The sequence below is a fragment of the Domibacillus indicus genome (assembly GCF_000970685.1).
Taxonomy (GTDB): Bacteria; Bacillota; Bacilli; order Bacillales; family Domibacillaceae; genus Domibacillus; species Domibacillus indicus.
This window is the reverse complement of record NZ_LAJB01000003.1, coordinates 403,701-461,371: the sequence shown is the minus strand read 5'-3', so window position 1 is coordinate 461,371 and position 57,671 is coordinate 403,701. Positions and strand designations below refer to the sequence as shown.

Below are 57,671 nucleotides of genomic sequence, written 5' to 3'. Positions count from 1 at the left end.
GCCGTGTGCGGTGAAAGCCGCCTGCATGGTGAAGGTCCATTCGAAAGCCGCAGGGTATAAGATGGAAACAGCCTTAATTTAAACAATGTAAATATTGATGTATCAGCAAATTTGCTGACCGGCACTACTTCTCATATGCAGTACAGTGTCGACTCAACGAATGGCCGGGATGGTTCCTGGATTGATTGCACAGGAGACAGCACTGCCGTTAACTTTGCAGAAGGAAAAGTATATGTAAGGGAAAAAGAAAATACCGTAAACCAGAGGATAGTTGCATCGATAACGGCTCCTGAAGAACCGCCAAATGCTTCAATCGGGCAGGGAACTTTAAGCGGAACAGTAAAATTATCGGACGTATCATCGGGAATGGAGTACAAAATCAATGAGGCGGCTGCCTGGACCAAAATTACTGGTCAATCAGTAGACAGCCTCCCGGTTAACATCGGTGATAGGATAGCCGTTAGAAAAAGCGCTACAACGGACCGGTTAGCTTCAGACATTCAACTTATTGAAGCAGCTTATGCTCATATCAAGCCCGCAGCCGCCCCGGCAGCGCTACAGGCAAAAGGAACCGGGAATGGAACAAAACTGACGAACTTAACCGATGGAGAAAGTTATGAATATATAATCGATCAAAATCCAGACATTTTGAGCACGGACAGTGCCTGGGAACAGGCGGCTGCTGTATCGCTTACAGGCAGTACAGCCATCGATAATATACCAACGGGTTCAGGAGGCAAATTTATTCATATTCGAAAAAAAGCCTCTTCTGCCCAGCCTGCTTCTGAAATTAAACATGTGGCAGCGAGCGGACAGGTTTTACAATTATCATTTGAAGGCAACACAGCAGACAGCTCGATTTACAACAATAATGGTACTGTCGAGAACCCGGCAAGAGTAGCATATGTCCCGGGAAAAGTGGGCCAGGGAATTCAATTCAAGGGCGTTGACAACCGAACCTGGATAAGTGTAGGAAATAATATATCACTGCAATTTGGCCAGGAAATGACAGTGGCTTACTGGGTTAGAATAGATAGTTATAAAGGCCAGGATGGAAATGGTAGAACCGTGGATAAGGGGATACATGCTATTTTCGCGAAAAGGCATGATAAAGACGGAGATTTATTCAGCTATTTAACTACTAGCAGCGGGAATATCAACCTGAATGTAGGCGAGCAAGGACAATCTGTCAGCAAACCAGCTGAATTTACTGAAAGAAACTGGGTTCATGTAGCCCAGGTGATTTCAGGAAACAATATGAAGATGTTTATAAATGGAGAAAGAGTTTCAAATGAGAACTTTGCACAGTCATTTAATTTTACATCAGCGAATTCAGAGGACTTGACAATTGGAAGGTTCGGTACGGACTGGTATCCGATTTATGGCACACTGGATGACTTTCAAATGCATAACATCGCTCTAACAGAAGCTGAAATTCAATCACTGTACAACCCGGCTCAAAACTAAAACAGCTGGTCATAAGGCTGTCGAGTTTCTATTCGGCAGCCTTTTTCCTGTGTCTCCATCTTTTCCTGTCAGCTTTACCAGCCCAGAAACTGTTTTTTCTTTCTTTGTTCAATCCGTTTTGGCCGGTGATCTACTAAATCAAGGTTATATCATTCTGTTATTTTATAAATAGCATCTGGAAAATACGGGACTTCCAGCACAGTGTAAACTATTATTTTTCCTGCTGATTTGTTAACTTTTTGTGATTTTTTAATAATAATTCCCAATTAGACTGCTATTTGTCGTATGATGGTAAAAAAGTAGATGGAGGAAATAAGTTGAAGAAAGTATGTTTAAAGAAGTTCGTGGAGGCGCAGGCAGCAAAGTGAAGAAAAGCAGTAGATTAAAAGCAGTCCTCTGTGCAGTGATAGTGTTTGTTTTAGGTATGTCTCTTGTACCCCCTCAGTCTGAAGCAGCGGCCAGCACGCTTCCAAAGCGGGAAATGCGCGCCGCGTGGATTGCGACGGTGCAAAACAGCGATATGAAGGCGGGCATGAGTAAAGCGCAGTACACCGCCTGGGCGCGCCAGACGCTTGATGGGTTGAAAGCGAGCAAGTTTAATACGGTCATTTATCAGGTAAAGCCGACAAATGATGCCCTGTATCCATCAAAGCTCGCTCCGTGGTCTGCGTATATCACAGGAAAAAGTCAGGGAACTAATCCGGGATACGACCCGCTGCAGATTATGGTCGATGAAGCGCATAAGCGGGGGATGGAGCTGCACGCATGGATGAATCCTTACCGTGTGACGATGCCGGGGCAGTCACTGACAAGCCTTGCGTCTACCAATGCGGCAAGGAAAAACCCGAGCTGGGTTGTAAAGTACGGTCAGCAGTATTACTTGAATCCCGGCCTTCCCGAGGTGCAAAACTACTTAATTGCTTCCGTAAAAGAGCTGGTATCCAATTATGATATTGATGCGGTTCATATGGATGATTACTTTTATCCGTATAAACTCCAAAATCAAGTTTTCCCTGACCAGGCGGCTTATAAAAAATACGGCGCGTCTTTTAAGAATATAGACGACTGGCGCCGAAATAATGTTAATCAGCTTGTTAAGAATCTATATTCGGCGATTAAGGCGACAAAGCCGCATGTTCAATTCGGCATTTCGCCGTTTGGTGTATGGCGCAATAAATCACTGGACCCGACGGGCAGCGACACGCGGGCCGGCGTGAATAATTACGATGATTTGTACGCTGATACAAGAACATGGATTAAAAACGGGACGATTGATTACATTACGCCGCAGATTTACTGGTCGAGAAACCTGGCTGTGGCGAGGTATGGTACGCTTCTGAACTGGTGGAGCCATGAAGTCAGCACGTATGCGCAGGTTCACCCGGTTCATCTTTATATCGGCATGGCCGATTACAAGGTAGGCAATGACTCTGATTCAACGTGGAATAATAAAATGGAGCTGCCGAATCAAATATCCGCAAACCGGACGGGCAAAGCAGAAGGACAAATGCACTTTTCACTGAAAAGCATTCAGCGGAATGCACTGGGCTATGCCACAATTGTGAAGCAGCAGCTGTACAATTATACGGCTGTTACGCCGGCAGTGCCGTGGAAGGGTTCAGCTATTCCTTCGAAGCCAGCTTCTGTTCAGGTGAAAAAGGAAGCGGCAGGAAGAACGATCACCATTAAAGAACAAGCCGGCCAGCAGCCGCGCAAATATGTGATTTACCGTTTTGCAGGAAATAAAGAAGGTTCCTATGAAGACCCGCGGAACATTATTGATGTTGTGTATAACACGAACGGGAATACAGTGTTTCTCGATAAAACAGCTCAGTCCAGCGGTATGTATACGTATGGTGTAACATCCCTGTCCGCGTCCGGTGTTGAAAGCAAAGACGCCTTTGTGGTGCGGGAAGGAGGCCAGCCGGCGGGCGATGGCACTTTTTACGATATGCCTTCTGCCCACCGTGCGTACAAGGAAGTGACGTTCCTCGCACAGGGTGACATTGTCAAAGGCGATGAGTATGGCTATTTTTCTCCAGACCAGACGGTTACGCGTGCTGAAGCAGCGGCAATGATCGGCCGGGCGCTGAATCTCGACGGGACAAAACGGACCAGCACGTTCCGCGATGTAAATGCAAGTATGTTTGCCTCGGGCTACATTCAATCAGCAGTGGAAAAAGAGATTCTTACGGGCTATGAAGACGGATCTTTTAAGCCGTATGAGAAGGTCACACGCGGCCAGATGGCTCTGATGATCAGCAGAGCGTTTGGCTATGAATACGGCAGTGCCGTTTCCGGGGCGGAGCAGGCACTGCTCACAAGAGGCATTGCCCAGGGAATGGGTGACGGACAGTTTGGCAGGCATCTCAGCATCATCCGGGCCGACTTTGCGATCTTCCTGGCGCGGGCGGTTGATTACAATTTGCGGATCAACAGCCCGGCGGTTTCGTTCAACGGAGAAATGCAGGTAAATATGGAATCTCTGCCTGTACGAAAAGGGCCTTCTGAAAAGTATGCACAGACAGGAGTGCTTCAAAACCAGGAAAAGGTTCAAATCGCTTATCAGGTGGGAAGCTGGGTGCTTGTAAAATCCGCTTCCAATGTCATTGGTTTTGTTCCCCAGTCTTCTTTAACAAATTAAGAAGATCTCATGGACAGATAGAAAGAAATAAAAGAACTGCCGGGCTTTTCGCCCGGCAGTTCTTTTTGTGCTGAAACGGTTATTTTTTCGCCAGCTTCACAAGCTCAGAAACGGTTTTCCCTCTGTATACCTGTTTGACCAGTCCGATCTTCGGAGCGTAGTAGTTGATGTACCCCTCGCTTGACTGAACCGTGGTGATGCTTTTAAAGGTGCCGGCCTGTGTTTTGACTGTGCCGTTTGTGCCGGTGATTTTGTAGGTGATGCGCGTGTCAAAGTCGTGTCTCCATGTTTTTCCGCTTTTCAGCGGGTAGGAGATTTCTGTGTAGTATTCGGATTCCGGCCAGCCGAGATACAAGCCCTTACTGTTTTCTGAGATCACAAATGTGCCGCGGGTAGAGGAATCGCGCCATTCATCCCAGCCGTTGTTTTTTCCTTCATACGTATGTGTATAGGACACGCCGTTTGTTTTATACGTATATACTTTTGTTTTATCCATTAAAAAGCTGTACATGCGCAAGTATTTTGAAGCGACATAAGCACGTTTTTTCTTGTACGTAATTTGCGACCAGCCGTTTTTCGTCTGCCCGGAAACGGTAACAGCCGCGTTATTGGAAAGCGAGCCGATTACTTTATAGCTTGATCCCGGGCCGCTTCTTACATTCAGCTTGCCGCTGCTGATGCTCACGTAGCCGGTTTTTGCGGCTGCTTCTGTGGGAGCGGGCTGCGTCTGAAATACTGAAGCCAAAACAAAAATAAACGCCAGCGCAAAATAAACCAATTTCCTTCCCTTCATGTAGAACCCTCCTGCCCTCTTTTTGCTCTTATCATAACACGCCCGCTCTGGAAGAAGAAGGATTGTTTTCAAAATATTGAAGAAGGATTTTTGCGTTGCTTAACAGGGGCTGTCAGTATATATATGCGCAAAAACAACAGTTAATCGTAAGGAGGCAGCGGTAATGTAAACCCATAATAAAACAGCCGCTTACAGAAGCCCTTTCTTTATCCTTCTGTGCTATAATCCAATAAGAAAGCTTTTTAGGGTCAAATAAAGCAGGTGAACAGGTGATCAAAACAAGCATGAACACATACCGGTGCCCACTGGCACTTACCAATAAAGCAAAAACAAAGATGCGGGAGCTCGGGCTGGAGGAGCGCTCGTTTTTTTCGTTGGAAGAATCATTTACGGTTTATATTGAAAAGTATCCCCAGCAGGCGGACCGGCTGCTTTCCGCGGCTCTATTTTTGGAGAACAGGCGGCTGGCTGAGAAAAGCGGCGGCCTGGTTATCGTGCTGCACTGCGTGGTGGAAAGAGACCGTTTGATTGTCACAAATATCACAACAAGATCAGGCCGCACTGCTGTGCAGACGAACTGGCGCCGTCCGGCCTTTATCACGTTTGATCCAAACGCAATATCCGTACCGTCCGGCCTTCTTGGGTTGATTCATGACATGCCGGTCGCGCAGGAAAGTTCAGCGTATGTCAAAAAACGAATTGCGAGCTGGGAAGGGTATTTGACGATCCAGGAGCGGGATGCCGATATTCCGGATATAACCGCGCGTTATTCGGGTCTCACCTTTAATGGCGACTTCAGCCGGGCCGTGCTGTCCGGCTGCCAGCTGAAGGAAGCGGAATGGAAATCGCTAAAGGATTTAAGTGTGAAGATAAAAGGAATCGATCAGGACATTGGCAAGGTGCTCAAAGCCAGCCGGAAAGCCGGCACGGTGGAAGTAGAGCTGAGCGGGCCGATGGCGGAGCGGGCGCGCCGGCAGCAGCTGAATCCGGTCCAGAAAGAAGTTATCTTCAGCAACTTTGCGGCACTGAGCCAGGTGAAACGGCTGCGGCAGGGGTTTAAGCATCTCGAGAACGGCCTTGCGGCAAATCCGGATCTGGAACGGATTTTATTTGAGAAAAAGCCGCCGGTTCGGCCGCCCAAAAAGCAGGCTGAACCGGTTTTTCACAACCGGTTAAACGAGTTTCAGAAAAAAGCCGTCGCGGGTGCGATGGCGGCAGAAGATTTATACGTGATTCAGGGACCGCCCGGAACCGGAAAAACAACGGTGATTTCGGAAATATGTCTGCAAAACGCCAGAGCGGGTCTGCGCACGCTGGTAGCGTCACAGTCTAATCTCGCAGTCGATAATGCGCTTGGCCGGCTTTTAGCCAATAAGGATATCCGTATTCTGCGGGTCGGGCGTACAGAAAGTATTGAAGAAGAAGGCAAGAAGTTTATTGAAGAAAACGTTGGACAGTATTGGAAGGACCATACGCTGAAAGAAGTTTCTGCTCAATTCGAAGCACGAAAGGTCCGAGAGACGGAAATCGAAGCCGAATGGTCTGCCAATGAAAGAGAGCTGGAAGAACTCCAGCCCGTTCTTGAGCAAATAAAAGCGGCGGTTGAAGCAAAAAAGAATGCCCAAAAAGCATACAAAGAGAGCCAGGAGTTTATTGCCGGGCTTCAGAAGCAGATGGAGGAAATAGAACAAACGCAGGAGATCCTCCAAAAGCAGGTGCTGGAAATGGAGCAGGCCATCTGGCAGCTGCGTGAGTCGCTTGAAGAAGATGAAGCGTTTCTTCAGAATGAACCGGACATTGAGGAGCTTCAAAAACAATGGGAGATGGTTCAGCAGGCCATCCAAAAGCTGCGAGAAGCGGCTGCCTGTGAGGAACTGGAACAGGAAATTCACCGAAAGCAGGAGGCCATTGCAAAAGCAGAAGCCGAAGCTGAAAAGCAGGCGGAGCTTCTGCGGCAGGCAGAGGCGGTAAACGCCAGAGTTTTCTCAGTGCAGCGGATCGACGGCTTAAAATGGCTTATGCTAGAACAAAATATGAAGCGGTCACCGCGTATTATGGAACTGCAAAGCCGGCTGGATGATATCCGTGAAGAAATGAACCAGCTGTCTAAATTAAAAGCGTATAACGACCAGCTGAACCGGGCTGTTTCTTATGTCGAGAAGCTGCTGGCGCCTTACCGCGTTTCTTTTGATCAGCTGCAGCAGCGGGCTGTGCAGGTGCCTTCTGCTTATACGGCTGTTCAAATTGACCGGTACCTCGATGAACTGAGAAGCCGGTTAAAAGGAAATCCCCGAGTCGAACCGAAGCTGCTGGCCGCTTATTTAGAAGGCCTGTACAGCCGGAGGGAGTTTGTCTGGAGAAGGGCCAGACGGTTAAAGCCATATGACTCTTATAAAGATATAGCCCGGGAAATATTTCAGCTGTTAAAGCAGGAAGTGGCCGGGCAGCTTTCCGAAAAACAGCGTTCCGCTCAAAACTATCATCAGGAGCTGCTTCAGGATGTAAAGAAACGGCAGACAGAGCTGGCGGTTCTTCAAAGCAAATATGAGCAGCTGGCTGCGTCAGCCGAACGGATTCCCGATGCAGCAGAAGTGCTCGGCCAGAATGAAACAAAAGCGCTGCTGTTAGAAAAGAAAATGAAGCAGTACGAACAAGTTGAGCAGCGGGTGGCAGCGGAGCGGCAGGAGCTGGTCCAGAAAGAGACTGTGCACACGGACACCAAGCAGCAGCTTGCCCAAAAAGAAGAAGAGCAGAAGAAGCTGACAGACGCGGTCCAGGAAAAGAAACAGGAGCTTGAGCCTCTACATGAGATTTTGCTCACTGAGCCGGAGCAGGAACAGGAAAAGCTGTTAAAGCAGCTGGCGAGCCTTTCGTTTACGCGCGAGTCACTAAAGCAGGAAAAGCAGAAGCTTCCGCTTTTTCAGGCCATTCAGGGCGAGTGGCTGTCGCTGCTTCATGAAGCGAGCGAACACGATTTGGATGAGATCCGCAAGCTGTATGTGAAGCACGCGAATGTGATCGGCACAACATGTGTGGCGTCTGCACGAAAAGACTTTATGGATAACTATCCTGTTTTTGATGTGGTCATTATTGATGAAGTATCAAAAGCGACACCGCCCGAGCTTTTGCTGCCGATGCTAAAGGGGAGAAAAATCATTTTAGTCGGCGACCACCATCAGCTGCCGCCGCTTCTGGGAAATGATACGCTGGAAGAAACACTGCAGGAAATGGCGGAGGAAAACAGAGAGTTTGCAGGGAAAGCGGAGCTGAAGGAGCTGCTGCAGGAATCGCTGTTTGAACGGCTGTTTAAAAACTTGCCGGAGAGCAATAAGACGATGCTTGCTATCCAGTACCGTATGCATGAAAGCATTATGGAGACCATTACGCCGTTTTATGAGCAGGAAAACGACCGGCTGCAGTGCGGTCTGGCGGATTCGGATGCCGCCCGTGACCATCTGCTGGAGTCGCCGCTTGTGAAGCGCGATAATCACCTGCTCTGGCTCGATATGCCGAATGAGCCCGCTTTTTTTGAAGAGCGGATGAAAGGCGGAAAAAGTCTGTTTAACCCGGCTGAACTCGTGGAAATCGGGTCAGTGCTGAAGGAACTGAATGAAGCGGCCGCCGGGGCGAAGCAGGCGGGAAGAATGAAGCTGGATGACCAAAAAAGCATTGGTGTGATCAGCTTTTACGGAGAGCAGGTAAAAAGGCTCGACCGCCTGATTCAGCAGGAGCCTCAGCTGCCTCATCTCACTATTCGGACAGGAACCGTCGACCGGTTTCAGGGCATGGAAATGGATGTGATTCTTCTGAGCATGGTGCGGAATCACAGCAGCAGGCAGGACGACATCGGCTTTGCGAAAGACTACCGGCGCCTCAACGTGGCGTTATCACGGGCAAGAGAGCTGCTTGTTTTAATCGGCAGCACAAAAATGTTTACTGAGCGGACGAAGCAGGCATCGGCACGCAACATGTACCGGCATGTATTGGACACAGTGAAAAAACAAAACGGCCTGCGGGTCCTGCAGGAAAGCAGGAGGTAAAGCGGAATGGAAAAACTTGAAAAACAGCTTCGGGCCATTCTTTTGGAAAACCCGGCTGTTGAAATAAAAGATTCGGCTGCCTGGCAGCTGCCGGTTACCCGGTACAGCGTGACATGTAAGCGGGTCCGGCGGTCCAAGATGGACATTCTGATGAAAATGCTCCTGCTTGCCTTTGAGAAAGCGGATATCCGGCGGGCCGCCAATCTGGCGGAGATGCTGTTAGTGGAAGAGCTGTTTATTGCCGATTTAATCAATAAAATGCAGCGAACGGGTTTGATTCACATGGAAAGTACCGGCTACAAGCTGACCGCAAAAGGCCGGGAGCATCTGGAAAAAGGCATTATGGAAGAAGAGCTGGAGGAAGAAGAAACAGAGCTGTTTTACAGTCCGGCTCACGGCGCTGTCTGGCCGGAATGCCGGATAACGGAGGCAGGGGAAGACCTGCCTTTGTATCGTTACGCAGGCGGCCGGGCCGTACAGCCGGAGGACCTGCTGCAGGCACTGGCTGGCAGAGAGGAAGAACCCGGGGAAGACGGCCTGCAGACCATTGTGTCGCAGGTTGCCGGCTTTGAGGAAAGTGCAGCAGAACAGGTTCCCTGCCTGGAATTCCGCTTGTATCATAAGGAGCAGGATTTGTTTTTTGCACGTGTCTGGAATACGGCGATGCAGCGCTGGGATGAAGCGCTGGAAAAGCAGATAGAAGAGCGGGAGCGGGTGGAATGGCGGGAAACGTATTTGCGATCCGAGGAAAAAAGCGATTCTTGAAAATGAAAGAGCAGGCGGGCTATTCTCCCGCCTGCTTCTTTTTTATGAAAATGGCCCCTTGTTCTCCTTGACACGGTTTACAAACTGTTTGGCTTCCAGCAGGCCGGCTCCGGTTTTTCGGCGGACCAGTTTGACAGCTGCGATTTTGTCCTGACTCTGCTCAAGCATGGCATGGACTTCCTTCTCCAGCCCGGCATCCATCAGCAGCCGCTGACGGGCATTTTTGTTTCGGCTGAGCAGTACGCCGATAATGGCGGATAGAGCAGTGATGGTAATAAAGGATAAAACAGCGCTCGACATATCATTTCCTCCTTTTTTCAATTCAAGGTCAGTGTAACAGATAAAAAATGGAAAAAGAGACATGTAATCCAATTTTGATCAATTGTTATAATATCGTTATGAGCTGTAATAGAATGAGACAGTCAAACAAAAAACAAAAACACCCTTCTCACACTGGCAAAGCATGTGAAAAAAGGGCGCTCCTTTGCTTCTTATTTTTTTAATCCATACAAAATTATGCTGACGACTTCTTTTGCCAGTTCATCTGCGGTGTTTGCACCGGTCCAGAGTCTGGCAGCGGTTAAATATTCAATAGCGCCGACGAGACTGGCAGCTACAATACCCATATCGGCATTTTCATGAAAATAGCCTGATTTTGCTTCTTTGAACAGGTTTTGTTCGATTTGATCGGCCATTTGCGCTTTAATATCAGCCGCAAGAGGGGAAATGTAAAAGCCGATCCGCCCGAGACTGCGGTTCTCGGCAAAGAAGTGAAAAATCGCTGAAAGCCCGTCTGCTATTCGCTCAGGCAGTGAGGCCTCATCTAAGCCTTCCTCTAAAAGGCTGTTCATGGTCAGTGATGACAGCCTGGCGCGAAAGAGATCCTCAAGCTCCTCGAAAATCGCTTCCTTGCTTTTAAAATATAAATAAAAAGTTGGCTGTGTCACCTCTGCTTTTTTTACAATATCGCTGATTTTTGTTTCATAGTAGCCATTCTCGGCAAATTCGTCTGCTGCGATGCGCAGCAGCAGCGCGCGGCTCTCTTCTCCGTTAGAGCCTTTTTTTCTTCCGCGTTGGGCCATATCCTCTGTCTCTCCTAACTACAATACTCACGATAATTTCTTTGGTATGTATTCTTTTATTTTATATGAGCAGCTCCGTTATTACAATTTGTAAAAAAAAAACAATTACATCGGGCAGAAATAACCGCAAAAAAAATAATTAACTAAGATGTAGTTTCAAGTAGTACTTTTTTCACTGTTTTATGTTATTATGTAGTAGTAGAAAATAATGGAACTCGCTGTATATATTCTAAAAGAAAGGCATGTAGAGAATGTGAATGTGATGTTTGATGAAAAAAAAGCGATTGAGAAGCGGTTGAGCCAGATTGACAGTATAGAATCAAAGATTATGGAAGAATTGCAGGCAGAGCGGGAGGAATTGCGTGTACGGCTGCAGGACTTAGAAAGCGGCACGGGGAAAAGCCCGGAAAAAGGAAGAAGCCGCCGCCCGAAAAGAAGCGTAGAAGGTTTACGGGAGCTCGCGGTTGCGTATTTAAAAGAACAGAAAGTGCCGGTCCGCGCCGTAGAAATCCAGCGCTTTGTGGAGCAGGAGTCAGGCAGGAAAATTACCAATATGAGCGCATTTATGAGAGCACTGGAGCCAGAGTATAAACGGATCCGAAAGCTGGGGCGAGGCTTATATATTTATGAGTATGGAATTGATTGATGTGCTGAAACGCGGAGCCAGGTAACAAAGCCTCCGCTCCGCCTGCCGGCAAATGCTTTCTAACTTTGTCTGCACGCTCACACCGCCTATAACGCGGTGTTTTTTTATTAAGAAGGAGAGGAGAACATATGGAGCTGACACGAATTCATCATGTAGCGATTATTTGTTCAAATTATGAACAGTCGAAGCGTTTTTATACGGAGGTGCTGGGTTTAGAAGTGCTGGGAGAAACGTACCGGGCTGATCGTGACTCTTACAAGCTGGATTTACAGGTAGGAGGAATTTATCAAATTGAACTGTTTTCGTTCAGGGATGCGCCGGAACGGCCCAGTTATCCGGAAGCAAGGGGGCTTCGGCATATCGCTTTTGAGGTTGAGAGTATAGCGGAAGCCGTCAGGGAGCTTGAGAGAAAGGAAATAGAGGTAGAACCTGTCCGCATTGACCCTGTAACGGGAAAAGCTTTTGCTTTTTTTGCGGACCCGGACGGGCTGCCAATAGAGCTGTATGAAAAATAAGAGCTGCCAGTGAGCTTCTCCGCGCAGTACCTGACCTGAACGGATAAATCAGGCACAGCCCGATTGTTTTCTGCCGGGTTGTTCTTTCATGTATAAGAAATGGGACAAATGGATATAATATAGAAAACGCTTTCATAGAAAGGGAGCTGAACCCTCATGAAGCATATTCGGGAAGAAGGCGGTTTATTTTTAGGGCTGCAGTGGGGAGTTGGCTTGAGTATTCCTTTATGGATTTCTTTTTTTGGATGGGTAAAGCTGCTATCGTAAAATAGAAAAGAGTTTATGGGTTAATTGAAGCAGAAAAAGCTGTGAGTAAATACTCGAAGAACCGGCCTGGAACTTGTCCAGGGCGGTTTTTTTACATTTTAAATTTCCCAGTTAACACCTGCAGCTCTTCGGCCATAGAGGAAAGAGAAGCGGAGGATGAGGAAATTTCCTGCATGGCTGCGAGCTGGTCTTCTGTTGAGGAGGAGACCAGATGGGTGCTGGCAGCTGTTTCATAGGAACTCCTTTTCACCGCTTCAATCACTTCATTAACCCGGTGCGTTCCAAGCGCGAGCTGCTTTGCTGCCGAGGAAACAGCTTGAATGTGGCTGGATACTTCTGTGGCGGCTTTCTCAATTTCTTCAAATGACAGGCCGGAGTGGTAAACGGTGTCAATCCCCTGTGATACTTCCCCGGTCACTTGCTTCATCGATTCAACCGAACGGGCAATTTCCGTTTGAGTAAGTGTAATCAGCTGATTAATTTGGTCAGCGGACTCGGAAGACTGCTCGGCCAATTTCCGGACTTCCTCGGCTACGACCGCAAAGCCATTGCCGTGCTGTCCGGCCCGCGCTGCTTCAATCGCCGCATTTAGCGCCAGCAAATTCGTTTGGGATGCTATCTGGGTAATCACTCCGGCAAAACCACCAATCTGGCTGGACCGCTCGCTTAGCCCTTCTATTAATGCCGCTGTTTGATGCACTGTATCCTGTATAGAATTCATTTGATTTACAGCGGTTTGAATGGATTTATTTCCTTCCGCAGACTTGCGGAGTGACTGCTCGGCACTGACTGACATATGATCCGAGCGGTCGGCTATATGCTGAATTCCGCTGGACATTTCCTCGATTGTCCGGGTCATTTCATCTACGCTTTGTACCTGATGGCCGGTAGCAGAGGCGACATTTTGAACAGTGGAGGCAATTTGCTCGGATGCACTGCTCATTTCTTCTGCATTTGCTGTCAGCTGCTCTGATGAAGCGGCTACCTGTTCCGTGTGCAGAGATACCTGCGTAAGGAGCTGTCTTAAATTCTCTGTCATCTTTGTAAAGGAAGCCGCTGCCTGGCCGATTTCATCCTTGCTTTTGATTGACAGCTCCTTCACTCTTAAGTCACCCGAAGCTATTTTCTCTGCCTGCGCGGCAATCACCTTTAACGGCTTTAAGCTTTTTCTTATGATCAAAACGAAGAGGACTGCACATATGGCAGCAATCACGGCAGAAATGATAATCGATTGAATAATGCCGGAAGTAAGGGTTTGCTCAGCGTCCGTTAATGCCTGTTCGGCAATCGAAGCGTTTAAAAAGTATGGTGCTGTATCAATCTGCACAGATAATACATACACGGACTCTTCGTTTTTTACAATTGGATAATAAAGCTCGGCTTTATTACCGCTCATTATGAATTGCGGCTTACCGTCCGCAAATACCGATTGAATCTCTTTGCTTTCAACTGTTTCTCCTTTTTTCCAGTCAGATGATTCATTTTCTCTCGAGGTTTCGGTCAAGACGAGGCCGTCCCGGTTGACCAAATAAATGGCTTCAATGCCGTTTCCATCCTGAATGTATTTTTTCAATGAAGTCTCAAGTAGATCTGCGTTCAGAGCCGTTTCAATAACCCCTTCCCCATTCAGCCGCGGGATGAGTATAAACTTAAAGATCTCCAGCGTTTCCTGCTTCAGCTTCAGCGGCTCGGTAATTATGGTGCTTTCGCCGGTAACAAGAGAGCGGTATTTCTCATCGAATGAAAACAGATTCAGGCCTGCCGAAGCACTTTCCGTCGTCTGCGTGAAAGCGCCAGTCCGGTCGGTTATATAAAGATCCGTCATGCCGGTTTGTTTTGCGATTGATTCCAGATCCGCTGCTGTTATGTTTTTTGAAGCATCAATTTGCTGGAGCGTATAGGCGGCGTTCAGCATGGTGTCATCTACCTGGTCTTCCAATGAGAGCAAATGATTGGAAATGTTTAATGCCAGCTTGACCAGTTCTTCTTCCACGCTTTTTTGGGAGTTTTCGTTCATATCAACAGCAGCAGCGTCCATTTCTTTTTTTAATATGCGGGCTTCCATCCACTGCAGAGCACTGGAGCTGGCTGTTAACAGCACACTGAATAAAACAAGGAGGAGAATGATTTTCCGTTGAATGGTCATAGGTGAATTCCTTCTTTCGTCGTAAAAAAGTATTGAGTATAACATACTATGTATCGTTTCATTTCGTGAATTTCGTGTCATAAAATATTACATAAATCTTTTGCTAACGAATGTTTTTATCAATGTTTTTGCCATTTTAGTAATGGAATGGCAGGAGTGCGAGAGCGTCTATTGGGTATGATAGACTATTCAAAGTGCTGAATCAATACGGCGTGAAATTATCAATCAATTTTCTCTCTTTTGAAAATTTAATTAAAGACGAACAGAATGTCCGCCTTACTAATAGAATTGTAGAATTGTGGAAGTGAATCTAGTAAGAAACATCACTTGGCCCGCCAGTTTTCTGATACAATGAAGGGTGGACAAAATAAGAGAATAGGGAGTTAACATGTGCTCGAAGGTGCTCATCATTGTGCCTGCTTATAACGAGGAGCAGGCTATTTTGCAAACGGTGGATCAGTTAAAAAAATTCAATTATGATTTTATAGTAGTAAATGACGGGTCATTGGATAAAACGGGACAGCTGCTGCAGGAGTATAACGTGCCGCATATTTCACTGCCGGTGAATCTGGGGATTGGCGGAGCGGTGCAGGCGGGCTACCGGTATGCAGAACGCCATGGGTATCGTTATGCGATTCAGCTTGATGCGGACGGACAGCATAATCCGAAAGATTTGGAGCATTTAATAGAAGAAATGGAACGGCTTCAGCCGGATATGCTGATTGGCTCCCGCTTTTTGGAAAAAACAAATTATAAAGGGGATTTATCGCGCAGAATCGGCATTTTGTATTTTGATTACCTGCTGCGCCTTATCGCCGGCATCCGGGTAACCGATCCGACATCGGGCTACCGGATTGTGAACCGGCGTGTTATTGAATGGTTTGCGCATGACTATCCGGTTGATTACCCGGAGGTGGAAGTGCTTGTAAAGCTTGCCCGCAAAAAGTATACAATCCGGGAAACAAAAGTGGAAATGAATGCGCGCCAGGGCGGCGTTTCATCGATCAATGCACGGAAGTCTGTTTATTACATGGCGAAAGTGACCTTTTTGTCGCTTATTCGCTCTTATTTATAAAAATAAGAAAGGATATCAACCTTATGGATATCATCCAGATCATTGTGACCGGCTCGGCGCTGCTGCTGTTTTTACTGACAGTGTTTATGGCGGCGAAAAACAAGCTGACGGACCAGTATGCGTTTATGTGGCTCGCTTTTTCACTGATCGGCGTGCTGCTGAGCTTTATGCTGCCATGGCTGAACCGTTTCGCGGCTTCGATTGGTGTTTCGTATATGCCGTCGCTTATTTATTTGGCCGCGTTTTTGATTGTGCTGGCCCTGCTGATTTATCATACCCATCTGCTGTCAAAGCAGGAAGCGCGGACACGGGTGCTTGTGCAGGAAGTGGCTTTTTTAAAAAAAGAAATGGAAGAAATGCGGAAAGAGGAAGCAGGCTCATGAATATGGTTCATTTATTGCTGGTTTTGCTCAATACGCTTATTTTAGTAAGCGGCCAGTTTTTATGGAAGTACGGAATGGAAAAGCAGACAGAGGCGTTTTCATCGGTTTTTTCGATTATCCGCCTGTTTTTCACCCCTTATATTTTTACAGGGCTGGTTATGTACGGGCTCGCAACGGTCCTGTGGCTGTTTATTTTAACAAAGGTGCCGCTCAGCACAGCGTATCCGCTTCAATCGCTGGCTTATATTATTGCTGTATTTGGTTCTTTTTTTATTTTTGGCGAAGCGGTAACCTTCTGGAAAATAGCGGGCGTGCTTTTTATTATGATCGGCGTATCGCTTATTGGCGCATCGGAGCTCCGGTGAAAAGAAAGAAGGGTTTAATGAGATGAACCGGTTACTGTATGTAGGATTATTTATATTGACTGAAGCGGTGTTAATCGGCTGGCTGGCCTGGACGAATACGCCGTTCATGACGATTTCGCCTGACGGACAGCTTTATTACAGCCTGGCTGAAAATGTTGTTTCGGGCAATGGCCTTGTTAATACAGTGAGGCAGGAAAACATTATTGTTCCGCCGCTGTTTGCGCTCATCATCGCGCCATTTGTATTTTTGTTTGATCAGCCGGAGGCATATATGGTGTTTCAGTATATTGTCTACGGATTGAATGGCGTGTTTCTTGCGTTTATCGGGAAAAAGCTGTTTCAAAGCCAGGCTGCAGGATTATGGAGCGGCTTGCTTTATGCCATCCATCCCGTCCTGCTGCTGAACGGGCCGCAGTTCTTGCTGACGGAAACCTTGTTTGTCACCTTTTTGTTAACGGTTGTGTATGTAGTGATCCGGCTGTTCGAAGAAGAAAAAAAAGCCGGCTGGCTTGCCGTACTTTTATTCGTGCTTTCCCTCAGCCTTTTATACCGGCCGCATTTGATGTACGTATTCATCCTGGCGTTTGGCTTATGGCTGCTGTTTGCGGCGGCGAAGAAAGTAAAACGGTGGACAATTGTTCTTTTTGCGATTCCGGCAGTGCTGCTCGGACTGAACGGATTTTATAATCAGTCGCTGCACGGAACGTTTGTGACGCTGGAAAACTACAGCGGCCAGAATTTGTATATCGCCAATAACCCCGAGACAAAGGTGGACTTTTATGCGTCAACACGGCTGGACCAATTTGTAGAGCCGGAATATTTTCAGTATGAAGGCCTCACGCTTTCAGAACGAAGCAGTGTACTGAAGGAAAAAGCATTCAGCTACATTCTGGCGGAGCCTCTGGCAATGGTTGAACGCATGGTGCTGAAAATGGGGCTGTTTTTTAAAGGGATTTTTGCAATCGATACGATTACACTCATCCTTGCACTCGCCGGCGTCCTCCTTGCTTTCTGGAGAAGCGGCATCGATAAATGGCTGCTCGCCTTTCTTGTACTGTATATTGCCGGCTTTGCGGCCATGACCTCACTCGGCCTGCTTGTCGGCGGCCAGCGGTACCGGGCGCCCATTATTCCCGTGTATCTGCTTTTTGCCGGGTATTTCGTAAAGTCGATACCGTTAAAAAGAAGAAAACAAAACGAAATCCGCTGACTCAGGCAGCGGATTTTGTTTTCGGTTTATTTATTTTTCCGACGATAAAAGCACCAAGTGGAAGGCGGTTGAGTATGCCGGTCAGTGCAATTGAAATGAGAGTGCCGCCAGTCCATAGCAAAACAGTGAGTGCCGCCGGGTGGCCGCTCCAGTCAAAGGGCTTTACCAGCCACTGAATGACTTTCTGCGCAAACGGGTGAAGCAGATAAATACCGAATGAATACTGGCTGATAAAAATAATCCAGCCCGGCACCCGTTTTACATAAAAGGCGGCTAAAAACAGCAGAAGAATGGTGCTGATGGTCAGCACCATTACATCAATCCGCTTTGAGCTGATTTCAGTAATAAGGCCACTCTGATGAACGAATAAAACGATGGAGGCTGTCACGGGCCAGGACAATAAAATCCAGCTCTTAAAACGTTTTACTTTCTGCTGGAATTCTTCAAAATAAAGTCCCGCATAATAGCCAATCACAAAATAAACAAGCCAGCCGGGAAACGGGATCCAGTACAAAAAGCGCCAGAGATCCGCCGGCAGAGCCGGAACCGTAAAATGGAAAAAGCTTAAATAGCTCGCATTGATGAAAAGAGAAACAGTGATGACCGGGACAGGAGAAAGGCGTGCCAGAAAACGGGCGAAAAGGGCATGCAGCAAATAAAACTGAAAAATAATCAAAATAAAATAACCGTGATAGCGGGCAAGAAACAGGTTTTCTCCTATCCGCTCCCATACAGCAGCCATGCCGTCAGGAGAAGCGGAAAGCCAGGCGTAAAAGACGGCCATGACTACAAACGGAATGAAAATAAAGCGAAGCCGCTTTCCGAAAAATCCTCTTGGGACCGCTGTTTTATAATTGTAGGCAAGAATAAATTCTGAAATAAAAACAAAAATCGGTGTTGCGAACATAAGCAGCAGCTGGCCGGACATCATGATAGACCGGATCTGCTCCGAGGCAGGCGGGAAATTCCAGACCACTACCGTCAGCGCATGAATAAGCACAACACACAAGCAGGCGATAGCCCGAATCAAAAAAATTTCTTCAACCGTTGATTTCATTATGTGTTTCCTTCCCTCTCAAACTCTTGTTTTAGTGTATCGGAAGAAGGATAGAAAAGCAAAATGCATCTAAAAACCATCAAGCAGCCCATGAAGTGAAACGCTTTACCCCCCCCCATCCGTATAATAAAACGGATGGGAGGCGGAGAAATATGGTATCTTTATGGAGTGATGGATTTGGATTTGCTCCTTTGTTCATAACGACAATCTTCCTCATTGTAATAGGGACTATTCTTGTTGCCGGGCTGAAGGGCTTAATGGAATGGAACAGGAACAATGAAGCACCGGAGGAAATCATACAGGCGGTGGTTACGGGAAAGCGGACGGAGATAAGCGGAGGCTCGGGCGATTCGGCAGCGCGGACACGCTATTTTGTCACTTATGAGGATGAAGAAACAGGCGGACGGATTGAATTGAAGGTCAGTGGAAAAACCTATGGAATGACCGCGGAAGGTGACCGCGGGGAGCTAGTTTATCAGGGAACGAGATATAAAGAATTTAAACGGCTTAGTGAATGAAAAGGAGAAGAAAAACGTATGGGAAGAAGAGATAGACGCAAGAAAAAAGGCAAACTGAGAAAATTTCTTTTAGCCAGCCTGCTGATTCTGCTGCTGGCGGGCGCCGGCATTGCTTTTTATATTTACCAGTCTGTTCAGCAGGCGCTGGGCGGCGAGGATTTAACGAGTGAGAAGCGGACCGAGGAAGTAGAGCTTGATAAAGAAGAAGGATTTACCGTGCTTCTGCTTGGAGTGGATGAACGCGAGGATGACGGAGGCCGCTCGGATACAATGATTTTAATGTCTGTGCAAAACGACTCGGTAAAAATGCTCAGCATCCCGCGTGATACCCGCGTTGAAATTGCGGGGAAGGGAACAGAGGATAAAATCAACCACGCCTTCGCATTTGGCGGGATAGATATGGCTGCCAAGACGGTTGAAAACTTTTTGGACGTGCCGGTCGATTATTACGTCGAAATGAATATGGAAGGTCTGCAGGAAATGGTCGATGCGGTCGGCGGGGTAGATGTAGAAAATGAGTTTGCTTTTTCATATGGCGGCGACAGCTTTGCTGAAGGATCTCTTCATTTGAATGGGTCGGAAGCGCTGAATTATGCCCGGATGCGCTACGAGGATCCAAACGGCGATTTTGGCCGCCAGGCACGCCAGCGCCAGGTTATTCAGGGGGTCATTGACAAAGGGTCAGACCCTGCTATGCTGCTGAAATACGGAGATATACTAAGTACAATTGGCGATAACGTCCAGACAAACCTGTCACTTGGTGAAATTGCCTCTATTCAGAAAAACTATGGCAGTGCCCGGAATAATATTCAATCGGAATCGATCGAGGGAGAAGGACAAAAGATAGATGGGGTCTATTACTATATTGTTTCTGAAGAAGAACGGGAGCGGCTGTCAGCCCTGCTGAAAGAACATCTTGCTCTTCAGCAATAAGCAGCTTTAAAAAAGATAATCGCCTGAAAGCCGAAATATCGGCTTTCAGGCGATTTTTTATTATTTCCAAAAAATTCTTGATCAGAACGATAGTCATGATAAAATAGACCTAATCATGTTTTGAAGGAGATAAAGGAATGAAAAAAGCATGGATGCTGTTATTTAGTTTTGTCGTACTGCTTGCCGGCTTCCTGCCGAACCAGGCGGAGGCAGCGGGCTTTAAAGATGTGCCGCGTGACCACTGGGCTCATGATGAAATCCGCTTTTTAACGAGCAAGCAGGTCATTAAAGGCTATTCGAACGGGACGTTTCAGCCGCTTCAAATATTAACACGTAAAGACGCTGCCATTATGGTCGTACGCGCGTTGAAATGGCAAAAGCCGGCGAGTCCGTCTGTGAAGCCGTCTGATGTAAAGCCGACGATGGGCGGCTACAATGAAATGATGGCGGCGGCCAATAAAGGGCTGTTTACTCTGTCCGGAAACAAATTCAATCCCGGGGGAGCTCTCAGCCGAAAAGAAATGGCCCGTGTTATTGCGGTCGCTTATGGCTATAAAGGAAAAGGCGCTTCTTCATTTAAAGATGTGGCCAGAAGCAATGCTTATTATAAATATATTGATGCCATTGCTGAAAATGATATTACATCTGGATACAAGGACGGTACCTTTAAGCCTGATGTGAGCGTAAACCGGGCCCAGTTCTCAACGTTTTTAGCGCGCATTTACAGCGAGCCGCTTGAATATGCGGTAAAGCAAAACGGCAAAACGATTGCCGCCTACAAAAATGAAACAGATGCCATCCAAAAAGCAGTCCAGACCGCGGGCGCAACCGTGCATCCGGTCAGCAATTCGCTTATGTCTTATGCCCAGCAGCCGCAGGCTATGACAAAATCCGGCATTAAAAATGGTGTGATTATCTACAATGGCGCGGAAAACAGTACTGCCTTCAGTTCCGGTTTTTTCAAGCCGTATTTAGCGTATAAGCAGGGCACCGGCTACCAGGGAACAATGTTTGATTCGTTTTTAATTGCTGGGCGCAAATACAGCAGCACCGGTGAATTTGCAGAATCGCCCGGGAATGAAGCAAACTACAAGGAATTTTTATGGTATGCGGACCGTACCTTTGCAAAAGGCGGCGCGCTTGATCAATTGAACCGGGATGCAAAAGCGCTTGGCAAAAAACCAAATGTGTATCTGTCGATTCCGTATCCGAAGCGCGGAGAAGCGATTGTACTTCCGGCGGGAACAAGCGTCAAGAACACGCTCGCAGAACGCCAGAAGCTGGTGAGCTGGTACCGCCAGCAGGTTGAAGCCAAATGGAAAGCAGCGGGCTATACCAATTTGACGTTCAAAGGCTATTACTGGCTGAATGAAACAGTCGTCGCCCTTGAGGATGAACAGCTGGTCGAACAAACTGCTGCAGCTGTTCACAAAGCGGGCAAAACGTTTATTTACTCACCGCACGCCACATCCACGAACTTTGAAAACTGGCAGGTATACGGTTTCGATGGAGCTTATTTGCAGCCGAATGCATTTCGCCTCGACCTGAAGGATACAGAAGCACGCCTTCATCAGGCGTTCCTGCGGGCGCAGATTAACGGCAGCGGCATTAATATTGAAATTGACTCGTACTCACCGCATCAAATTGCAGGCGGGGCAGCGAATTTCAGAGATTACCTGGAGATGGCCAGCCGTTACCGCCTGCCGGGCCAGAGCCTGATTATGTATCAGGGAACGGATATGGTCAGCCGGATGGCAATGTACAATAATAAAACCTACAATGATTTATACAATGAGCTTTATCAAATGATGTATTAATGAAAGAGTAGGAAAAACCCGCAGAAACGTTATGTATACGTACATTTCTGCGGGTTTTTAAATCAAGGATAATATTGTAATAAAAGAAAAAATGTACTTATTAATATAAATTTAGTCAAAAGTACCTATATATTTTTTACTAGGTTCATAGAATAATAGCAAATAAGGGTACAGCTATAGAAATATAGCGTCACAAAGCTACAGGGGCTAAGGAAGGGTTTTATTTTCTATGCCAGCCAGCTGCCATTGCCCAAAATAAAGGAGGAAAAGGGAATGTACAAAAAAATAACACCGGCCGCCGCTGCGGTGCTGGCTGCGGGAATGCTGTTTTCAACTGCAGCAGATGCTGCGCCAAAAGCAGGTCCGAATGCGGGGCAGAGCGAGAAAGTGCAGGATAAACAAAGCGAAAACAAAGGCCAGCTTCAGCAGCTGAAGTCTGTTGACAAGCAGCTGGATAAAATTGAAGAAAAGATTTTAGCTTATAAAGCAAAAATGGCTGATCTCGAAAAAGATAAAGATGATATTGAACCAGATGATCAAAGCGAAGATGCAAATGATGATAATAGCGCAGAAGAGCCGGTGACTGACGAAGCAGGAAATGAAGAGGCCGCGCAGGAAGAACCGGCCAGCACATTGGCTGACACAGAAGAAGTATCTGATGGTGAGAATCCGGCAGACGAGGAAGCTGTGGAAGAAGATGAATTAACAGATGAAGAAATTGAACAGGAAGTAGAAGAAATTGAAGAGGGTATGAAGGAGAACCCTGGCTACGCCGGCAAGTTTAAAGCCCTTCAAAACCGGTTGTCTGCTGTATCCAAACGTCTTGACAGTCTTCAATCAAAGGGAGTAGACGTGGCTGAGCGCCGTGACCGGACTTCTGCTCTGCAGGAAGACATTCACACAGTTTTAGCTTCTCTTACAGCCATTCAGGAAAATGTAAAGCAAAAAGTTGAAGCAGATGATAAAGCAGAGGAAAAAAAGGCGGCTAAAACGAAAGACACCGGAAAAGAGTGGAAAGTGAAATTCAGTAAAAGCCTGGATGAGGCCAGTCTGTCTGATTTAGATATTATTGTTCTTGATTCTGCGCAGAATTTAGTCGAAACAACAGTATCCTACAATAAAGCTGCCCGGATGGTCACAATTACACCAGGCCAGCCCTATACAAAAGGCGAGACATATACACTTTACATTGGTAAGGACATAAATGAAACAAACGGTACGGAATTAAAAAAATCAGTGAAAATGAACTTCACTGTTTCCGCAAACTAAATGTAACGTGACAGACAAACCAGGAGGAATATTCGTGAAGAAAAGAAAAGGAATAAAAGCGATGGCTGCAGCTGCTGTGGCCGGCGCATTATTTGCGGCATCATTTTCTAGTGGGCAAGCAGCATCCTTTTCGGATGTGTCCTCCCAGTATAAAGACGCGGTCACGTATGTGACGGATCAAAATATTGCTTCGGGCCTGGGAGATGGAACATTCGGCGTAACACAAAAAATTAAACGTGTGGACGCGGCGGTTATGCTGGCAAAAGCACTAAATCTCGATCTGGAGGCGGCTTCATCTTCCACCTTTAAAGACGTGCCGGCCCGTGCCCAAAAAGCAGTCAGTGCTTTAGCAAAAGCAGGTATTGTATCAGGTAAATCATCTGCGCTGTTTGGAGCGGATCAAACATTAACACGCGGAGAAATGGCTCTTATTTTGGTAAGAGCTTATAAACTGCAGGGAACAGCTGATCATCAATTTAAAGATGTATCCTCTGTGTATGATGCGGCCGTGCAGGCACTTACAGCCAATAAAGTAACGCTCGGGAAATCACCTTCTTCATTTGGAACAACATTGCCCATTACACGCGGTGAATTTGCTGTTTTCCTTTATCGGGTGGATGGAAATGAAGATACTGTGCCGGGAGACTTTGAAGTAATTGATATTTATTAATGAAGTATATAGGTTAAATCAAAAGGGAGCCGCTCTGTTTGGGGGTTCCCTTTTTCACCGTATTGATTCCATATGGCTGCGAAGAATTTCTGTCCAGAAATCCTATGAATTCTTGCATGACAACAACAGTGAAGGCAAAAAGCACCGTTCCGCTCCATTTCTATTTATTTACCTCCATCTATTTTATAAAAAGAGACACGCTGGTTATTGTCGGCATATAAGAAAAAATCGTAATTATAAAGAAAAAAGAATAGGATAATAATAGATTTAGTACCTTTTCCGTCAAATTCCGTCAAAAATTTGGAAAAAATATAAATTTTTTATTTTTAAGGAGAAACCTTGTGATAAACTGAAGGTACAGACTTGTTATTCATAGGAGGAAAGAATGAAATTTAAGAAAATATTGTTTAGTTTGGCTTCCTTTGGTTTAATTGGCGCTTCTGTCCAGCCTTTGTCCGCAGATGCAGCAGGGTATTCGGATGTTTCATATAAATACTGGGCGTACCAGGATATTCAATTTCTATCGTCCCATAAAGTGATCAGCGGATTTGGAGACGGCACGTTTAAACCGGGATATACGATTAAAAGAAAAGACGCGGCGGTTATGCTGCAGCGTGTGCTCGCACCGGTTGAACCGGTGATTGATGATATTGTGAAAACAGAAGCGGCCCAGGTGCAGAGTGAAGCCCCGGCTGACTCTGAGACACCGGTTCCGCCGGAAGATCCTGAGGCACCGCCTTCTTCTGAAGAACCCGAGGTACCGGTTGATCCGGATGGCATTTTGGATATGAACGAAAAGTCACCGGGCTTCGAAGCCGTTAAAGCCGCGGTGGATGGAGGCCTTCTTTCATTAAAAGACGGTGCTTTTATGCCGGATGCGTCATTAACGCGCGATGAAATGGCAAAAGCGCTTGCGGCCGCTTTTTCATTAAAAGGAACGAAAACTTCTTCGTTTGTAGACGTGCCGCTTGATGATCCTTATTACGAGGCGATTGATGCCATTGCTTACCGGAACATTACAGTGGGCTATGATAACGGAAAAACCTACCGCCCGCTTGAAAATGTAACACGGGCACAGTTCAGCGCTTTTTTATCCCGTGTGTTCCAGCAGCCGCTGAGCTATGAAGTGCGGGCGAATGGCCAGAAGATGGAAGCCGTCTCGACTATTGAAGAAGCATTTGTCCGGGCGGAGCAGTATACAAATGGCACTATTCATCCGACCAGTAATAAATATAAGTCGTTTTCCCAGGAAATAGCGTCGGAAGATAAAACCGGCATTAAAAGCGGTGTGCTTATGTATAATGGCATGGAGCGAAAAGCGGATTTTACGCCGGAATTTTTTAATCATTATTTAAGCTATTCTACGCCGGAAGGCAAGGAAATGAGTATGTTTGACACATTTATCGCACTTGGCCGCACCTACGACGGCGGTGAATTTGTGGAATCGGCTAAAAATGATGCCAATTACGCGGACTTCCAGGCTTATATTGACCGCACCTTCTCGGAAAAAGGGCTGCTGCAAAATTTAAATAAAGCTGCGCAGGCTAAAGGCCAAAAGGTAAATGTGTATATTTCCATTCCGTATCCAAAAAACAACGGGGCCTTTATTGACTTAAATGGCCGTGAGCTCGCCAACAATGTTTATTCGCGTTATGACATTGTAAACTGGTATATGAAGCAGGTAGAGAAAAAATGGAGCGAATACAACTTTTCTAATATTGCTTTTAAAGGGTATTATTGGATGAACGAAACCGTGCGTGTGGAAGATGATGGACTGCTTCTTTCATCGATTTCACAAAAAATTCACCAGCAAAATAAATTTTTAATTTATGCGCCGCATGCAACGTCAACCAACTTTCAAAACTGGAAGTCGTACGGCTTCGATGCAGCTTTTTTACAGCCGAACGCATTCCGTACAAGTGTCTCTAACAAGGTCGAACGCCTCCATAAAGCATTCGTAAATGCCCAAATTTACGGAACGGGCATTACCATGGAAATTGATTCGTACGGCCTTGCCCAGGCGCCGGAGGGCGTTGAAACCTTTACTATGTATACAGACTTTGCCAAGCGTTATGGACTGGATCAAAAGGGCATGATCTTCTATCAGGGCATCAATATGGTCGAACGGATGGTTACCTACGACAGTCCGATTTTTCAAACCTGGCATCGGCAATTAACTTCGACCTTTTTCAGCAAGTGACGAAGAAAAAACTGCGGTGGCGCAGTTTTTTCTTTTTTTTGGCCGATGCACGTTAATTATTTTTCTGATACAATATTGTGAGCGTATTTAAAGATGAATGGGAAAGGAAAGCTTACTAGAATGAATAATCGAATTTCATACAGCATTGCGGGTGCGGCCGCCGCTTTGTTTTTTCTTGCGGCTGCAATTCCGTCGACCGCAGCAGCGCTCGCTATTTCGGCTCTTGTAGCAGCCATTGCTTTTTTGCGTCCAAAAGAAGGACTTTTAGCAATTCTTATTTATTTCCCCATGCGTTCCTTTTTAACGGAAATGTCCCCTGGTTTGAAGCTGGCGGGAGACCTGATTATTATCGCTATGACACTGCGCGTTTTGTGGAATACAAGGCATGACATCCGATCATGGTTTCGCTTTCATGCGTTTGAATACGGGTTTTTTGCTTTCCTGCTGATTGGCTCCGTTTCCGCTTTTTTCACGGGTGTTGAACTGGGCGCGATTATTTTTCAGCTGCGTGCTTTTATTATTACGTATCTTGTGTATTACTCGGCCAGGCGACTTGATCTTACAAAAGATGATATCATCAGCTTCCTATGGGTGACTGTTGCTGTCGCCATGCTCATGGTCGTGCAAGGCTTTGTTGAAAAGCTTTCAGCCCGGACACTGATGATGCCGGAAGCATGGGTAAACCGGTCGCTGTCCCCGAATAACCGGGTCCGTATTTATGGCTGGATTAACAATCCAAATGTTTTTGCTGTTTATTTAACGATTGCGTTTATCTGTATACTGTATTTGCGCTCGCTTGTTACAGCCAGATGGCTTAAGATTGTTTTGTTTATCAGCGCCGTGCTTATGATGGGTATATGGTTTTTAACTTACTCGCGCGGCACCTGGATTGGCTTTGCCGTCGGATTCGTTGTTTTTGTGGCGCTGTCACGCAATTGGCGGTCGGCCTTGATGGCCATTGCCACGATTGCGCTGGGTGCTGCGCTGGTCGGTGTACCTGTTGCATCGGCGGCACGCTATATTGAGGCAAATGTTATTAATGAAGCGCCGCCAGCGGTAGAAGCTCCGGATGACAATGGTGAAGAAGAGCCAGAAGATTCAGTAGAAGCAAATCGGCTAAAAGAAACATTTAAAGCGGATACTGTAGAGCTCAGCCAGCAGACCGGCCGTTTATTTGTAGTAACCAAAGGGCTTGAGATTTTCAAAGACAGCCCGGTCATTGGCACCGGCTTCGCTACCTTTGGCGACTCGGCGACGAAAAGCTACAGCTCGCCTATTTACGAAAAATATGAAATCCCGGAAAATATGTATTCAGACAGCCAGTACGTGCAAGTGATTGCGCAGACAGGTGCGCTCGGCGTTATTGCCTTCGCCGTCTTTTTGCTTGGCATGCTTGTTCTTCTCTGGAAAAAGAAAGATGACCATCCATTTGCCATCCCGACACTTTCCTTCCTGCTCGGCATTTTTGTCTGCGGGCTGCTGTATAACATCTGGGAAGATAAAACCTTTACGACTTATTTCTTTTTAGCAACAGCAATTGTAGCTTCTACAAAAAACCACTGGGAAGCCGCGCTGTTTCCTAAACGATTTAAATAATAAGCAGTGAATTTGATGAGATCTCCGAAAAGGAGGTCCCAGGCTGTTGATAAACGCTCGCTTTCGGCGTCACTTGCCGGCTGTGAATGCTCATGACCCCTAAAAGGTCACTCCGCTTCTCAGCCGGCGGCGTTTCTGGAAGAACAAGAGTTTTCAATCAGCCTGCTTTCTGACTTTGTCTACACTTTAAGATCTCCGAAAAGGAGGTCTTTTTTTATGGAGGATTATCACTAATTCGAAAGAAGTGTATTGAACGCTTTACTATTGTGAGAATTGGCCGATATAAAAAGAAGCAGAAACATCACCTGCTTTACTTTATTGAAGCAAATCTGTGGAAATGCAGAGACGCAAAGCTATAGGGGCTAAGCCGCACGGTATGCCAGCCAGCTGCCCGGGAGGAAAAACATCATGAAGAAAACTGCCGCTATGTTGTTTGCCGCTGGTCTTATTGCCGCTTCTTTTGGCCCGAATGGGGCGCTTGCCGCATCGGATGAGGAGCAAAAGGTCATTGTTATATTTGACGAGAAAGTCGATAAAAAAGCTGTTTTGGAAGCGGAAGGCGAGGTTGACCGCGCATTTAAGCAACTGCCGATCGCTGCAGTCACACTGCCGGCCGATGAAATAAACGAGCTGAAGAGGGATGAAAGCGTTCTGCGTGTAGAAAAGGATATTCCTGTTCAGGCTTCAGCGCAACTGCTGGACTGGGGTATTCAAGCGGCGAATGTGCCGGTTTCCTGGAACGCCGGCTTAACAGGAAAAGGAGTAAAGATAGCGGTTGTGGATACGGGAGTTGCCAGCCACTCTGACTTATCGATTGCAGGAGGCGCTTCTTTTGTTTCCTATACTTCTTCTTATCAGGATGATAATGGCCACGGAACGCACGCCGCAGGTATTATCGGTGCAAAAGATAATGGATTTGGCACAAAGGGAGTGGCGCCGGACGCGTCTCTTTTTGCGGTTAAGTCATTGAATAAAGACGGTTCGGGCAGTCTGTCCAGCATTTTAGCCGGCATTGACTGGGCGATCACAAATAAGATGGATATTATTAACTTGAGTCTTGGCACACAGACTCATTCGGCCGCTTTTCAGTCTATGGTCGATAAAGCTTATGCTCAGGGAATCCTTGTTGTGGCGGCAGCCGGAAATGACGGCTCGGCCTCAGGAACGGACGACACCGTGGATTATCCGGCGCGCTATTCTTCCGCTATCGCAGTAGGAGCCGTTGACAGCAGCTTAAACCGGGCTTCTTTTTCATCAACGGGAAGTGCAGTCGAAGTTTCAGCGCCCGGCCAGAGCATTACAGCCACTTACTTGAATAATGGATATGCGCGAATGAGCGGAACATCAATGGCCGCTCCTTATGTCTCGGGTCAGCTTGCTTTAATGAAGCAGGCTGACCCGGCCGTCAGCAATGTGCGTCTTCGTACATTACTGACGGAAACGAGCAGGGATTTAGGAGCCGCCGGCCGGGACTCATGGTACGGGTATGGCTTTATACAGGCAACATACGTAAAGCCGGCTGCCGTCCCTTTTCAAAGCTTGGCACCTGTTGGGCTGTCAGCTGACACTTCTTCGATTTATGCGCTTCCGGGTGAATCAAAGGCCATTACAGTAACAGCTGCTTATGAGGATGGACAAGAGATCGACCGGACAAAAGAAGCGGTTTGGACATCAAGCAACCCGGCTGTTGCTACGGTGAAAAGCGGGGTTGTAACAGTCCACCGGTTCGGAAAAGCGGTTATCCAGGCGGCCGATGGCGGAAAAAAAGTGACACTGCCTGTTGATTCAACGGTGCGGGCGGTCAGCGCCAGTGCAGCAACGGTCACAGGAAAGCCGAAAGAGTCAAAAACGGCTCAATTGTTTGCAACACTCGCTAATGGAAAGCAGGTTGATGTAACAGAAGCGGCCCAATGGAAAACCGGTAATCAAAAAATCGCAACGGCCGCTAAAGGCGTTATTACCATTCAAAACTACGGTAAAACATCCGTTGCGGCTTCATATGCCGGAAAAACAGCCGGAATTACAGTTGATGCCAGCGTCCAAAGCTTAACGGCCAGCACGAAAAAAGTAGCGGGTAAACCCGGCACTGCGAAAAAAATTGTGCTGACCGCAAAGCTGTCAAACGGACAAACCGTCGATGTGAGCCAGCTCGCTACATGGAAAGTAAGCAACACAAAAGTGGCCTCCGCCAAAAACAATATGATTACCATTAAAAAGTACGGAAAGACCTACGCAACTCCTTCTTTTATGGGGAAATCAATGAGTATTTTAATAGAAGGAAAAAAATAAAAAGCCTATCCTTCATTATCCAAATCCTTTGCTCCTGCTTAGTAAAAGGAGCCTGATAGATATAGTTCTTTCATATTCAACGTTTTAGACTGCCGGGAAAGCCGGCAGTCTTTTTTATGAAAACTTTTATTGCTGAAAATAGAAAGGCGGCTTTTGGAGACTTTTTGCTTCTTTGGACAAGTGAAGCAGACTTCCATTTTAAACCTCCGGTAAAGAGCAAATGGGCTATAAATAAACTCATCTGAACTTTAAGATCAAAATAGTATTCTCTTTAGCGGCCAGTAACAGTATTTTCTTTCAAAAGAAGTGGCAGGGGCTGCGGCCGGTTCCGCTTTCCTATGGGGCGAACGCTGAACCAGGCATCGCTTCGCGCTGTCTGGTTCAGCCTGTCCGCTCGTCCCATGGGAGTCTCCACCGGCCGCCCTCCGCCCATTGTGTCTCTAAAAAAGCGAGCATGAAAAAGCACCTTTGTCTTTCCCTTTCTCATTTGGAAAATAACATCAATCGGATGTTGCTGGCTGATTTTCCCTCCCCGCCAGGGCGGCAGGAGTGGGGCGCAGACTTCTGCGGGACTGGCAGGCAGGTGAGATCCGGCTTTGCCGCATAGCGGCGAAGACGAGCTCACCGGCTGCCCCGCGAAAAGCGAAGCCCCGCGGATGCCGCCTCTTCTACGCCTGGGCCAAGTATGGCGGTCTATCCGTTCGAACGTTCACTAACAGCTTGGATTTAGTTTGAAGAAGCTTTTACATTCATTTTGCTGAGAGCCGATCTATCCATAGCTCACCCTGTTGATCAAACAACATTGGGTCTAATTTCACTGTCGATTCCCCATATAGAGTATATAATTAACATATAACGAACAAATTTATTCATTTTGTTCTTTATAGTGTTTGAAGTGGATAGGAGGAAATCAGATGGATTGGAATAATACTGGTGAGAGTTAGACATTCAGCCTACAATATTGCAAGCTCTGTAGCGGGACAGTTCGTGATGATTCTATTGAATTTTTTATCACGAATTATTTTTGTCCGGGCGCTGGATATTGAATATTTAGGCATACATGGATTGTTTACAAACATCCTTGCCGTTTTGTCGGTTGTCGAGCTCGGAGTCGGGCAGGCGATTATCTACAGCCTTTACAAGCCGCTGGCTGAAAATGACCGTCCGAAAGTAAAAGCGCTCGTGAAGCTTTACGCATCTATTTACCGAATCATCGGAGCGGTTGTTTTTCTGCTTGGCCTTGTTCTCATGTTTTCTCTGAATTTCATTATGAAGGAACGGCCCGATATTCCGAATTTGGAATTGCTTTTTCTCTTATTTTTGATAAACGCGGTTATTACGTATTTGTTTGCCCATAAGCGCTCTATTTTAATCGCTGATCAAAAAACATATGTTATTAACATTGTTCATTATTCTTTTTACGCAGGAATTACCGTTCTTCAAATCTTTATTTTACTAGTAACGGAAAATTACCTGCTGTTTTTAACGGCCCAGGTGCTGCTGAATGTGGTCAATAATATGGTCATTGCCCGTTTGTCCGACCGCCGCTATCCGTATCTGAAAAAAGAAAAGGCGGCAAGGCTGGCGGATGAAAGCAAAACGGAGATGAAAAAAAATATTTTTGCCATGATGTTTCACCGGATGGGAGATGTGATTGTCTTCGGTACTGATAATTTAATTATCTCTGCTTTCCTCGGTGTAGCCACAGTAGGGCTCTACTCGAATTACACACTTATTACGACTGCTTTAAACGGGCTGCTTGGACAAGTATTCTCGGCGACAACAGCGAGTGTCGGGAATTTGAATACAGAGACATCTACAGAGAAAAAAATGGCCGTCTTTAAGTCGATGCTGCTGATTGATTTTTGGCTGTACAGCTTTTCCTCTATTGCTCTTCTTCTTTTGCTCAATCCATTTATAGAGCTGTGGCTGGGGGCAGATTTCTTGCTGGATTTCGCGGTCATTTTATTTATTACGGCCAATTTTTATTTAAGCGGCATCAGAAAAGCTGTGTTAACATTCCGGGATGCCATGGGCCTGTTCTGGTATGACCGGTATAAGCCGCTTTTGGAATCACTGCTGAATATTGTTGTCTCAATCTGGCTTCTTCATTATTTCGGGCTGATTGGTGTTCTCGCCGGAACGATGATCAGTACTGTTGCCACGTCTCTCTGGATTGAACCGTATGTTTTGTATAAATACGGATTTTCAAGACAGCTGCGGACGTATTTCTGCCTGTGGGGGATATATCTTTCTATTGGTCTCGCGGCCGGAGGGGCTGCTTACTTCCTCGCTTCCTTGATCGAAGCGGATGGAACAGCAGGCTTTGCAGCAAAAGCCGCTGTCAGCTTTATCGTGCCGAATGTTCTTTATTTCCTTTTGTTCCGCCGGCTGCCGGAGTTTCGTTACATACAGGATGCGGGACGTACGCTTTTAAAAAGAAAAACAGCATAAGAAAAAAATGGAGGGGTTCGAATGAGTGCGGATATTTCGGTTGTCATTCCGATGTACAACTGTGAATCTTATTTGCGGGACTGCCTGAAGTCTGTCGCCGATCAGGGAATGAGAAATCGAATTGAAGTAGTAATGGTGGATGACGGGTCTGCAGATAAAAGTGGAGACACGGCCGCAAAGCTTTTGCGCGAATTAGGGCTGAATGGAAAAGTACTGTTCCAGGAAAATGGAGGGGTCAGCCGTGCGCGCAATCATGGCTTGCAGTACTCCACCGGTCAATATGTCACATTTTTGGATGCAGACGATACGTTTCCCGAGAAGGTGCTTTTTCATTTATTTGAACAGGCGGAGCGCACAGGGGCCGCTCTTTGCTACGGAGGATTTGAACAGGTGGATGAAAAAATGGAGAAAACAATCGTTCCGTTTGCCTATGAGTATGTAAGCGGAACAGGTGCCGATGTAATGGAAGCCTATCTGCTGTCGCAGACATGGGTGCGGCTTGGAGCCTTTATTGTGAAAAAGAAATTGGTGGAAGAAAACAATATTTTATTTGCAGAAGGCTGCAAATATGGAGAAGACCAGGAGTTTACACTGAAATGTCTTGCTGTATCACCGGCAGTTGATTTTGTGCCTGTTTCATGCTACCGTTATCGTCAGCACAGCGGTTCCGTTATGAAAAAATTTACTGTTTCATGGTTTCACTACGTTGATGCTATGATTCGCACTGCTGACTTCTGCCGGCAGTATGCGGGAGCAGATGAAACGCTGATGAAATGCTTCAAGAGAAAAATTGAAGAAGCGTATTTTACAACAATAAGAGCACTGCTTTCCCAGAACGTAAGTGGAAAGCAAATTCAGGAAACGATCCATCAAAACGGCTACAAAGCGTTTGTACGCTTGAATTCTGCGAAGATAACAGCAGGCCGCCTGTTTCACTTTATCTTTTTTCATCAGTTTCTTCATGCCGGCGTCGGCCTGTACAAGCTGCGCAACCGGCTAAGAACTATATAAAAAAATGCCTGGCGCTTTTGTGCCAGGCATTTTTAACGGGATTTCCGGTATTTCAAAAATTCAATATACTTTTGAAATTCTTCGAAATCCTCTTTTGTCATTCCTTCCTCAAGCCCGTCCATTAAAACGCTGATCCACTCCTGGTTTTTTTCTTCTCTGCTGTTTTCCTCTTTCTTGTTCTTTTTATCATCTTCTCCATGGTCATTAATAAAGTAGTTAGGAGAAATATCAAGAGCCGCCGCGATCTTGGATATGATTTGAAGAGAAGGATTCGTGGCTGGATTTTTTTCTAAGTAAGATAAATACGACTTAGAAATCTTTGCTTTTTTAGCAAGCTGTGTAATGGAAAGCCCCTGCTGAAGCCTCATATATTTTATTTTAATTCCAATCATTATTTACACTCCTTTGCCTCTCGATAATATTCATTATAACGCACAAAATGAAAATAAAACATGATATAATCGTAAAAAAAGTTGAATTGTTCTTTTTAAAGAACAATTGATTCTTAATACCTATTATCCGGTGTAAACGAATGTGATATACTGTTTTTACCAAAAAAATCGTTCTTTATAAAGAACAAACTTTTGTTTCGGTGTAAATATACGGACAAGATTTCAGTTTACAAATGGAAAACGACCTCCTATAATATTCTTTATAAAGAACAGAGGTTACTTTAAAATAGTGGTTGAAAATGAAGGTGGAGGAGGACAGCCATGAATTACCGTAAAAGAGTTACTACTATGTCGCTGGTGGATACTTTACTTATCTGGACCGCTGTTTACACAGGCTGGCACATCGCCGGAGAAGAAACGGCCAGGCCCGTTTCTTATCAATTAGTGGTGTTCTTTTCATTGGCTGGCAGTTATCACTTTTTTGCTTCCAAATATCAACTATATAAACGGGCATGGTCGTATGCGAGCATCGGAGAAATGACTGCTTTATTTAAAACCATTTTTCTTTCCGTTCTGGGCATGATGCTTGGCGAGTTTTTGTTCGTCCGGTCCGTTACAGCCGATGCTGCTGTCGTTACTTTGCTGCTTCTTATGGCAGGGATGGGAAGCTTTCGTTTTTCCAGCCGGATTATTGGAGAGATGGAGCTTATCAAAAGCAGCCGTAAAAAGAAAACACTTATTGTCGGAGCAGGTTCAGCGGGAATTATGACAGCAAGGCAGTTAGTAAAGGACCGGCAGACCGATTTGATACCAACTGTATTTGTTGATGATGATCTAAGAAAATACCAGCTTCAAATGTTGGGCATTCCGATTGCAGGTACTACAAATGAGCTGGAAGCTGTTGTGAAGCAGTATGGTATTGAGCATATTGTTATTGCTATTCCGTCGCTTTCCCGGTCCCAGCTTGACCGAATCTATCAAATTTGTTTAAAAACAGGCATACAGACACAGATTCTTCCGAGAATTGAGCAGCTGATGCTGGAGCAGGGGCCAATGCCGAAGCTGGAGGATATCCAGCCGGAGGATTTGCTGGAGAGGGAGCCGGTTTATTTAAATACCGATGAGATTGCCCACACGATAAAAGGGAAAACCGTGCTCGTTACAGGAGCAGGAGGATCAATTGGATCAGAAATATGCCGGCAGGTCTGCCGGTTCCAGCCGGAGAGGCTGCTGCTTCTTGGGCATGGGGAGAATAGTATTTATACGATTGAAATGGAATTAAGAGAGCAGTACGGAACGGAAATTGACATTCTGCCGATTATTGCCGATATTCAGGACCGTGACAGGATATTTCAGGTGCTTGAATCATACAGGCCATCTGTTTTATATCATGCTGCTGCCCATAAGCATGTTCCGCTCATGGAGCTGAATCCGCATGAAGCGGTGAAAAACAACATTATTGGAACGAAAAACACAGCAGAAGCAGCAGAGGCAGCCGGTGTCGAACGATTCGTCATGATTTCTTCGGATAAAGCGGTGAAGCCGACAAGTGTAATGGGAGCCAGTAAACGGCTCGCCGAAATGGTTATCCAGTATATGGACACAATCAGCTCCACACAATTTGTCGCTGTCCGGTTCGGCAATGTTCTTGGCAGCCGGGGCAGTGTCATCCCGCTTTTTAAAAAGCAAATTGAACAAGGCGGGCCTGTAACGGTCACCCACCCTGATATGGTGCGTTACTTTATGACAATACCTGAAGCATCCCGCCTCGTTATGCAGGCCGGAGCACTTGCAAAAGGAGGGGAAGTATTCGTATTAGACATGGGCAAGCCGGTTAAAATCGTGGACCTGGCCAAAAATTTAATCCAGCTTTCCGGCTACAGCTTAAATGAAATCGGAATTTCCTACACCGGAATGCGGCCCGGGGAAAAGCTTTATGAGGAGCTGCTTGACGTGGATGAAATTCATGAAGAACAGGTTCATCCGAAAATTTACATTGGAAAGGCATCTATCAATGATATTCGCTGGGTGTATTACGTTATAGAAGAATATTTATCAATGGATGCCCGGTCTCTTTCAGAGCTGCTGCTTGACATTGCGCATCACCGCGTGGCAGGCCGCCAGGCTAATCCTATCGCTGTCAACCAGTAAAGATAAAAGTATAAAGGAGCGTGAGGGAAATGGCCTTTTCTTCAAAGACGGAAAAACGAATTCTTTTATCACCGCCCCATATGAGTGGAAAGGAACAATGGTATGTGAACGAGGCATTCCAGACGAATTGGATTGCTCCGCTTGGACCGCATGTGGATGAATTTGAACGAAAAGCAGCGGCGTACGCCGGGACAAGGGGGGCGGTAGCTGTTAATTCCGGAACGGCTGCCATTCATCTGGCACTTATACAGCTCGGGGTTGAAAAAGGGGATACGGTTTTTTGCTCTACTCTTACCTTTATTGCCAGCGCCAATCCAATCGTTTACCAGGGGGCGGAGCCGGTGTTTATTGATTCGGATGAAGGCTCCTGGAACATGTCTCCTCAGGCACTGGAGAAGGCCTTCATCCAGGCCAAAAAAGAAAATCGGCTGCCCAAAGCGGTAATTGTTGTTCATTTATATGGACAAAATGCCAGAATGGATGAGCTTTCAGCGCTTTGCGGCCATTATCAGGTGCCCATTATAGAAGATGCAGCCGAGTCACTTGGTACAGAATATAAGGGGAGAAAGAGTGGGAGTTTTGGAGAGTTTGGTATTTATTCTTTTAATGGAAACAAGATTATTACCACTTCGGGGGGAGGGATGCTGATTTCAAATAACCTAAAAAAGTTAGACAAAGCACGCAATCTTGCTTCTCAGGCCAGGGAGCCGGCTCCGTATTACCAGCATGAAAAAACAGGTTTCAATTACCGGATGAGCAATATTCTCGCCGGTATTGGCATTGCCCAGATGGATGTCCTGGAGGAAAGAGTGGAGGCAAAACGCGCTCTGTTTGTTCGTTATAAAGAATCATTGAGCCGTCTAGAGGGCTTTCATTTTATGCCGGAAGTAGAGGAAAGCCGCTCTAACCGCTGGCTTACCACATTGACGGTTGACCAGCTTAGTGTCAGCGGCCTGATCAGAAGGCTGGAGGAGGAAAATATTGAAGCAAGGCATGTATGGAAGCCGCTCCACAGGCAGCCTTTATTCCGCCATTGCCGCTACATACCGCACAGCGAAGAAGACAGCGTATCAGACCGCTTGTTTAAAACAGGCCTCTGTCTTCCTTCCGGCACAAGCATGACGAGCCAGGAGCAGGACCGGGTTATTTCAGTTATAGAGCATTATTACAAGGAGCAGTCGCTTAGTTCAATGTGGAAGAAAGCAGTAACTAAATAAAGAAAGGCTGGGAAGCCCTGATGAATGTGCAGGAAAAAAGCATTGTTACGTTTTTGAATACGATTGTTAATCGCTGGTTACTCATCGTTTCTATTACTCTTCTTTTTACATTAGCCGCCGGTATCGTCAGTTTTTTTGTACTGCCGCCCGTATATGAAGCAACGTCAAAGGTGCTGGTCAATGAGGTAGAACCGGCGCAGGGTGAAATTGATCCGGCGACCTCGTTTTATCAAATGGAAACGTCCTTCAAGCTTTTTGATACTTTTATTGTAGTAGCGGGGAGCCCCCAGGTTCTGGATAAAGTGATTGAAAATCTATCGCTCAGTGATTCATATCGTGAGCTGAGTGAAAAAGTATCTATTAATCAAATCGGTGAATCTCTTGCTATTGAACTAAAAGTAAAAGATGAAGATCCCCAGCAGGCACTGCGCATTGTAAATGAAATTTCAGCTGTACTGAATGCAGAAATCAGCAAGCTGTATGGAGAAAACCAGCTTTCTGTTTTAACAGAGCAAAGCCAGGCCGACATGGTGCTGCAGGTCACGCCAAAGCCGTATTTAAATATGATTGTTGCTTTCTTCGCCGGCCTGGTTATCTCGATGGGAGCTGCTTTTTTACTTGAGCATTACGGAAAAACGTTTGCCCGGCGAGAAGTAAAATCAGAAACTCACACCCTTGTAGAAAACAGCGTATTTACAAAAATTAATAAACTTTAAGAAATGGGGAGATCACGGTGAGTCAAATTAGAAAAGCGATTATCCCGGCTGCCGGTCTGGGAACCCGGTTTTTGCCGGCAACAAAAGCGATGCCGAAAGAGATGCTGCCTATCGTGGATAAGCCGACAATTCAATACATTGTGGAAGAAGCGGTTCAGTCGGGCATTCGGGACATTTTAATTGTTACCGGAAAAGGAAAACGCGCTATTGAAGACCATTTTGATCACCACGCTGAACTTGAAAATCACTTAATGGAAAAAGAAAAGATGGAGCTGCTTCGCGAGGTCAGAAACATTTCAAATATGGTCGATATTCATTATATTCGGCAGAAAGAACCGAAAGGACTTGGACATGCTGTCTGGTGTGCCCGGAATTTTATCGGGCAGGAGCCATTTGCTGTCCTGCTGGGAGATGACATCGTGCAGGCGGATGTCCCGTGCACAAAGCAAATGATGAATGTGCATGAGAAAACAGGCGGGTCCATTCTCGGTGTAAAAGAGGTGCCGGCGGAACAGGTAGACAGATATGGGATTGCGGCAGTTCATTCAAACGGCTCCCGCCTTTATTCGGTAACAGAACTTGTTGAAAAACCTCCTGTCGGCCAGGCGCCATCGAATCTGGCGATCATGGGGCGCTATATTTTAACGCCTCGTATTTTTGAACTGCTTGCCCATCAGCAGCGGGGGGCAGGCGGAGAAATTCAGCTTACGGATGCGATTGCCCGCCTGCGGATGGAAGAGACCGTCTATGCATTTGAATTTGAAGGCAAACGGTATGATGTCGGTGAGAAGATGGGCTTTGTCCAGACAACGATTGAGTTTGCCCTGCAAAAGCCGGAATTGAGAAACAGCCTGCTTCAATATTTGAAGGATGTCGTTGCATCAGAGGAACAATCACAGCTGTACAATGAAAAATTCGCCTGATGAGAAGGAGAGAAAATGATGAATCGGAAAAAAGTAGCCCTTTTTTTGCCTTCGCTCGCTGGAGGCGGGGCAGAGAGGATTATGCTCAGCCTGGCTGAGGAATTTGTTCAATCGGGACATGAGGTGGATCTTGTCCTGGCGAAAGCGGAAGGGCCCTATATGGCGCACGTATTGCCGGACATTCACATTGTTGACATGAATTCACCGAGAGTGCTGTTCAGCCTCTTTCCGCTCGTACGGTATTTAAAGGTACACCGGCCCCAGTCTATTTTATCTGCTCTGGATCATGCAAATGTGGTCGCCGTTCTGGCGTCCATGCTGGCTCGAATGAAAACAAAAACAGTGGTAAGCATTCACAGCAATATGACCCATACTCCTTCCGTACCGTCGCGGCGGCTGATTTCAAAGTGGCTTCCGCCGCTGGTGAAATGGAGCTTCATGAAAGCAGACCATGTTGTGGCGGTGTCCCAGGGCGTCTCGGAAGATGCGGCAGCAAAGCTAAAGCTTCCAGAAGGGCGTATACAGGTTATTTACAATCCTGTTGTAGATGAAGAGTTAATTGCCAGATCCAAAAAGCCGGCCGGCCATCCGTGGCTTGATAAAAAAGAGGTGCCGGTTCTGCTCGGTACTGGGAGGCTGTCGCCGGTAAAAGACTTTCCAAACCTGATTCGCGCGTTTGCCAGATTGCGAGAAGAACGGCCGGCTAAATTAATCATTCTGGGCGAAGGAGAACAAAGAGAGGAATTGGAAAAGCTTATTCAGTCAATGGGGCTTGAACAGGATATTGATTTGCCGGGGTTTGTCTCAAATCCTTACGCCTATATGAATAAAGCAGACTTGTTCGTGCTGTCTTCCCGGGCAGAAGGGCTGCCGACCGTATTGATTGAAGCGCTGGCCTCGGGAACCAAAGTCGTTTCCACCGATTGCCCGAGCGGCCCGAAAGAAATTTTAAAGGAAGGGAAATACGGCCCGCTTGTCCCGGTCGGTGACAGTGAAGCTCTATTTCAGGCGATCAGAAGCGTATTGGATAAAGCCGGGCTTCCCAAAAAGGAAGAAGCATGCCAGCCTTATGTAAAACACCACGTTTCCCGCCAATATCTTGAAATCTTATAAAGGCGGTGCTGAAAACGATGAATGTTCCTTTTTTTCTATTGCTCATCACCATTTTCTCCATTCCGTGGGAAAATGCGTTGATGCTCGGGCCATTTGGTACGATTGTCCGGCCGCTTGGCCTGCTTGCGTTTATGATGACGGTGCTGGCTATTATGCGAAATGGACAGTACCGGCCGCTGAATCTTATTCACTACGTGCTGCTTGCCTTTATCCTGTGGAGCGGCTTCAGCATTATCTGGTCGGCGGATCCTGATCTTACGTTAACGCGGATAAAAACATATGCACAGCTGTTTATCATGGTCTGGCTTATCTGGGAGCTTGCCCGCACGCAAACCCAGATGAACATGATTATGCAGGCTTATGTATGGGGGGCATGGGTTTCCGTTGTTGACACAATCTCCAACTATGTATCAGAGGAACAGGTGGCATATGGAAGATATGCGGCGGAAGGATTTGACCCAAATGATCTCGGTGTCATGCTTGCGCTCGGCATTCCGATGGCCTGGTATTTATTTTTAAATCAGAAGCATGCGCTGCTGCGATGGATGAATGCTGCCTACCTTTTATTCGGAATGTGGACCATCAGCCTGACTGCTTCCCGTACAGCATTTGTTGTCGGATTAGTAGCGCTGCTGTATATCCTGCTTACATTTAAAAAGCTGTCTAGAGGAATGAAAGCCGCCATGGCGGTGATCCTGGCTGCTTCCTCGATTTACGTGTACCAGAAAATGCCTGAAGATTCACTGGAGCGGATTGCGACCATTCACAGTGACGTCAGCCAGGGTGATTTAAACGGCAGAGGCTCTTTTTGGGAAGCAGGAATGAACATTGTAAACAGCCACCCGATTATCGGAGTGGGTGCCGGTGCTTATCCAGAGGCGATGGAGTCGCTTATTCAGGAACGAAACCTGAGCCATAACACTCCGCTGTCTATTCTTGCGGAAACGGGACTGATTGGCATGCTGCTTTTTCTGGTAGTACTATTTCTCTTTTTGCGTGTTGCCACAAAAACAGGCAATTTAGAAAGCATGATGTTCCTGACACTGTTAGTCGTCTGGTTTATGGCGACAATGTTTTTAACCTGGGAAATGCGAAAGCCGACCTGGCTGCTGTTTGGCTTGCTCGCGCTTGAATACGCCCGGACGGCAAAGCCGGCTTTGCCGGCCCGTGAACATCCTTTATAAGCGGAAAGGTTGATCCCATTGAATATTCTCTTTTTAATAACCGGATTAAATACCGGCGGAGCCGAAATGCAGGTGTATCAAATGATGAAAACAATGAGAGAGCAGCATGCCGGCTGCCGGACAGTTGTTGTTTCGCTTCTGCCGCTCGGACCGGTAGGCGAAAAGCTGAAGGAAGACGGCTTTCCTGTTTTTTCGCTGGACATGACACGGGGAAAGCCAAGCGTAAAGGCTGTCGTGCGTCTTAATCAAATTTTAAAAGACGAGCGCATTGACCTGGTTCATTCGCATTTGTACCATGCGAATCTGCTGGGACGGCTGATTAAGATGTTTCATTCACGCTTAAAATTGATCAATACCATTCATAACATCCAGATCGGCGGGCGGAGCCGGGAAAGAATGCTGCAGCTGACCAATGGAATGGCCGATTCTATTACGATTATCAGTGAAGCTGCGCGGAATCATTTTATCCAGGCAGGAGCGGTTCCCCCTGAAAAGCTTTTGTTTATACCAAACGGCGTAGATACAAAAATGTACAGAAGCATACCTGCGGTGCGTGAAAAAATACGGGATGAACTGCAGGTTGGAGATGATTTTACCTGGCTGGCTATTGGGCGCCTGGATGAGCAGAAAAATTATCCAAACATGTTTCATGCCTTTGCCCGTGTGCTGCGCCGGACGGCAAATACACGTCTGCTGATAGCCGGTGTAGGGCCGCATCAATCTTCTCTTGAAAAATTGGCGGCTTCTTTAGAAATTGAAAAACATGTTCATTTCCTTGGCTACCGGAAGGATATTCCAGATCTCATGAGTGCTGCTGATGCATACGTTATGTCTTCTGATTGGGAAGGGATGCCGCTTGTTCTTCAGGAAGCTTCCTCCATTGGGCTCCCGATTGTCTGCACAGATGTGGGCGGCAACCGGGAAGTTGTTTTAGACGGGCAGACCGGCTTTATTGTTAAGCCGTCAAGCCCGGTTTCTTTAGGAGACAGCATGATGCAAATGCTGGAAATGAGCACGGCGGAACGAAAAAAAATGGGGGAAGAAGGAAGCCTTTATATGGAACAGGTATATGAGCTTGACCGCATTACGGAACGCTGGCACAAGCTTTATAAACAAGTGCTGCAGCACACGGCAGGATAGGGAGGAGCTTTTATGACTCAGCAGTATTCAAGGCAAAAAGTTGCATTTGTCGCTTCAGTCTACAGGCACTTATCGGCATTTCATATACCTTATATGGACTGGTTTCAGCAGCAGGGCTTTGAAGTTCATGCCTATGCAAGCGAAGATTTTGGAAAAGAACTGCTTGAACAGGCTGGAGTCATTTGCCACGATGTTCCGTTCCACCGCTCTCCATTTCAAAAAACAAATTGGAAAGCACTAAAACAATTAACAGACGGCTTTCAGCACGAACAATTTCAAGTACTTCATGTTCACACTCCTGTGGCCAGCGTGCTGGGGAGGATTGCCGCCAAAAGAAGCCGTATACCGGTTGTGATCTACACGGCTCATGGCTTTCATTTCTTTAAAGGAGCTCCGCTGGTGAACTGGCTTACTTTTTATCCGGTGGAACGGCTGATGGCCAAATGGACGGATTATTTAATTACCATAAATGAAGAAGATTTTAAGCGGGCGCTGGCGTTTCCTGTTCGCAAGGAAGTCATGTTTGTCCGGGGAGTAGGGGTTAACAGAACCGTTTACAAGCCGCAGTCTTCAGAAGACACGGACCAGGCCAGGAAAAGAAAGGAGCTGGGCATAGGGGCAAACGATTTTGTTATTCTTTGTGTCGCGGAATTGATTGAAAGAAAAAATCAGCAGCAGCTTATTAAATCGGTCGCATCGCTTCAGCAGTCCGGCCCGGTTACCTGCCTGCTCGTGGGAAGCGGCGAAGCGGAGCAAAAGCTAAAGAGCATGGTCCAGTCGCTTGGATTAGAGCGTGCAGTCCGTTTTCTCGGCTACCGGAAAGATGTGCCCCAGTTAATAAAAATTGCAGACGCTGTCACGCTGTTATCAAGGCAGGAAGGCTTGCCGAGAGCTCTGATGGAAGGTCTTGCAGCTGGAAAACCACTTGTGGCGACCAACGTCCGCGGCAACCGGGACCTGGTTCGCCACGGTGAAAATGGCTTTATTGTAGAGCTTGACAGCATCGAAGAAACTGTTTCCGCATTTGGCTCTTTACTGAAAGACAGGCAGCTTGCTGAACAAATGGGTGAAAAAAGCCTGGCACTTGCACACTTATATGATCTTGCAACGATTTCGGAGGAGATGGGGATGATTTACCGCAAGGCAGTTGATATTCCTCATACCTATTCAAAACAGGAGGTTATTGGGTAATGCAATTGAAAGTGAAAAGGCTGCTGGATTTCCTCTTTGCCCTGGTGCTTCTTTTTTTGCTCAGCGTTTTATTTATCGGCATTTCCGCTGCGATTAAGCTGGATTCAAAAGGACCTGTTCTTTTCAAGCAAAAACGTCTTGGAAAAGATGGAAAAGAATTTTCCATTTACAAATTCCGGACCATGATAGAAGGAGCAGAGTTTAAAGGAAGAGGCATCTTCCAGAGTGAAAATGATGAGCGAATCACCAAGATAGGGAAAATATTACGGATGACAAGCCTGGATGAGCTGCCGCAGCTTTTTAACATTTTAAAGGGAGAAATGAGCTTTATCGGGCCGCGGCCGCCTCTTACGTATTATCCTTATCCGATTCATGGGTACTCCGAAGAACAAAAAGTGAGATTCCGGTTCCTGCCGGGAATGACAGGCTATGCACAGATTATGGGCCGAAACTCGATAAGCTGGGAAGAGAAGATTGGGTACGACATTGATTATGTGGAAAATTACAGCCTCGGACTGGATATGAAAATACTCATCTTAACGATTTATAAAATATGGAAAAGAGAACATATCCATCATCCAGAAGCCGCAGAAACACGACTTAATCAAGCAAATAAAAAAGTATAGCCGCGAGAAAAAGGAGATGCTTGTATGATTGGCAAAGCAGCAGCCTGTCACTTATTGACTGTGGAAAACCGGGACGGGTGGAATAAGCTTGTGAAAGCTTGCGAAACGCCGGATGTCTTTTTTTTAGCGGATTATTTAGCTTTATATGAGCAGCGTGGAGAAGGAAGCGCCCGCTTATTTGTTTACGAGGAAAGCAGCGAGAACTTCGCTCTATATCCATACTTACTTCGGGAAATCCCGGAAGCTGTTCAGGGAAAAAGCTATTTTGATATCGTAACGCCTTACGGATATGGAGGCCCGCTTTATTCCCATTCATCTCTTCAGAAAGATGGCGGATTTGTTCAAAGGTTTCGGAAAGCATTCAGCCAGTACTGCCAGTCAGAAGGCATTGTCAGTGAGTTTGTCCGGTTTCATCCTTATCTCAACAATGATAAAGGATTAGAAGAATATATGCTGATTACGCCTGTTGGTGACATTGTCTACAATAACCTGGAAATACCCGAGGAGCAGATATGGGAAAACATCGCTTCCAGCAAAAAGCGCCGAATAAAAAAAGCGAAAAAAAATGATGTCGATGTGCTGTTCGTTGACGGAAAAGATATTACACCGGAAGATGTCACGACGTTTCACAGCATTTACACGGAAACAATGGATAAAAAGAATGCATCTCCTTTTTATTATTTTTCACGTTCTTTTTTTCAATCGTACTTTCGAGTGCTCGCACCCTGTGTGACACTTGCGTATGCTGTGCATAGCGGCCGGATTATATCAGTGAATCTTATTCTGGCAGGCGGTGAGTTCGCTACTATTCACTTAAGCGCATCTTTAAAAGAGTTTCTGCCGCTCTGCCCAAACTGTTATTTGCGCTATGAGTGCATTTTGTGGGCGAAAAAAAAGGGCTATCGCTTTATAGATCACGGCGGCGGAAAAGAAAAAGGAGACTCGCTGTTTGCTTATAAACGTCAATTCTCAAACAGCTTGACGGAATATAAAGTCGGCAAAAAGATTCACCTGGATCACATTTACGAAGCGCTGTCCGCCCGGCTTCCGATAGACAGAGAAGGAGAACAGGCTGCGTTTTTTCCTGAATACCGCATGATGACCGGATAAACGAGGGAGGGGGAAATGCCAGTGAAACAGTACGGCTTAGAGAAAAGAGAATGGATGCCGGAGGACCTGCAGGAGCTAACGGTTATGCAGCTGCGGCCGCAGGATATGCCGATGGTTGCGAAATGGACGGGAGAATGGCTTGGCAGCGCCCATCCGCTTGCTTACTCATTGACGGTTTTTTCAAGCTCGGGCTACACCACATTCCTGGAATACCAGCAGGCTATCCCGCCGGAGCATAATCAAACATGGCTGTACGGGGCTTATGATGAAGGCGTGCTGCTCGGCTTTATTGAACTGCGCCGCATAGGGGAGCGGCTTTTTATTAATAATTTTTGCGTACAGAAAGAAGCGCGGGGGCGAAGCATCGGCAGCCTGCTTTTAAGTCATACAGAATATGTGGCAAAGCAGACGGGCGCAGCTGCAGTGGCTCTGGACTGCTTTGCCTGGAATGAGCGGGCTCTTGAAAAATATGCAAAATCCGGGTACACAGAAACCAATAGAATACACTGGTGGACAGGCCGGAATGCGGAATCAACAGGGGGAGCGGCTCCAGCTTTTATCGTAACCGGCTATCCGAATGCAGAGGTAAATCAAAAAGAATTCGGGTTTTCTCAATTTTACGTAGAAACAGACTATGGAGTGTCCCAGGTAAACCGGCTTGGCGATCTGTATTTTCGCGTTCCGGCTGAAGAACCGGACCCTGGCTACTACAAAATTCTTTCACAGCTTGACCGGCATCGGAACCTGTTTATGATTCGCCAGGATGAAGAGGAGCCAGGGGATGGCTGGCGCAGGGTGAGTACCAGTGTGCGGCTTGAAAAGCAATTGAACTAAAATATGACAATGGGGTGAGGGAATGCTATTCAAGGTACTGAGCATCCAGGATAAAGAGCAGTGGCAGTATTATATAAATCAAATGCCGTCTGCCGATATTTATTTTACAGCGGAGTATTGTCACATTTATGAAAACAACCGGGAAGGACAGGCACAGCTGTTCGTTTACGAAGACGGAAGCAGCTGCATATGCTACCCGTACCTGCTGCGGGAAATTGACCGTTCCCGGCTGAATGCAGCTGTTCAGGAAAAGCTGTATGACATTACAACTCCATATGGCTATGGAGGTCCGCTGACGAATATACTGGATGAGCAGGAACGAAAAAGGCACTTTCAAACCTTTCAGCAGGTGTTTAGCGAATACTGCCAGATGCAAAATATCGTAACGGAATTTGTCCGGTTCCATCCTCTTGTCGGCAATCATAAAGATTACAGCGGGGTTTTCCCCGTGTTCAATCGAAATACAGTCAGCCTCACGCTTCAGGCGGACGAAGCCGCGTTAATGGACAGCCTGCGGAATAAAGGGAGAAACCGGGTGAAATATGCGATGAAGCAGGGGCTGACGGTTACCCGGGAAGGGCTGGATCATTTAAACTGGTTTGCCGAAAATTACGCCAAAACGATGGAGAAAAACCAGGCGGACACTTATTACTTTTTTGATAAACAATTTTTTAGAGACACCGTTGAACTGCTGGGCGGCCATTTAACCATATTTGCCGTTCGCTATGAGGAGGAAATCATTGCTTCAGCAATGTTTATGCATTACAACGGGTATGTGTCCTATCACTTAACAGGCTCAAAGCAGGAATATCTGCATCTGGCCCCATCGAACCTGCTTGTCTGGCACGCGGCAGCCTGGTTTGGCAAGCTTGGCTATAAGTCGCTGCACCTTGGCGGAGGATACCAGCAGGGAGACGACCTGCTTCGATTTAAGCGGAACTTCACAAAAAATCCGCTGCTGGAATTTTATATCGGGAAGAAAATTCACTTGCCGGATATGTACGAAAAGCTGACGGAAGGACTGGATGCATCCAGCGAGTTCTTCCCGCTATACCGGCATCCCACATTAGAAGAAAAAACAGAACATGTCATTGTTTAAACAAAAAACGGCGCAAAAAAAAGCGTCGTTTTTTGTATGTGCAAGAAAAGGGATTTCCAATCCACAACAGCGAAAAAATGCCCGGGCGGCTGGTCCGCTCAGGCATTTTAGATTAATAAAGTACGTAGTAGCCGGCCAGCTTTGTGTATTCCTTCCAGAGCATAATTTTGCTTTCAGCGTCATTCCACCAGGCGGTGAATTCATACCGGGAGGGAACACTGAAATAAGAAAGGCTCATGCCGCTGCCCTGAAAGACTTTTTCAAAGATGAATTTTGTGCGTCTCATATGGTAGTCGCTTGTTACGATAACCGCTGACTGGTCGCCGCGCTCCTTCATTAATTCTTTTGTATATGTCGCGTTTGTGTAGGTGCTGTGTGCCTGTTCTTCGGCAATAATATCTTCTTCTGGAACGCCAAGAGCCTCGGTTTTCTGCACAGTAAATGTGCCTGTGTTGGCACGGGTTAAAATAATTTTATCTGCATAATGTTCCTTCCACAAACGGACTCCAGCTTCAATCCGCTCTGTTCCAGGGCTGAGCACAACAATTACATCGGATGGCTCCGGCCGCTCCTCAAGCAGTAAAAGGTCGCCGGCATTCAGCAAAAAAGCGGCGAGAAGACCGGCTCCGAAAATCGAAAAGCCGGTCAACAACCGCCGTTTTTTACGGGTCATCAATGAACATTCTCCTTTCTTTACTCATTGCTTATTCGCTGCCCCCATTTCCTTTTGACGTATTTTTATGAACCGTGGACCCTTGTACAGATTTAAGCGTAATTCCCGAGTCCTTATTATCGAGCAGCTGGTTATACATAACCTTAATGTCGGAAACATCAACGATTGACAGACCGATTCCGCCGTTGTCTTTTACTTCATTCGACTGAATGACAACCCCGCTCTTATCATACAGGCCGCCCCATATATACAGGCCATTTCCTTTGTTTTTGCGAATAATATTCTGAGAAATTTGGTTTTCCCCGATATGATTGATTAAGGAAACTCCGTCCTTTGCATTTTTTTCGATTGTATTGGCTGTAATCAGGTTCGAGGTGGAAAAGTTGACAAAGATGCCTGTCCCATTACCTGAAATAACATTATCGTGGACCGTATTGTTATTGGCCGCCCCGTCGTCCTGGCCGCCTCCAATATAAACGCCGCCTTCTTTATTATTTTGAATAATATTGTTTTCGGCCCTGTTGCCGCTTGCATACACAAAAGCAATGCCGTAGCCGTGATTATCTAGTAATTTATTGTTTAAGAGCGATACATTTTCAAGAGGCAGGTTGAACGGCGGGTCGCGCTCAAGGTCAATGCCCGCTTCTGGTGAAGTGCCATTTGTTTTGGAAAAGGTGTTGTTTTTTACAACGATATTTTTGCCGGCTGTAATCGAAATTCCCTGCCGGCGGTTGTTATGGCCGGTTGATTTTTCGACAACGATGTTCGTCGGATAGGAGCCGCTTTTCGTATCGCCTTCAATAATAAATCCATCTCCCCAAAAATCCTTTGAGATTACACCGGACACAGTGACATGGCTGGAATTGCCACCGATAAAGATGCCATGTCCAAACTCTCCTTCGGTTCCTTTATGCTCATACCGGTCACCGATCAGAGTGCCGCCGCTGATTTTCACGTTTTTCCGATTGTATACAGTAAAAACCCGGTAAATAGGCAGATCATTAGGAATGCTTTGCAGAACCGTTTTGCTGTCCATTCGGATATCAGAGCCATCTTTGACATTCAGTGAGCCTGTTTGCGGGTCTGTGTTGATAAGAAATGTGCCGGCTGGAATTCGGACGATGCCTCCTTTTTCCGCTGCTGCATCAATAGCCGCCTGAATGGCTTTTGTATCGTCTTTTGAGTCATTTGGAACTGCCCCGTAAATCCCGGCATCGAATTCTTCGGGCGGCTTTGTATTATTTTGCCGTTCTGGAACCGGCTGTTCTTCCTGCAGCAGCTGGGCTGTCTCCTGGCCGGTGGCTGGAGGCTCCTTCTGCTGAAGAAGGAGGCCGGCTGCAATCAAAAGAATGAGAAAGGCAAAAGGAACCCATAGCTTATATTGGGAACGAGTTTCAGTATCACGATTCATCATAGTGCCCATATTAATTCACCTTCACGGTCGGCACATCGAGATTTTTCACAGAATACGGTGCTGTTTTTTTTCTGCTGGCGCCGATTTTGCCGACGATGTAAGCGCCAAATGGAAGTTTATTAACTAGATAGACGGTAAACGCTGATAAGCCGATACATGCGAAAAACAAAGCGGGGATTGTAATAAGCTTCGGCATATCCTGCCAGATAAATGAAACAGCAGCGAATAAAGCAAGGAACAGCGGATGGAATAAGTAAATTCCAAAGGAATACTGGCTGATCCAGGTGAAAAAGCGAGGCACTTTTTTCAGCAGCATGGCGTGTGAATAAAGGAAAAAAATCATGCTGGCTGTGAAAAAGAGCATATCGATCCGTTTCGATGAAACAAGCGGCATAATGTCAAAGTGGTAAAGTGAAATGGATAGTAAGCCGAATGCCAGGACAGATACGGTCGTCCAGCGCCGGTACTTAACAAGCAGCTGCTGAAATGCTTCGTAATAATAGCCGCTGTAGAAGGCGAGCGCAAAGTAGAAGACCCATCCTAAAAAGGGAACCCAATAATACTGTGTCCAAATATAATCGGCAAATGGAATATCCAGAGGCGGAACGAAATTAAAGAAGGACAAATAAGCCGTATTAATCAAAAAGGAACCGGCAATTACTTTTTTTGGCGATGCATTTTTTAAATACTGATGGAAAAGCATATGAAGCGCATAGAATTGAAAGATAATCAAAATAAAGTAGCCATGGTAGTCACCGAGCAAAATATGACGCCATGCATAAGTAAAAAACGCTTCTGGAAAAGCGGTGCCGCTGCCTGCCTGCTCAGCCGCTTTTGCTGCCGCATAAAACAGTCCAAAAGACAAGTATGGAAGAAAAATATATTTAATCCGGCTGGCCCAGAACGCTTTAATGGCCCGGTCCCGGTAGGAATATGCAATGATAAACTCGGAAATAAACACAAAGGCAGGGGTTCCAAACGTAAGCAGTACACTAAAGCCGTTGATCGTTTCACTGGAGTCTAAATAGACACGGTCCAGAACATGTAAAAGCAAAATGCTGAGACAGGCGGCACTTCGCAAGATGAATATTTCATTGATAAGCGACCGGTTATCTTTCATAATCACCCCTCCTGATTTTAAAAAACTCTATTCTTTTTTTAGAACGATATGTTCGTTATAAAGAATTTTACTATGCTTATCGGAAAAAGTAAAGTGATTTGCTGGGTTTTCTGCCCTCCGTTTTTTTCCGGCTTCCTGTCAATCTAATTGTTTAATTGTCTGATAAAACTAATTTTTCAGAAAATACTTGTAAAAGAAAGCGGGATTGATTAAGATGAGGTTGATAGGTGAATAAGCGCGGATGACAATTGTGGGAGAGAGCATAAATGCCGCCGACGAAGCAAGTTTCAAAAAACCTTGAAACGAATCTTTCAGGCAGATTGGACTGCAATTGGACGCAGCTCTGGAGAGAGCATGACCGAACATGCCGCCAAAGGGGAAAATCCATTTTGGATTAAACTTTCAGGTAAACGGGACAGAGAAAAGGGGCGATACCTTTTCTCTGTCTTTTTTTATATCAAAAAAGCTAAATGGAGGTGCTTGAGTGATGGAGCTGAAGAAAACGCCGCTTTTTGAAGAATATGAAAAGCACGGAGCCAGAGTGATCAATTTTGGAGGCTGGGCGCTGCCGGTACAATTTACAAGTATCCTAAAAGAGCATGAGGCGGTGCGGTCAGGTGCAGGCATGTTTGATGTATCGCATATGGGAGAGGTGCTTGTTAAAGGGAAAGGGGCGGAAAGCTGTCTTAATTCCCTCCTTACAAATGATTTGTCTTCCCTTTCAAAAGGCAGGGCATTGTACACGGCTATGTGTTACGAAGATGGCGGTACAGTGGATGACTTGCTCGTATACAAAAAGGCGGAGGATGAATGGATGCTTGTTGTGAATGCCGCTAATATTGACAAAGACATGGAATGGATAAAGCAGCACCTTGCCAGTGGCGTAACGGCAGCCAATTTGTCAGAGGAAACAGCCCTGCTGGCGGTACAGGGCCCTAAAGCGGAAGAGGTTTTGCAGGAACTTACGAAAGAAAATCTATCCGCTATCCGCCCGTTCCACTTTAAAGATCATGTTTCCATTGGCGGGGTGAATAACGTACTCCTTTCCCGCACGGGTTATACAGGAGAAGACGGATTCGAGCTGTATGTGGATGCCGCGAATGCTGCTGTCCTGTGGAGGAGGCTGGCAGGAGAAAACGTGACGCTGTGCGGCCTTGGAGCGCGGGATACCCTTCGCTTAGAAGCAAGGCTTCCTTTGTACGGACAGGAGCTGACAGAGGAAATCAGCCCGCTTGAAGCGGGCATTGGATTTGCAGTAAAAACCGGTAAAAAATCAGCATTTCCCGGCCAGGAGGCACTGCAAAAGCAAAAAGAAACGGGTCTTGCCCGCAAAATAGCCGGCATACATATGATGGACCGGGGAATTCCGCGGACCGGCTGCCGGGTTGTTTCGGAGTCCGGTGAGCCGGTTGGATTTGTAACGTCGGGTACCTACTCGCCAACTTTAAAAAAATCAATTGGCCTGGCGCTTGTGCAAGCCGAGTTTTCGGGTGTGGGAACAACGTTTTTTGTAGAAATCCGCAGGAAAAAAGTAAAAGCGGTTGTTGTAGATTTGCCGTTTTATAAGAGAGGAGCCAATTAAATGACATCAACATTCCGATATTTGCCTGACACTGAGGAAGATCAAAAAGAAATGCTGTCGTTTTTAAATATGGCATCGATTGATGAGCTTTTTTCTGATATGCCGGAATCCATTCGCCTGGACGGTGAGCTTTCCATTCCGAAGGCAAAATCCGAGCCTGGTTTATGGAAGGAGCTTCAAAAGCTGGCCCGCCGGAATATGACTGCCAGCGAGCTGCCGACATTTCTTGGTGCCGGAATATATGATCATTACATCCCAAGTGTTGTCCATCATATGATTTCCCGCTCGGAATTTTATACTGCTTACACGCCCTACCAGCCGGAAATCTCCCAGGGGGAGCTGCAGGCAATATTTGAGTTTCAAACAATGGTATGTGAGCTGACAGGAATGGATGCTGCGAATGCTTCCATGTATGACGGCTTTACCGCTCTTGCCGAAGCGGCGTCTCTGGCAGCGGCGTATACAAAACGATCCAAATTCATCGTTTCACAGGCTGTTCATCCAGAAGCGCGGACTATTTTAAACACAACAGCAGCAGGTCCCGGTTATACAGCAGAAGAAGCGATTCTTGCCGGAGATATAACAGATTTGGATGCCCTGAAACAAAAAATGGATAGTGATACGGCTGCCGTTATCGTCCAATATCCCAACTTTTTTGGTTCCATTGAGGATTTAAAAGAAATAAATGAGATAGCGAAGAAACAGGGCGCCTTCCTTGTGGTGAGCGCCAATCCGCTTGCTCTCGGCCTTCTGCAGCCGCCGGGGAGGCTTGGAGCAGATATCGTCGTTGGCGATATGCAGCCGCTCGGTATTCCGATGGCATTTGGCGGCCCTTCCTGCGGTTATTTTGCTGTCACAAAAAAGCTGATGCGCAAAATTCCCGGACGGATTGTTGGCCAAACAACGGATGAAAAAGGAAACCGCGGCTTTGTTCTGACTCTGCAGGCGCGCGAACAGCATATCCGCCGTGACAAAGCGACATCAAATATCTGCTCAAATCAGGCGCTGAACGCGCTGGCGTCTGCTGTTTGTATGACGGCACTTGGCAAAACCGGGCTGCGTGAAATGGCACGGCTGAATTTTGAAAAAGCGGATTATGCAGCGGAATTGTTTAAACAGAAAGGATTTCCTGTTCTGAATAATGCGCCCTTTTTCAACGAGTTTATCATTGAGCTTCCCCGGGCAGCTGAAGATACACAGAGCAGATTAATTGAACACGGATTTATCGGCGGCTTTAGCCTGGACAGCGATTACGGGCAGCCGAATCAGATGCTTGTTGCTGTCACGGAGCAGCGGACAAAAACGGAAATCGACCAATTTATCGAAGTGATGGAGGGGATGGGCCGATGAGCAATTACAATAATCTTATTTTTGAAATCAGCCGCCCGGGCCGTGTCGGTTGCAGTCTTCCCGAGCGGGATGTAGATGCCGTGGATCTTTCGGAAAAGCTGCCGGCGCATTTAATTCGGGAGGAAGCGCCGGAGCTTCCGGAAGTATCCGAGCTGCAGCTTGTCCGGCATTATACGGCACTCTCAAATAAAAATCATGGAGTGGATAATGGCTTTTATCCACTTGGCTCCTGCACGATGAAGTATAACCCGAAAATAAATGAAGATGCGGCCCGTCTGGACGGCTTCAGCCGTATCCATCCTTATCAGCCAGGGGAAACGGTACAGGGAGCGCTTCAGCTTTTGTATGAGCTGCAGGAGGATCTGGCGGCCATTACCGGCATGGATGCTGTTACGCTCCAGCCGTCCGCGGGCGCCCAGGGCGAGTGGACCGGACTTATGATGATCAAAGCCTACCATGAGCAAAAAAGTGAAAAGCGCACAAAAGTGCTCGTGCCCGACTCCGCGCACGGTACCAATCCAGCCAGTGCGGCAGCAGCCGGATTCCGCACAGTCACCATTCCATCAAATGAACACGGCCTTGTAGATGTGGAAGAGCTGAAAAAGCATGTCGATGATGATACAGCAGCTCTTATGCTGACAAACCCAAACACACTCGGCTTGTTTGAAAAAGACATTCTGGATATCGCCGGGATTATCCATGATGCAGGCGGTCTCCTGTATTATGACGGCGCCAATGCAAATGCCATTTTAGGAAAAACAACACCGGGCAAAATGGGCTTTGATGTTGTTCACTTAAATTTGCATAAAACCTTTACAACACCGCACGGAGGGGGCGGGCCGGGAGCAGGGCCGGTGGGCGTTCATAAAAAACTGATTCCTTTTCTGCCGGTGCCCCGTATTGAAAAAGAAGACGGGAAGTTTGTATTAAAAACAAATGAACCGCTGTCAATTGGGCGTGTGAAAGGCTATTACGGAAACTTCGGTATTTTGGTCCGTGCGTACACGTACATCCGCACAATGGGACCGGCCGGGCTTCGCCAGGTATCAGAAAGCGCCGTGCTGCACGCAAACTATTTACGGAAAAAAATAGAACCATATTTTGTGTCGCCATATGAGCAGGTGAGCAAGCATGAATTTGTGCTTTCAGGCTCTAAACAAAAAAAGCTGGGCGTACGCACTCTTGATATAGCCAAGCGGCTGCTTGATTTTGGCTATCATCCGCCTACGATTTATTTCCCGCTTAATGTGGAAGAGTGTTTGATGATTGAGCCGACCGAAACAGAATCGAAAGAAACTCTTGATGCCTTCGCAGCTGCCATGATTCAAATTGCAAAAGAAGCAGAAGAAAATCCCGATATTGTTTTAAATGCCCCTCATACAACAGTGATCGGCCGGCTGAACGAAGTAAAAGCGGCGCGGCAGCCAATTGTCCGCTGCGAAAAAAAGAAAGCTCAGCCATGAATATCATCCTGACCGAAGCTGCCCGGCAGCAGCTGCTTGACTGGCCCATTGAGGAAAACGCGGTAATAAGACTGGATGCCAATGTTTCCGGAGGATGCGGTATGGCTGTTCAGTTCTCTATTGTGCTTGACGAGCCTCGCCGGAATGATACGGCTTATGACTGCGGTCACGGTATTTTCCTCTGTATGGATCTCTTCACAAGGCGGTATTTGGAGGAGGAGCTGATCATCGACTATACAAATGCTTCAGGGTTCAGCTTTGCCGATTCGTTTGGCTCGAGCTGCTGAACGCCTGGATGTCTGCTTTGAAGAACGGCTTCCTTCTGGCGGCCGTTTTCAAAACAGCAGGCACGCGGCTTTCAGTCTTTGTAAAAAACAACGGCTTGATACCCTTATCTTTTGTTTGTTTAAAGAAAAAGGAAAATGGAACAGGCATAATACGAAACCGTTAAGGCTTTCTTCCTGTTTTTTAATTTATATGTTTGAAACCGCTTGCAAACGTATATACATAAATAGTTGTTATCTTTATGAAGGAAGGTGGCTTTAAATGGGGGAAAGAGCATGGCCGTTTCATTCTTTTATAGGTATGATTCAACCCGAGCAAAGTTCGGAAGATATTTATGGAAAAGGATACGTATACTCGCCGAAATTATTTGCACATGATTATGAACACTTTGGAGGCGATTTACTTAGTCTTGAAGCATTAACCGGACGAGAGCTTGGGGTAGCCGGAGAAATGCCGGTTATTTGCCATGAAGGCACTGTAACGCCTGGTGCCGTTCGTTTGCTTGAAAAAGCGGGTCTGCATTTGCCGTCTTTCCGTTACACGTACCGGAACGACAAAGAATATGTATCTATTTTGCAGAAGTTGTCTTTGCAAGGCAAAAAAGTTATTTTTCAATACCCGCATCCTCCTGAAGATGCTCCGGCACCTCTTTATTGGGTTGATCCATCTATCATTGCTTATTTAAGCGATAAGCGCAGTATTCCGGCTCTTGTTCCTGCGGAGCATGTTCCGCCAAGAAGAATGGTAAGCCTGGATGAACTGCTGGAAAATACGCCGCCTATGCCTTTTATTTTAAAAACAGGAGACGGACGCCCTACATCCGGCGGGTGTGGTGTGCTGTTTATTGAAAGAAAGGAACAGCTTTATAATATAAATGAAGATTTTGGTGACTTATCAACCATCATTTTAGAAGAATATATAGAATACGAGCGGAATTTTGGTTTTCATTATGCAGCAGACCAGTTTGGCAATGTCCGGTTTTTGGGCAAGTCTGAACAGGTCGTCAATCAGGATAACTGCTTCCGCGGCAGCTGGATCAGCACAGAAGCGGCTCCATTCGAACGAGTTGTTGAAGCAGGACTAAAGGTTATGCAAAATATCGCGGCAGCGGGGTACACAGGAGTAGCCGGTTTTGATGTACTGATCCGCGGAGATGAATTTTATTTTATTGATTTGAATGTGCGTTTTAATGCTTCCTCATGCGGCCTTATGCTTTATGAAACTATACGCGGCTTATCTAACAAGCCATCTGTCCGGCTATCCTGCCTTGAATGGTACGGCTGGTTCGAGGAGGGGCTGGCAGTTGTTGAAAAGTACATGGATCAGGAACAATTTATCCCGCTCAGCCTTCTCGATGCTGCCTGCGTAGAGGGTGCTGAAGGTCCATCAAAAATTATCGGGCTTGTCCTTGGCCGGGATGATCAAGAAGTAGAGGATATTTTAAACTGTATGGAGTATGACCAATTAACGCAAAGAGAGTAGAAGAAAAGCTGTCCCGGAAACTGGGACAGTTTTTTAAATGAAAAAGCAGAAAATTAGATTATTTCGTGTTGTACAATGGAAATATGTCTGGCATAATGCAAGTATATTACTTGGAAGTAACATTTATGTTTATAGTAACTGCTAAAATAGCAGGCATAAATAGTAATCTGGTTAATATAATAGTTTCATGAAAGAAAAATAAATTCTTAATAAAGCAGCCAGAAAGCACTTGCCAGCTATTTTTACCGGTAAAGGCAGGGAAGAAAGGATGAAATTAAAGGAGCGGAAAGCATTGGACAAATCTGGAATGGATCTGGAATGGATAGAGTTAATGAAGCAAGCGAGAGAAATAGGTCTAGAGCCAGATGAGGTGCGGCATTTTCTGAAATGCGGCCAGAAAGAAGAAAAGAATCCTCTATTTAAATAGGGGATTCTTCAGCTTGTAGACAAAGTCATTTACTTTATAATGGAACAAATGATTTTACAGACTGTACCCCGAAAAAAGCGTATGAGAACAGTGCTTAGCCCGGGTGAGTGAAGCGGAGCTTCGCGTTCCATGGGGCCGGCGCTGAGCTCGTCTCCGCCTGCCGGCTCCACCGATCTCAGCTGCCCTGCTAGTCCCATTGGAGTCTACGCCCCGCGCCTGCCGCCGAAGACTCCCGCAGGACGAGCGGACAGGGTGAAACAGGCAGCGCAAAGCGATGGCTGGTTCAGCGTTCGCCCTGCAGGAAAGCGTAGCCGGCAGACCGCAGCCCCTGATACTTCTTTTAAAGTTTCTAGCTGATAAAAAGAAGATAATTTTAACTCAAAAACGGAATATCCTCTTGGCGAATCTCTTTCCCATTTGGGTATGTTCTATACAGCAGCAAAGATAGCTGTGCATAGAAATACTATGGTCCATCTGCGTTAAATTTAAATGACAGTTTTATAAACCGGTTTGTTTTCTGAAAACAACTCAAGCTCGAGCTTTTCCTCGCTTAGATAAAGAAAATTTTGAGAATGGGTTTTTTTGCCGGCTAACTGGGAATATGTTTTTCTGTTCACTTTTAAGAATCCATTCAACAAGCACAAAGAATCGTACTTAGGCCTTCTTTGTTCAATATAATGTACAAACCAATGTCTTTTTTTTGAGATATAATTTTTATCGCCTATTTTGTTCTTTATCAAGAATAAAATAGGTGATATTGCCTATTAATTTAGCAATCTACACGTGTTATAATCACCTCATAATTGTTCTTTAAATAGAACAAAGGGCGGGGTGGTAAAGATAAACGTTTTATATATTGCACAAAAACGTCCATCTTTCGACGGGTCAACTGATCAAATTAGGGCGTATCAGCAAATTAACAGTCTGCTAAAAAGAGATTATTTTGTATATTGCCTATTTCAGAAGA

General features: G+C 46.3%; 49 protein-coding genes, 1 pseudogene and 4 riboswitches (1 of these 54 only partly in view). Of the genes and pseudogenes, 40 read left to right on the top strand and 10 right to left on the bottom strand.

What is annotated here, in order from left to right:
- Positions 1-111: 111 nt before the first annotated feature.
- Together VP98_RS06545 and VP98_RS06540 are read left to right on the top strand one after the other, a co-directional pair.
- Positions 112-1,467 carry a LamG domain-containing protein gene (locus VP98_RS06545; RefSeq protein WP_197076564.1) on the top strand — a complete coding sequence of 452 codons (1,356 nt, stop codon included), beginning with the start codon at positions 112-114 and terminating at the stop codon, positions 1,465-1,467.
- A 424-nt stretch (positions 1,468-1,891) separates the two neighbouring features.
- Positions 1,892-4,111 (top strand): family 10 glycosylhydrolase, encoded by a 2,220-nt coding sequence (locus VP98_RS06540; RefSeq protein WP_046174692.1) that lies wholly within the window; start codon positions 1,892-1,894, stop codon positions 4,109-4,111.
- A gap of 79 nt (positions 4,112-4,190) precedes the next feature.
- Here the strand turns inward: VP98_RS06540 and VP98_RS18260 are convergent, their stop codons facing one another.
- A complete protein-coding gene (locus tag VP98_RS18260; protein WP_052712161.1) occupies positions 4,191-4,904 on the bottom strand; it encodes an SH3 domain-containing protein in 714 nt (237 codons plus the stop codon).
- Positions 4,905-5,176: 272 nt separating this feature from the next.
- On the opposite strand from VP98_RS18260, the gene VP98_RS06530 reads away from it, so the two are divergent.
- Positions 5,177-8,944 carry an AAA domain-containing protein gene (locus VP98_RS06530; protein WP_082087877.1) on the top strand — a complete coding sequence of 1,256 codons (3,768 nt, stop codon included), beginning with the start codon at positions 5,177-5,179 and terminating at the stop codon, positions 8,942-8,944.
- Between the two features lie 6 nt (positions 8,945-8,950).
- On the top strand, positions 8,951-9,709 hold the full coding sequence (locus tag VP98_RS06525; protein ID WP_046174524.1) for a hypothetical protein: 759 nt from the start codon (positions 8,951-8,953) through the stop codon (positions 9,707-9,709).
- A gap of 42 nt (positions 9,710-9,751) precedes the next feature.
- Here the strand turns inward: VP98_RS06525 and VP98_RS06520 are convergent, their stop codons facing one another.
- Both VP98_RS06520 and VP98_RS06515 read right to left on the bottom strand, forming a co-directional pair.
- On the bottom strand, positions 9,752-10,009 hold the full coding sequence (locus tag VP98_RS06520) for a ribosomal protein L7/L12 (RefSeq protein ID WP_046174523.1): 258 nt from the start codon (positions 10,007-10,009) through the stop codon (positions 9,752-9,754).
- A 191-nt stretch (positions 10,010-10,200) separates the two neighbouring features.
- The gene (locus VP98_RS06515; RefSeq protein WP_046174522.1) at positions 10,201-10,791 is read right to left on the bottom strand and encodes a TetR/AcrR family transcriptional regulator; all 591 of its coding nucleotides are present in this window, start codon (positions 10,789-10,791) and stop codon (positions 10,201-10,203) included.
- A 262-nt stretch (positions 10,792-11,053) separates the two neighbouring features.
- Between VP98_RS06515 and VP98_RS06510 the strand changes: the two genes are divergently transcribed.
- Together VP98_RS06510 and gloA2 are read left to right on the top strand one after the other, a co-directional pair.
- Entirely contained in the window at positions 11,054-11,437 is a 384-nt protein-coding gene (locus tag VP98_RS06510; protein WP_156151330.1) for a Rok-like winged helix domain-containing protein, read from the top strand.
- 128 nt (positions 11,438-11,565) lie between these two features.
- On the top strand, positions 11,566-11,952 hold the full coding sequence (gene gloA2, locus VP98_RS06505) for an SMU1112c/YaeR family gloxylase I-like metalloprotein (RefSeq protein ID WP_046174520.1): 387 nt from the start codon (positions 11,566-11,568) through the stop codon (positions 11,950-11,952).
- Between the two features lie 358 nt (positions 11,953-12,310).
- Here the strand turns inward: gloA2 and VP98_RS06500 are convergent, their stop codons facing one another.
- A complete protein-coding gene (locus VP98_RS06500) occupies positions 12,311-14,365 on the bottom strand; it encodes a methyl-accepting chemotaxis protein (protein ID WP_052712160.1) in 2,055 nt (684 codons plus the stop codon).
- Between the two features lie 388 nt (positions 14,366-14,753).
- On the opposite strand from VP98_RS06500, the gene VP98_RS06495 reads away from it, so the two are divergent.
- From VP98_RS06495 to VP98_RS06480, 4 genes are read left to right on the top strand one after another with little or no spacing between them, the layout of a single operon-like run.
- Complete coding sequence (locus tag VP98_RS06495; protein ID WP_046174519.1) at positions 14,754-15,440, top strand: glycosyltransferase family 2 protein; 687 nt, start codon at positions 14,754-14,756, stop codon at positions 15,438-15,440.
- Between the two features lie 23 nt (positions 15,441-15,463).
- A complete protein-coding gene (locus tag VP98_RS06490; protein WP_046174518.1) occupies positions 15,464-15,823 on the top strand; it encodes a DUF2304 domain-containing protein in 360 nt (119 codons plus the stop codon).
- Entirely contained in the window at positions 15,820-16,188 is a 369-nt protein-coding gene (locus VP98_RS06485) for an EamA family transporter (protein WP_046174517.1), read from the top strand. The genes VP98_RS06490 and VP98_RS06485 overlap by 4 nt, the downstream gene beginning before the upstream one ends.
- Before the next feature lie 22 nt (positions 16,189-16,210).
- Positions 16,211-17,398, top strand: coding sequence for a glycosyltransferase family 39 protein (locus tag VP98_RS06480; protein ID WP_046174516.1), 1,188 nt, complete (start codon positions 16,211-16,213; stop codon positions 17,396-17,398).
- 1 nt (position 17,399) lies between these two features.
- Here VP98_RS06480 and VP98_RS06475 read toward each other — a convergent pair whose 3' ends face one another.
- Positions 17,400-18,455 carry an acyltransferase family protein gene (locus VP98_RS06475; RefSeq protein WP_046174515.1) on the bottom strand — a complete coding sequence of 352 codons (1,056 nt, stop codon included), beginning with the start codon at positions 18,453-18,455 and terminating at the stop codon, positions 17,400-17,402.
- A gap of 152 nt (positions 18,456-18,607) precedes the next feature.
- On the opposite strand from VP98_RS06475, the gene VP98_RS06470 reads away from it, so the two are divergent.
- The 8 genes from VP98_RS06470 (at position 18,608) to VP98_RS18250 (ending at position 29,747) form a co-directional block, all read left to right on the top strand.
- The gene (locus tag VP98_RS06470; protein WP_046174514.1) at positions 18,608-18,973 is read left to right on the top strand and encodes a DUF2500 domain-containing protein; all 366 of its coding nucleotides are present in this window, start codon (positions 18,608-18,610) and stop codon (positions 18,971-18,973) included.
- Positions 18,974-18,991: 18 nt separating this feature from the next.
- Positions 18,992-19,906 (top strand): LCP family glycopolymer transferase, encoded by a 915-nt coding sequence (locus VP98_RS06465; protein WP_046174513.1) that lies wholly within the window; start codon positions 18,992-18,994, stop codon positions 19,904-19,906.
- A 137-nt stretch (positions 19,907-20,043) separates the two neighbouring features.
- Complete coding sequence (locus tag VP98_RS18255; RefSeq protein ID WP_052712159.1) at positions 20,044-21,723, top strand: DUF4855 domain-containing protein; 1,680 nt, start codon at positions 20,044-20,046, stop codon at positions 21,721-21,723.
- Between the two features lie 157 nt (positions 21,724-21,880).
- Positions 21,881-21,971: riboswitch (cyclic di-GMP riboswitch) on the top strand.
- A 25-nt stretch (positions 21,972-21,996) separates the two neighbouring features.
- On the top strand, positions 21,997-22,992 hold the full coding sequence (locus tag VP98_RS06455) for an Ig-like domain-containing protein (protein ID WP_046174512.1): 996 nt from the start codon (positions 21,997-21,999) through the stop codon (positions 22,990-22,992).
- Positions 22,993-23,026: 34 nt separating this feature from the next.
- Complete coding sequence (locus VP98_RS06450; protein WP_052712158.1) at positions 23,027-23,662, top strand: S-layer homology domain-containing protein; 636 nt, start codon at positions 23,027-23,029, stop codon at positions 23,660-23,662.
- Between the two features lie 385 nt (positions 23,663-24,047).
- Complete coding sequence (locus VP98_RS06440; RefSeq protein WP_046174510.1) at positions 24,048-25,862, top strand: DUF4855 domain-containing protein; 1,815 nt, start codon at positions 24,048-24,050, stop codon at positions 25,860-25,862.
- A gap of 120 nt (positions 25,863-25,982) precedes the next feature.
- Positions 25,983-27,458 (top strand): O-antigen ligase family protein, encoded by a 1,476-nt coding sequence (locus tag VP98_RS06435; protein ID WP_046174509.1) that lies wholly within the window; start codon positions 25,983-25,985, stop codon positions 27,456-27,458.
- Between the two features lie 312 nt (positions 27,459-27,770).
- Positions 27,771-27,853, top strand: a riboswitch (cyclic di-GMP riboswitch).
- 13 nt (positions 27,854-27,866) lie between these two features.
- The gene (locus VP98_RS18250) at positions 27,867-29,747 is read left to right on the top strand and encodes a S8 family peptidase (RefSeq protein ID WP_052712157.1); all 1,881 of its coding nucleotides are present in this window, start codon (positions 27,867-27,869) and stop codon (positions 29,745-29,747) included.
- 271 nt (positions 29,748-30,018) lie between these two features.
- On the opposite strand, the gene VP98_RS18800 is transcribed toward VP98_RS18250, so the two are convergent.
- Positions 30,019-30,162: a hypothetical protein gene (locus tag VP98_RS18800; RefSeq protein WP_156151328.1), complete on the bottom strand. Its 144-nt coding sequence runs from the start codon at positions 30,160-30,162 to the stop codon at positions 30,019-30,021.
- Positions 30,163-30,680: 518 nt separating this feature from the next.
- Here VP98_RS18800 and VP98_RS06420 point away from each other — a divergent pair.
- Together VP98_RS06420 and VP98_RS06415 are read left to right on the top strand one after the other, a co-directional pair.
- Positions 30,681-32,201, top strand: coding sequence for a lipopolysaccharide biosynthesis protein (locus tag VP98_RS06420; RefSeq protein WP_197076562.1), 1,521 nt, complete (start codon positions 30,681-30,683; stop codon positions 32,199-32,201).
- A gap of 21 nt (positions 32,202-32,222) precedes the next feature.
- Positions 32,223-33,212 (top strand): glycosyltransferase family 2 protein, encoded by a 990-nt coding sequence (locus VP98_RS06415; protein WP_046174506.1) that lies wholly within the window; start codon positions 32,223-32,225, stop codon positions 33,210-33,212.
- Positions 33,213-33,244: 32 nt separating this feature from the next.
- Here VP98_RS06415 and VP98_RS06410 read toward each other — a convergent pair whose 3' ends face one another.
- The gene (locus VP98_RS06410; RefSeq protein ID WP_046174505.1) at positions 33,245-33,604 is read right to left on the bottom strand and encodes a helix-turn-helix domain-containing protein; all 360 of its coding nucleotides are present in this window, start codon (positions 33,602-33,604) and stop codon (positions 33,245-33,247) included.
- A gap of 321 nt (positions 33,605-33,925) precedes the next feature.
- Between VP98_RS06410 and VP98_RS06405 the strand changes: the two genes are divergently transcribed.
- The 13 genes and pseudogenes from VP98_RS06405 to VP98_RS06350 all read left to right on the top strand — a co-directional run bounded on the left by VP98_RS06405 (position 33,926) and on the right by VP98_RS06350 (position 46,908).
- Positions 33,926-35,755 carry a polysaccharide biosynthesis protein gene (locus tag VP98_RS06405; protein WP_046174504.1) on the top strand — a complete coding sequence of 610 codons (1,830 nt, stop codon included), beginning with the start codon at positions 33,926-33,928 and terminating at the stop codon, positions 35,753-35,755.
- Between the two features lie 29 nt (positions 35,756-35,784).
- The gene (locus VP98_RS06400) at positions 35,785-36,972 is read left to right on the top strand and encodes a DegT/DnrJ/EryC1/StrS family aminotransferase (RefSeq protein ID WP_046174503.1); all 1,188 of its coding nucleotides are present in this window, start codon (positions 35,785-35,787) and stop codon (positions 36,970-36,972) included.
- A 20-nt stretch (positions 36,973-36,992) separates the two neighbouring features.
- Complete coding sequence (locus tag VP98_RS06395; protein WP_046174502.1) at positions 36,993-37,688, top strand: YveK family protein; 696 nt, start codon at positions 36,993-36,995, stop codon at positions 37,686-37,688.
- Positions 37,689-37,705: 17 nt separating this feature from the next.
- Positions 37,706-38,611: a UTP--glucose-1-phosphate uridylyltransferase GalU gene (gene galU, locus VP98_RS06390; RefSeq protein WP_046174501.1), complete on the top strand. Its 906-nt coding sequence runs from the start codon at positions 37,706-37,708 to the stop codon at positions 38,609-38,611.
- Between the two features lie 18 nt (positions 38,612-38,629).
- On the top strand, positions 38,630-39,724 hold the full coding sequence (locus tag VP98_RS06385; protein WP_046174500.1) for a glycosyltransferase: 1,095 nt from the start codon (positions 38,630-38,632) through the stop codon (positions 39,722-39,724).
- A 17-nt stretch (positions 39,725-39,741) separates the two neighbouring features.
- Entirely contained in the window at positions 39,742-40,908 is a 1,167-nt protein-coding gene (locus VP98_RS06380) for an O-antigen ligase family protein (RefSeq protein ID WP_046174499.1), read from the top strand.
- Positions 40,909-40,974: 66 nt separating this feature from the next.
- On the top strand, positions 40,975-42,048 hold the full coding sequence (locus VP98_RS06375) for a glycosyltransferase (protein ID WP_046174685.1): 1,074 nt from the start codon (positions 40,975-40,977) through the stop codon (positions 42,046-42,048).
- A 12-nt stretch (positions 42,049-42,060) separates the two neighbouring features.
- Positions 42,061-42,513, top strand: a pseudogene (locus VP98_RS19430) (glycosyltransferase); the annotation flags it as partial.
- 54 nt (positions 42,514-42,567) lie between these two features.
- Positions 42,568-43,239 carry a glycosyltransferase gene (locus VP98_RS19425; protein ID WP_407919207.1) on the top strand — a complete coding sequence of 224 codons (672 nt, stop codon included), beginning with the start codon at positions 42,568-42,570 and terminating at the stop codon, positions 43,237-43,239.
- Positions 43,239-43,865, top strand: a complete 627-nt coding sequence (locus VP98_RS06365) for a sugar transferase (RefSeq protein ID WP_046174497.1) — start codon at positions 43,239-43,241, stop codon at positions 43,863-43,865. Before VP98_RS19425 ends, VP98_RS06365 begins: the two co-directional genes overlap by 1 nt.
- A gap of 24 nt (positions 43,866-43,889) precedes the next feature.
- Positions 43,890-44,975, top strand: coding sequence for a GNAT family N-acetyltransferase (locus tag VP98_RS06360; RefSeq protein WP_046174496.1), 1,086 nt, complete (start codon positions 43,890-43,892; stop codon positions 44,973-44,975).
- Between the two features lie 21 nt (positions 44,976-44,996).
- Positions 44,997-45,809 (top strand): GNAT family N-acetyltransferase, encoded by an 813-nt coding sequence (locus tag VP98_RS06355; RefSeq protein ID WP_197076561.1) that lies wholly within the window; start codon positions 44,997-44,999, stop codon positions 45,807-45,809.
- Between the two features lie 22 nt (positions 45,810-45,831).
- Positions 45,832-46,908: a lipid II:glycine glycyltransferase FemX gene (locus VP98_RS06350; protein WP_046174494.1), complete on the top strand. Its 1,077-nt coding sequence runs from the start codon at positions 45,832-45,834 to the stop codon at positions 46,906-46,908.
- Between the two features lie 112 nt (positions 46,909-47,020).
- Here the strand turns inward: VP98_RS06350 and VP98_RS06345 are convergent, their stop codons facing one another.
- Genes VP98_RS06345 through VP98_RS06335 form a run of 3 tightly spaced genes read right to left on the bottom strand, consistent with a single transcriptional unit; the run spans position 47,021 to position 50,115 of the window.
- The gene (locus VP98_RS06345) at positions 47,021-47,581 is read right to left on the bottom strand and encodes a YdcF family protein (RefSeq protein ID WP_046174493.1); all 561 of its coding nucleotides are present in this window, start codon (positions 47,579-47,581) and stop codon (positions 47,021-47,023) included.
- A 31-nt stretch (positions 47,582-47,612) separates the two neighbouring features.
- A complete protein-coding gene (locus VP98_RS06340; RefSeq protein WP_046174492.1) occupies positions 47,613-49,004 on the bottom strand; it encodes a right-handed parallel beta-helix repeat-containing protein in 1,392 nt (463 codons plus the stop codon).
- Between the two features lies 1 nt (position 49,005).
- Positions 49,006-50,115, bottom strand: coding sequence for an acyltransferase family protein (locus VP98_RS06335; RefSeq protein WP_052712154.1), 1,110 nt, complete (start codon positions 50,113-50,115; stop codon positions 49,006-49,008).
- A gap of 241 nt (positions 50,116-50,356) precedes the next feature.
- A riboswitch (glycine riboswitch) is annotated at positions 50,357-50,453 on the top strand.
- A gap of 3 nt (positions 50,454-50,456) precedes the next feature.
- A riboswitch (glycine riboswitch) is annotated at positions 50,457-50,536 on the top strand.
- A 66-nt stretch (positions 50,537-50,602) separates the two neighbouring features.
- Here VP98_RS06335 and gcvT point away from each other — a divergent pair.
- The 7 genes from gcvT to VP98_RS06305 all read left to right on the top strand — a co-directional run.
- Positions 50,603-51,697, top strand: coding sequence for a glycine cleavage system aminomethyltransferase GcvT (gene gcvT / locus VP98_RS06330; protein WP_046174683.1), 1,095 nt, complete (start codon positions 50,603-50,605; stop codon positions 51,695-51,697).
- The gene (gene gcvPA, locus VP98_RS06325; RefSeq protein ID WP_046174491.1) at positions 51,698-53,047 is read left to right on the top strand and encodes an aminomethyl-transferring glycine dehydrogenase subunit GcvPA; all 1,350 of its coding nucleotides are present in this window, start codon (positions 51,698-51,700) and stop codon (positions 53,045-53,047) included.
- Positions 53,044-54,510, top strand: coding sequence for an aminomethyl-transferring glycine dehydrogenase subunit GcvPB (gcvPB, locus tag VP98_RS06320; RefSeq protein WP_046174490.1), 1,467 nt, complete (start codon positions 53,044-53,046; stop codon positions 54,508-54,510). The genes gcvPA and gcvPB overlap by 4 nt, the downstream gene beginning before the upstream one ends.
- Entirely contained in the window at positions 54,507-54,797 is a 291-nt protein-coding gene (locus VP98_RS06315) for an iron-sulfur cluster biosynthesis family protein (RefSeq protein ID WP_046174489.1), read from the top strand. Before gcvPB ends, VP98_RS06315 begins: the two co-directional genes overlap by 4 nt.
- 259 nt (positions 54,798-55,056) lie before the next feature.
- On the top strand, positions 55,057-56,277 hold the full coding sequence (locus tag VP98_RS06310; protein WP_046174488.1) for an ATP-grasp domain-containing protein: 1,221 nt from the start codon (positions 55,057-55,059) through the stop codon (positions 56,275-56,277).
- 268 nt (positions 56,278-56,545) lie between these two features.
- The gene (locus tag VP98_RS18520) at positions 56,546-56,704 is read left to right on the top strand and encodes an anti-repressor SinI family protein (protein ID WP_082087860.1); all 159 of its coding nucleotides are present in this window, start codon (positions 56,546-56,548) and stop codon (positions 56,702-56,704) included.
- 831 nt (positions 56,705-57,535) lie between these two features.
- On the top strand, positions 57,536-57,671 hold the start of the coding sequence (locus tag VP98_RS06305) for a glycosyltransferase (protein ID WP_046174487.1). The gene runs 1,109 nt beyond the window's last position; the window shows 136 of its 1,245 coding nt (coding positions 1-136); its start codon is at positions 57,536-57,538; the stop codon falls past the right edge of the window.

What these genes read in the sequence shown, in the direction of transcription:
- VP98_RS06540 (WP_046174692.1), top strand. Translation starts at nt 1,892, where the DNA reads ATGTCTCTTGTACCCCCTCAGTCTGAAGCAGCGGCCAGCACGCTTCCA.
- VP98_RS18260 (WP_052712161.1), bottom strand. Translation starts at nt 4,904, where the DNA reads ATGAAGGGAAGGAAATTGGTTTATTTTGCGCTGGCGTTTATTTTTGTT.
- VP98_RS06525 (WP_046174524.1), top strand. Translation starts at nt 8,951, where the DNA reads ATGGAAAAACTTGAAAAACAGCTTCGGGCCATTCTTTTGGAAAACCCG.
- VP98_RS06520 (WP_046174523.1), bottom strand. Translation starts at nt 10,009, where the DNA reads ATGTCGAGCGCTGTTTTATCCTTTATTACCATCACTGCTCTATCCGCC.
- VP98_RS06515 (WP_046174522.1), bottom strand. Translation starts at nt 10,791, where the DNA reads ATGGCCCAACGCGGAAGAAAAAAAGGCTCTAACGGAGAAGAGAGCCGC.
- VP98_RS06510 (WP_156151330.1), top strand. Translation starts at nt 11,054, where the DNA reads ATGTTTGATGAAAAAAAAGCGATTGAGAAGCGGTTGAGCCAGATTGAC.
- gloA2 (WP_046174520.1), top strand. Translation starts at nt 11,566, where the DNA reads ATGGAGCTGACACGAATTCATCATGTAGCGATTATTTGTTCAAATTAT.
- VP98_RS06500 (WP_052712160.1), bottom strand. Translation starts at nt 14,365, where the DNA reads ATGACCATTCAACGGAAAATCATTCTCCTCCTTGTTTTATTCAGTGTG.
- VP98_RS06495 (WP_046174519.1), top strand. Translation starts at nt 14,754, where the DNA reads ATGTGCTCGAAGGTGCTCATCATTGTGCCTGCTTATAACGAGGAGCAG.
- VP98_RS06490 (WP_046174518.1), top strand. Translation starts at nt 15,464, where the DNA reads ATGGATATCATCCAGATCATTGTGACCGGCTCGGCGCTGCTGCTGTTT.
- VP98_RS06485 (WP_046174517.1), top strand. Translation starts at nt 15,820, where the DNA reads ATGAATATGGTTCATTTATTGCTGGTTTTGCTCAATACGCTTATTTTA.
- VP98_RS06480 (WP_046174516.1), top strand. Translation starts at nt 16,211, where the DNA reads ATGAACCGGTTACTGTATGTAGGATTATTTATATTGACTGAAGCGGTG.
- VP98_RS06475 (WP_046174515.1), bottom strand. Translation starts at nt 18,455, where the DNA reads ATGAAATCAACGGTTGAAGAAATTTTTTTGATTCGGGCTATCGCCTGC.
- VP98_RS06470 (WP_046174514.1), top strand. Translation starts at nt 18,608, where the DNA reads ATGGTATCTTTATGGAGTGATGGATTTGGATTTGCTCCTTTGTTCATA.
- VP98_RS06465 (WP_046174513.1), top strand. Translation starts at nt 18,992, where the DNA reads ATGGGAAGAAGAGATAGACGCAAGAAAAAAGGCAAACTGAGAAAATTT.
- VP98_RS18255 (WP_052712159.1), top strand. Translation starts at nt 20,044, where the DNA reads ATGAAAAAAGCATGGATGCTGTTATTTAGTTTTGTCGTACTGCTTGCC.
- VP98_RS06455 (WP_046174512.1), top strand. Translation starts at nt 21,997, where the DNA reads ATGTACAAAAAAATAACACCGGCCGCCGCTGCGGTGCTGGCTGCGGGA.
- VP98_RS06440 (WP_046174510.1), top strand. Translation starts at nt 24,048, where the DNA reads ATGAAATTTAAGAAAATATTGTTTAGTTTGGCTTCCTTTGGTTTAATT.
- VP98_RS06435 (WP_046174509.1), top strand. Translation starts at nt 25,983, where the DNA reads ATGAATAATCGAATTTCATACAGCATTGCGGGTGCGGCCGCCGCTTTG.
- VP98_RS18250 (WP_052712157.1), top strand. Translation starts at nt 27,867, where the DNA reads ATGAAGAAAACTGCCGCTATGTTGTTTGCCGCTGGTCTTATTGCCGCT.
- VP98_RS06415 (WP_046174506.1), top strand. Translation starts at nt 32,223, where the DNA reads ATGAGTGCGGATATTTCGGTTGTCATTCCGATGTACAACTGTGAATCT.
- VP98_RS06410 (WP_046174505.1), bottom strand. Translation starts at nt 33,604, where the DNA reads ATGATTGGAATTAAAATAAAATATATGAGGCTTCAGCAGGGGCTTTCC.
- VP98_RS06405 (WP_046174504.1), top strand. Translation starts at nt 33,926, where the DNA reads ATGAATTACCGTAAAAGAGTTACTACTATGTCGCTGGTGGATACTTTA.
- VP98_RS06400 (WP_046174503.1), top strand. Translation starts at nt 35,785, where the DNA reads ATGGCCTTTTCTTCAAAGACGGAAAAACGAATTCTTTTATCACCGCCC.
- VP98_RS06395 (WP_046174502.1), top strand. Translation starts at nt 36,993, where the DNA reads ATGAATGTGCAGGAAAAAAGCATTGTTACGTTTTTGAATACGATTGTT.
- VP98_RS06385 (WP_046174500.1), top strand. Translation starts at nt 38,630, where the DNA reads ATGAATCGGAAAAAAGTAGCCCTTTTTTTGCCTTCGCTCGCTGGAGGC.
- VP98_RS06380 (WP_046174499.1), top strand. Translation starts at nt 39,742, where the DNA reads ATGAATGTTCCTTTTTTTCTATTGCTCATCACCATTTTCTCCATTCCG.
- VP98_RS06375 (WP_046174685.1), top strand. Translation starts at nt 40,975, where the DNA reads ATGCAGGTGTATCAAATGATGAAAACAATGAGAGAGCAGCATGCCGGC.
- VP98_RS19425 (WP_407919207.1), top strand. Translation starts at nt 42,568, where the DNA reads ATGTTTGTCCGGGGAGTAGGGGTTAACAGAACCGTTTACAAGCCGCAG.
- VP98_RS06365 (WP_046174497.1), top strand. Translation starts at nt 43,239, where the DNA reads ATGCAATTGAAAGTGAAAAGGCTGCTGGATTTCCTCTTTGCCCTGGTG.
- VP98_RS06360 (WP_046174496.1), top strand. Translation starts at nt 43,890, where the DNA reads ATGATTGGCAAAGCAGCAGCCTGTCACTTATTGACTGTGGAAAACCGG.
- VP98_RS06350 (WP_046174494.1), top strand. Translation starts at nt 45,832, where the DNA reads ATGCTATTCAAGGTACTGAGCATCCAGGATAAAGAGCAGTGGCAGTAT.
- VP98_RS06345 (WP_046174493.1), bottom strand. Translation starts at nt 47,581, where the DNA reads ATGACCCGTAAAAAACGGCGGTTGTTGACCGGCTTTTCGATTTTCGGA.
- VP98_RS06340 (WP_046174492.1), bottom strand. Translation starts at nt 49,004, where the DNA reads ATGGGCACTATGATGAATCGTGATACTGAAACTCGTTCCCAATATAAG.
- VP98_RS06335 (WP_052712154.1), bottom strand. Translation starts at nt 50,115, where the DNA reads ATGAAAGATAACCGGTCGCTTATCAATGAAATATTCATCTTGCGAAGT.
- gcvT (WP_046174683.1), top strand. Translation starts at nt 50,603, where the DNA reads ATGGAGCTGAAGAAAACGCCGCTTTTTGAAGAATATGAAAAGCACGGA.
- gcvPA (WP_046174491.1), top strand. Translation starts at nt 51,698, where the DNA reads ATGACATCAACATTCCGATATTTGCCTGACACTGAGGAAGATCAAAAA.
- gcvPB (WP_046174490.1), top strand. Translation starts at nt 53,044, where the DNA reads ATGAGCAATTACAATAATCTTATTTTTGAAATCAGCCGCCCGGGCCGT.
- VP98_RS06315 (WP_046174489.1), top strand. Translation starts at nt 54,507, where the DNA reads ATGAATATCATCCTGACCGAAGCTGCCCGGCAGCAGCTGCTTGACTGG.
- VP98_RS06310 (WP_046174488.1), top strand. Translation starts at nt 55,057, where the DNA reads ATGGGGGAAAGAGCATGGCCGTTTCATTCTTTTATAGGTATGATTCAA.
- VP98_RS18520 (WP_082087860.1), top strand. Translation starts at nt 56,546, where the DNA reads ATGAAATTAAAGGAGCGGAAAGCATTGGACAAATCTGGAATGGATCTG.